This is a genomic window from Marinomonas ushuaiensis DSM 15871, assembly GCF_000521805.1.
Lineage (GTDB): Bacteria > Pseudomonadota > Gammaproteobacteria > Pseudomonadales > Marinomonadaceae > Marinomonas > Marinomonas ushuaiensis.
Genome location: NZ_JAMB01000002.1, coordinates 1 through 57,671 on the forward strand (window position 1 = coordinate 1; position 57,671 = coordinate 57,671).

The window sequence follows — 57,671 nt, forward strand, 5'->3', positions numbered from 1 at the left end:
GGCCACCAGTGGGTCGTATCGACAACGTCTACGGCGATCGCAACTTGCTCTGCGAATGCCCACCGATAGACAGCTACGAAGATTAAGACTTCGTAACCCTGAAACTAAAAACGAGCCAAATGGCTCGTTTTTTTGTATTCGCTTAATTTTTTAACTTAATTTTTTAGCTTAGCGACGCAGCTATTTTTCCGAGGGAATGACACCTATACCACGACAAAGTCTACAGAATGAACATTGGTTAAATTAATTTTCTGTTTCGGCCAGCTTGAACACCCAACCTTGATGCTGTTTTAAAAAATCGAAATTCCTGATGTGCTTCATAAACCTTCCCTGTGATCTTAAAACTTATACTTTTGTATATATAGCTATAAGAACTAATATATCTAATTCAGACTCTAGATAAACAATTAACTGTCTTATGAAAAAACAATACTTAAACGAATTCTCTCATCAAATTATAAAACGCATATCAATAAAACTCTTTTTTCAACGCACTGCCAAGCAAACCAAAATAATCCAAGAAAGCTTGGTTGATAGCTTCTCTTTGCTCACCTTTCGGATAAAGTCCGACTTTGGCTTCTTCTGAGTATTTACTGCCTTTGACTAAAAATCGACTTGCGGGTTTGGCATCTTCCACGAAGGCTTCAAAGGCGCGGGCGCACATCTCTTCTGGTTTGGAGTAGTAGAAGATGTTGTGTTTTTCATCGGCGCGTTTAGAGGCTTGGAAGAGTTCGCTGGTGCCGTTTCCGTCTGGGCTGAGTAGGATGCTTTTGAAACAATCTGATAAAAGGCTGTTCAGTGGGTGAGTCTTTATATTGCTTGAGTCAGGTTCTTGTAGCCAATTATTCGAAGCAAAGCTGGATGATGAGGCGAAGTGAAACACTTTATCGCCTAGGTAATGATCGAAAGCGTGGAACCACTCATGTGCCAAGCTCCCTGCTCCAGCATTTTTTGCCAAGGCTAGCTGTCGAGTGGCTGGCATATAATGCGCTGCAACTCCACGCTGTCCGCCTTTACCAAATTGAAGACCAAGAGTGCCACGCAATGAGATAAGGTGTTCAGGTCCTTGCAGGACATCCATTAAGTCGTGCAAGGCTTGGTTAAAGTTAACCGCCGCGCGATCTCTTTCTTCTGACGTTACCCAACGGCCCATTTCGATACCGCGAAAATCAAATTGTCGGCGAATCGTAACGAAACTAAGGCTTGATTGCTGTACTGGCATTTAGACTCACAAATAAACAGCAACTCAACACAAGCTGAGCTGCTGTTAAAATGATAAAGGGAATATGTTGCATCATAAAAAACTAAAGTTCGTTTTTCTTCCGGCTATTCAAACGCCCAATGCCAAACCCACCAAGCAAACCAAGTAAAATTGCCCCCGCCCAATAGCCGTATTTTTCAAATAGGTTTGTATTAACTAAAGACAAGGTTTCGCTTCCTCGATAGACCTGCCTCATGATTGCTTGATCTTGGATATTAATTTGCTGATTAACTATTAGATTCAATTGAGCGTCTGTTTTTTCATTTAAGCCGGCTACACGCCAGCGCCATTGCAATCCACCGGATTGAACTACGGCATTAGCAACAGAGTCACTGATCATCTGAATAGAGCTGTCTGTCACCAATTCGGCAAGATACGCTTGCCCTGATAAAGATGGTTGAGCACGCGCGGTAACAACAATTTCAAATGTATCATGTAATGCCATTTCACTTGGAAGCTGCCAACGCACATCCAGCAATCGGGAACTCATTTGCGCTTGTAAAGCTTCCATCGCCGCAGTGATGGAAATGCCACTGTTCTCTTTAACATTGAGTGCTTGTTGTACGTTATTTAATCTTGAAAGCAAGATGTCGCGTTCCGTTAGACTAGACGACATAGCGACCTCAGCCGCTTTCAATTGCTCCGCTAACTGGGTGTTTCTTTGTTGAGCTACAGCGAGTTTTTCATCAAGTGCTTTCCAACGAGATTCATAATGAGCACTTTCGTCTAAGCTAGATTCAAGCTCCAAAATTTCATTTTTGTACTCTTCAATCTCTTCCCTTTGCTCTTCTACTTGAGCTTGCAGACTTGATAACTCAACAGCAGTTTGGATATGTCGAGTATTGTCTGACGTATCAGAATCAGATGATTGAATCGATAACACCGCATTATTTAGAGATTGATAATTTTTCGATAAAATTTGATGCTCAGCTCTTATTTCGGCTAATGACGCACCAAGGGTTTGATTTTGTTTTCTCAGTTCAGCAAGTTGCTTTTGAGCGTTTTCATTATCTAATTCTAAATCTGCGTTCTCTTCTTCTAGAACTAAGTTTTCATTTTCTAGTTCATTAATACGATGCTTTAATAAATCATTATCTAAATTCAAAGCCGAAAACTGTATCTCAAGCTCTTCTCTTGATTGCTTTTGTGCTTCTAACTCCCGCAAAGTATCTGCGTTAGAAGACGATGCTTGTAATGCAGCAATGGTTGCGTCTTTTTCATCAAGAGAACGATTCAAGCTAGAAAGTTGAGATTGATTATCTGCGATCTGTTGCTCAAGTGATTCAATGAGCACTCTATTATCTTCCACACTTACAGAAGGTAAAGAAGACGTGGTTGCCTGGGACAAAACCACAGACTCAGGGGAAATGGCTGAGTCGGATTGCTGTTGAGACGAAGTGCTACAGGCAGACACCAAAAGGCTTAAGGTGAAGGGAACCAGAATCTTTGTACTTGCTTTCATTTTTCGCTCCTTAATAAACTCAAGGTCGACAATAAGTTACTCTCTCTTATGCCAGACTTGCCCTTCAATTGCAAAGAAACAGTAAAGATTATTACTCAAGAAAGCATTCTAAAAACATAAAAAAAGCCTTCAAGAAAACGCTTGAAGGCTTGATGTGACATTTAATAAAAATGACTTAGTTGTTAGTTTTCTTGAATCTAAGCTAAACACTTAGAAATGACTTCATAGACATCTTTCGACAAATCTTCTGCCAAAATTCGTTCAAGCTCTGATTTCATTTTCTCACTTAACTCAGGCTGCATTTTTTTCCAGCGAGTAAGAGGCGTACAAAGTCGAGAAGCAATCTGCGGATTACGCTTATTAAGCAAAATAATTTGATCCGCCAAAAAGCGATAACCGCTGCCATCTTCCTTATGGAAAGCGGCCATATTTTGACCAAATCCACCGAGTACTGAACGTACTTTATTTGGATTTTTAAGGTCAAACGCAGGATGCTCCATTAATCCTTTCACTATGATTAAAGCATCATCACTTTCTTGCCCTGCACTTAACATTAACCACTTATTAACAACCAAAGGTTCGTTTTTCCATTGATCGTAGAAAACCGCCAACATGTCCGCGGCTTTTTCATGCTGAGAATGTACCGCAATCGATAAGGCAGAGAATTGATCCGTCATGTTATTCGCAAACTCAAATTGCTGAACAACCGCTTGCTGAGCCGCTTCTGAGTCAGTTTCAACCCAATAAGATAAAGCAAGGTTCTTTAGTGAACGACACGCGATGTCTTCTGCATTCGCCTGATAAACGCCTTGGCTTTTGTTATTTGTATAAAGGCTTTCAAACTCGCCAGACAAAGCATTCGCAAGCTGAGTTTTTAAATAGTGTCGCGCTTGTTTTATTGCAGCTGGATAAATCGGATTAGCCAACTCAGACAAATAAGCTTGGCTTGGCAAAGTCAAAATCAAAGCCACCATTGCAGGGTCTAAATTGCAGTCACCAATCAAAGCTTTAAAACCATCAATCAGCTGAGAATCAATCGACAAGGTTTCCCCAGCGATAGCTTGCCCGATAAGTGCTTGAAGTTCATTTACCGCTAACTGCTGCGCGGAACTCCAACGATTAAAACCATCCGAATCGGATGACATTAACAACAATAAGTTCGCTGGCGTGTAGTCATAATGCAGTTTCACTGGTGCCGAGAAACCTCTCAATAGAGAAGGTATTGGGCGAGCTGTTACTCCAGAAAACTCGAATACTTGCTCTGATGACGTCAAATGCAATACATGATCTTCTGCTGTGGTTCCATCCAACGTCGCTGATAATTCATTTCCACTCTGATCAAGCAAACCAACACGAACAGGAATGTGCAGCGCTAGCTTTGTTGGTTGATTAGGCGTAACTGGCGTTTCTTGCTTCATCGTCAAACGGTAAGTTCCAGACGCTGCATCAAATTCATCCGTTACAGAAACCACTGGCGTACCGGCTTGAGAATACCAGCGTTTAAATTGCGTCAAATCAACACCAGACGCATCTTCCATTGCTGACACAAAATCATCGCAAGTAACGGCTTGACCGTCGTGTCGTTCAAAATACAAATCAGAACCCGCTCGAAACTTTTCAGCGCCAAGCAAGGTATGGATCATGCGGACAATTTCTGCGCCTTTTTCATAAACTGTTAAAGTATAAAAATTAGAAATTTCGATAAACGAAGCAGGTCGCACAGGATGCGCCATTGGGCCTGCATCTTCAGCAAATTGAGCGGTTCTTAAGAAAGAAACGTCTTCGACTCGTTTTACTGTTTCTGAGTGCATATCAGCAGAGAAAGTCTGATCACGAAATACTGTAAAGCCTTCTTTCAAACTGAGCTGAAACCAATCGCGACAAGTGACACGGTTACCAGACCAGTTATGAAAATATTCATGGGCAACGATGGCTTCCACTCGCAAGTAAGAATCGTCTGTTGTGGTTTCTGGGCTAGCAAGCAAACAGGAAGAGTTGAAGATATTTAACCCTTTATTTTCCATTGCGCCCATATTGAAGTCATCAACCGCAACGATCATAAAAATGTCTAGATCGTATTCTCGACCGTAGGCTTCTTCATCCCAACGCATAGAACGCTTGAGCGCTTCCATAGCGTAATCGACTTTATCAATGTTGTGAGTTTCAGTGAATATTTGCAGTTTTACATCGCGCTTATTTTGGGTCGTGAAGATATCATTTTTAACCGCAAGATCGCCTGCAACCAGAGCAAACAAGTAAGCCGGTTTTGGGAAAGGATCATTCCAAACAACAAAGGTTTTACCTTCTTCCGTTTTGCCTCGCTCAACTTCATTACCATTTGAAAGCATGACAGGGTAACGATCCGCATCGGCAATAATGGTTGTCGTGAAAACGGACATCACATCAGGGCGATCTAAGTAATAGGTAATGTGACGGAAACCTTCCGCTTCACATTGAGTACAAAACATAGAGGAAGAACGATAAAGCCCTTCTAGACTGGTGTTATTTTGTGGCTCAATTAAGGTTTCACAAGTTAAAACAAACTGGTCAGCTGTCGCTGTGATAATCAGCTTATTTTCACTTATTCGGTATTCTTCTGGAGGCAGTGTGTAGTCATCCATTGCCAGACCGATCAACTTAACGCCTTCTCCACCGTCGAGAGTCAAAGGAACAGTGGATTTTCCACACGCTGGATTGCGACGCATATGTAAACGTGACGTGACAATTGTCGTCGCCTCGTCCAAATCGAATGTCAGCTCGGTTTTATCAATAAGGAAAGGAGGTACTTTGTAATCTTTCAAATATATCGTTGAAGGTTGACTCTCTTTCATCTCTTCTCTCCTAAAATGTCAATGTCGCTTGATAACCAGTGTACTTACGAATATTTATCACCCCAGTATCGAGCATCCAATATTGGCCTTTAATTCCCATCAAGGTTCCTTCGATGTGTGGCGTTTTCTCGGCGTTGATACTGGTTATTTTGGTTGGGTATTCTAAAACTGGGTAAATGAATTCGTGGGTTTCATTTTCATCCGATAAATCGGTAATGGACTGCAAGCCAAATTCGTTTTGTAGGGCGTCTAACCCTTCATAAAGCTGACCAATTAAACGCTCTTGCTCGCGCTCAAGATCCATAACAATAGAAGAGCCTTTTAGCATGTTGCGCCAATTTGTTTTATCCGCCACTTCGTTTTTGAATAACACTTCCACAAGGCCAGACATTCTTCGGTTCTGTACACGAAATAATGGTCGAGCTTGTGTTGCGCCTTGATCAATCCAACGAGTGGGTAATTGATCACCGCGAGTAATACCGACTTTCAATGCAGATGTATTGGACAAATAAACATAATGGCTTTGCATACAATATTGCTCAGCCCATTCTGGTTCCCGACAGGTTCCCAAATGGAAGTGACACTTCTCAGGGCTCATGATGCACGTATCGCAAGCCGCTAATTTTCGAAAGCAATTGAAACAAAAACCTTGGCTAAACGACTTCTTCGTCACTTTCCCACAATTCGTACAATGAATGGTTCCATCAATATGCAGAGCAATTTTTTTACCAAGTAAATCATTCACTGCCACACGATCAGCGCCAAGATTCAGGTAATAATGCACCTGTCCGTCTAGCACTTCCGTGGACATTTTTTTAATCGTACCTTGCAGCATTAATGCTTACCCTCAGGGCCTTCACCAACCCATTTTATGGTTTCATGCTCATTGGTTGATGTCTTACTATCGCACGCATCATGCACTTTAGTATCGATGTAACCTACTCGGTCTTCTTCCGATTTATTACTGTAGTCATAAGTAATAACCGCCTGCAAACAAAGCTCTGTTTGTTCTTCATTCAAACGTACGCCGTTAGGCCATTTACCAAGCTCTACCGCTTGTTTCAGGCTGGCGTAAACTTCAGGAGACATGTTATCGATCATTTCTTTAAAATTCATTTGCTCTTCTCTCAAGGCTCAAACGAGCTTTTATTTCATTTGTTTTCGCGGTAACGATGCTTTGTGGCCAACCAATAAACAAGGCACAAGGCTAAACCAGACAATAGACCGATGCTATGCGCCGTGTTAGCGATACTGCCAAGACCAATCATTTCAGGGAAAGGTGTGTAGCCGATACCTAACCACACAGTAAAAAAGATCATTAATTGCTTGCTGATAATCGTCGGCAAACGTGCATTCAAAATAGGCAAAAGCCATGCAAAGCCGATTAATCCATAAACCACACCAGACAAGCCACCAAATAAGGGGTAACCACTTATTTCGTATTGCAAAATATTACTCAGCACAGCGACAATAAAGACACCGACCGCCCACACAACCGAGCCGAGTAAACGCTCAAGTTTTCGACCTATATCCCAAACCCAAAGCGTATTAAATACAAGATGCAGCACACTAAAATGCAGCAAGGCTGGCGTAAATAAACGCCAATACTCTTTTCTGGCCATGACTTCAGATAAATTATAGAAATAGATCTTCCCATCTCTCGCATCAAAACCGCTAATAGTAAATTGCCCAACCATGTCAAAATTTGCGCCTAATTTGGTTAGCGCCGCGGCAAGTAAAGTGACCAATAAGAGTAAAATAGTCACAGGATTTTGTTTGAATTGAGCAACAAGGCTAAGATTTGAGGATGGCGCTGTAAAAGTAGATATGTTCGATTGAGAGTAATCCAATTCCAATGGATTCTCTTTCCACAAAGCAAGTATTTGCTCTAAAGCTGGCAATTGACGAGGGTCACGTAGCCAGAGTTCATTACGACCCTCGTTGAAAATAACTTGATGGGCAATTTTGTGGTGCCACAAAGCCTCAGTTAATACTTTAGGATCTTCTGTTTGTTCAAAACGATAAACACAATACATAGAGACTTAAACAGCCTTACTTAATGAGGTTCATGAAAAACCAAACATTGGTCATTCGCGATAACTAAGGACGATAACTGGATTGCCAACCAAGCTTGTCACGACATACATTATAAAAATCATGATTTTTAGGATGTATCAGTCGAATGTTCCCAGCTTTTTTAGTGATATAGATTTCATCACCCGGTGCTGCGGTAATATTCAGTTGGCCGTCACAGCTGACACTTGGATAGGTTAGATTAGACTCACAAACGACAATACGAATTCGAGCATTGGCATCAATAACAATCGGACGATTACTCAATGTATGCGGGTGCATAGGAACCAACACCAAAGCATCAAGTTTAGGCAGTAAAATCGGACCACCAGCAGACAACGCATACGCGGTTGAACCGGTTGGTGTTGCTACAATAAGACCGTCTGATTTTTGATTCATGACGAATTGATCGTCGATGAACAAATCAAAGCGAATCATTCGTGCCGATTTACCGGGATGAAGTACTAAATCATTAAGAGCAATACCTTCACCACTAGGGCGATTTTGGCGTTTAATTTTTGCCTCAATCATAAAGCGTTTTTCTTCATGGTATTCACCACGAAAAATAGGATCTAATTCTTCTGGGAGACGGTGGGGAGAAATATCGGTCAAGAAACCTAATGTGCCACGGTTAATCCCCAATACCGGAATATCATAATTGCAAATAGCCCGTGCAGCACCAAGAAAGCTACCATCTCCACCAACAACCATGACCATATCACAGTTATCACCTAACTCTTTTAAGGGAGATGATGCTACTTTAATGCCCGGCATCATAGCCGCTAATTCACCTTCAAGAACAGGGGAAACACCCTTCTCTTCTAGGTATTCCATTAGCCTCTTAACCGTATCTAGAATCTGAGGTTTGTCTAACCGAGCAATAATACCAACACGTCTAAAAAGACCCATGCGTGATTCTCTTCCGTCTACCATAAACAAAACAACCCACCAAACAAGACGCTAACGCCTGTTTTAGATAACGTGGATTTTACATAAGTTGAGCCACTTTAACATGAAGATGCTAACTCTCGCCATCTCGTTCAAGCGCTAAAAATGGATTACTCGCTGATGAATACCCTCTCCAACCTTGTAAGCCGCCAGTGTGAATAAATAATGTACGACGGTATGGCCAAGCCCCTTGTTCCATTAATGACAATACTGCAAACATACTTTTGCTGGTGTAAACAGGATCCAATGGTATGGCTGGATTCTCAGCCGCAAAGGATTTGAGAAAAGCTAAAAGCGCTGGAGTGTGTTTAGCATAACCTCCTTCATGACAATCTGAATGAAAAAACAATCGATCGCTTAAACTACTATTGAGATCAACCTCTGCCATTTTATGAGCTTGCTCAACAATTTCATTTCGTTGATCTGACGCACCTTTTAACGCACTGAACACATGTAAGGTCGGCGTTGTTTCGTTTGCCAGAAAGCCAGCGGCCGTGGTTCCCGTTCCAGCAGAAACAACCCAAGCATCATATTGGCCATATGCCTCACAAATTTTAGCAGCCCAGTCTCGACAACCTAATGCACCTAACTCTCCTCCTCCACCTTCGGGAACCCAATAAACATTTTTATATTTGTGATTTATCACTTTAGCAACGTCTGATTGTTCTCCCAACCGGTAATCCGACCGTGACGATGGCCATAACTCAACGCCATCAGCCACCATGTCTAACAAAGTAGGTGTGAGTTTCGGTTGTAATTCACCTCGAACAATCGCAACCGCTTTGAAAGAGGTTTGAGCAAGAGTAGCTCCAAACGCATGTAAATGATTTGAAAAAGGCCCACCAAAAGTAGCGATAACATTCGCATTCTGTCGCTGAGCCTCTATTAGGTGATGCTGGAGTTTATGCCATTTATTCCCTGGCGCTTTTGGATACTCCAAATCACCACGATAAACATCCATTTCATACTTTGGTTGAGAAGGATTTTTAACTAAAAAAGGGAGAGTTAGCGGAAATATTAACGACACCAGACAACCTAATAAACATCAATCAAATGAAAAGCAAGAGTAGCATATTAACTGAGACAAACGCCCAACTCCTCTTTGAGCAATAGTATGAAAAATGAGAAATGAAAAAAGTAAGTCATTTGATCTATAAATTTCATGTTAGAAATATCCCTATCCATAAGTTTTCTTTGATAAAATCGGCGCACTCATCATTTATGGAGATGAAAACATGATTCCTAAGCTTTCTGAAGTCTCACCGATTCAGACAAAATACCTTTCTTTTATTAAGCGTCTGAATGCTTCAGGTTTTGCCGGTGATACCAATCCTGATTATGCTAATCGCGTTGTTCTATCAACTGATAATTCTATCTACCAAGTGCTTCCACAAGGCGTTATTTACCCTAAAAACATAGCTGATATTCAGCGATTGGTTCGCTTATCTAATCAAGAAGAATTCCATGACATTGTACTGAGCCCAAGAGGCGGCGGCACAGGAACCAATGGCCAATCACTCACCGATGGTTTAATTGTTGATTTATCCAAATACATGAACCGTATTTTGGAAATCAATGTAGAAGAAGGTTGGGCACGTGTTGAAACCGGCGTTGTCAAAGACCAACTTAATAAAGCCATCAAACCTCATGGATTGTTTTTTGCTCCAGAATTATCGACCAGTAACCGAGCAACTATTGGTGGCATGATCAACACAGACGCCAGCGGACAAGGCTCTGTCATGTACGGCAAAACACGAGATCATGTTCTATCTCTGAAAACCGTTTTGTTAGATGGAGAGCTACTGGAATCTTTCCCAATTGATGATGAAACACTTTCCAGTATTCAAAGCGGCAGTGATTATTCTGCTCACGCTCATCGTACTGTAGACGCTATTCAAAAAACCAAAGCACAAGAAATTCAAGACACCTTTCCAGAATTAAACCGTTGCCTAACAGGTTATGACCTCGCGCATATCCGGACAGAAGACGGCTTATTCAATATGAATTCTGTGCTATGCGGTTCAGAAGGAACACTAGGATTTATCGTTGAAGCCAAGGTAAATATACTGCCAATACCAACCTATGCGGCTTTGGTGAATATTCGTTACAACAGCTTCGAAGGCTCATTACGTCACGCTCGTGAACTGTTGGCGGTTAACCCAACGTCCATCGAAACCGTTGACTCAAAAGTATTAGGGCTCGCCAAAGGCGACATTATTTGGAATTCCGTTGCTGAGTTTTTTCCAGAAAAAACGGGCGAGAACATTCAAGGTATTAACCTTGTTGAATACACAGACAACAGCGAAGAAAACCTTGCCGACAGAATCAAAGTCTTAACCGATAAATTGGACGCACTGGCTAAACAAGATGGCAGCAACACTTTGGGTTACACCATTGCTGTGGGTCACAGCAATGTGAATAAAATCTGGACGATGCGCAAAAAGTCGGTGGGCTTACTTGGCAATGTAGAAGGTGAAAAACGTCCCATTCCTTTTGTGGAAGACACCGCTGTTCCACCTGAAAACTTGGCAGATTTCATCATGGAGTTTCGTGCCGTATTAGACAGTTACGACGTTCAATATGGCATGTTTGGTCATGTGGATGCAGGTGTACTACACGTTCGCCCAGCTTTGGATTTAAAAGACGAATCTCAAGAACCTATGATTCGTGACATCACCGATAAAGTGGTGGCATTAACCCAGAAATACAATGGCTTACTTTGGGGCGAACACGGTAAAGGAGTACGTTCAGAATACGCACCAGTTTTCTTCGGTGACTTATACGCAAGCGTTCAACAAGTCAAAGGCGCTTTTGACCCTCGAAACCAATTAAACCCAGGAAAAATTGCCACGCCATTTGAATTAGGTGTCGATTTATTAAAAATTGACGAAGTACCATTACGTGGTCAATATGATCGTCAAATCCCGATCAAAAACCGCGAGCAGTTCAAAGAAGGTATGTATTGCAACGGCAATGGTGCTTGTTACAACTTTGATCCAAATGATGCCATGTGCCCTTCTTGGAAAGGCACACGTGATCGCAGGCATTCTCCAAAAGGTCGGGCCTCCTTGATGCGCGAATGGCTACGTGGCATGAGTGAACAAGGAGTAGATACGGCTAAAGCAAGCAAATCGGTTAAACACAGTAATGCATTAATCAGCTTCTTTCCAAAGCTAAAAAACTCCATAGAAAAACACCGCGGAGCTTATGATTTCTCGAACGAAGTTCATGAGTCCATGATGGGGTGTTTGGCGTGCAAATCTTGTGTCGGTCAATGTCCGATCAAGGTTGACGTTCCTGAGTTTAGAGCGAAGTTCCTAGAACTTTACTACAGTCGTTATTTGCGCCCAGCGAAAGATTATGTGATTGGCTCCTTGGAATTTATGGTTCCAACTCTGGCAACCTTTCCTCGCACTTACAATTGGCTAATGGATCGAAAATGGGCCAACAAACTCAGTAGCAAATATCTAGGGTTAACGGACAACCCTAAGCTCAGCAAATACAATCTCAAAAAAGAAATGTCTTTGCGAGGCATCCGCTTAGCGACACCATTGGCCATTGAATCCTTAAGTTATAAAGACAGATCCAGAGCAGTGATTGTCGTGCAAGACGCCTTCACCAGCTACTTTGAAACTCAACTGGTGCTAGACACTATGGAGCTTTTGAGTCGCTTAGGTTTCCAAGCTTACCTAGCGCCTTATATGCCAAATGGAAAGCCCTTACACGTGCACGGCTTCATGAAAGCATTTAATAAAACGGCACGAAAAAACTTAGACATGCTGCAAAGCCTGACATTTTATGGGCTGCCGTTTATTGGTATAGACCCCTCAATGACTTTGACATACCGTTCTGAGTATACAAAAACTTTTGGTCACAACAGACAAATCCCTAAGATTCACCTGATGCAAGAATGGTTAGCCGAGAAGAAAGATCATCTTATCAAGCAGCCATTAATGTGCGAAGAATCAACGTACCATCTCATGACCCATTGCACAGAAAAAACCAACGCTCCAGGTTCCATCAAGGATTGGCAGCAGGTTTACAGTATCCTTGGCCTTGAGCTGAAAGTCGAAAATGTAGGCTGCTGCGGCATGGCTGGCACTTACGGCCATGAAACAGCCAATAAAGACACCTCTAAAACCATCTATGAACTGTCATGGAAAGAGAAAGTAACCGCCCCAGAACTAAGCAATAAATTAGTGGCGACAGGGTATTCTTGCCGAAGCCAAGCAAAACGCTTTGATGACGCGAATCTACCGCACCCGATACAAGCACTATTGAAACACGTAAGAGAAGCTGTCATCAAATAAGCCATTTAAAATAAGGCTCAATAAAGTTGAGCCTTATTTTTTGACAATCACAACAATAAAGAATAAGGAAAACGTGTCACCATGAGCCACCACAACCTATTGCACGACAGTGCAGATGAATTAGGCCCTATTCGCGTTTTTGATGATGGACAATATCGAGTGCTTTCCTTTGCAGAAGGTGATGAACAAAGTCGCATTCGCCTATCAACACCGCACATACTTCAACATGAATACACACAAGCAATGATGTTACCTTTGCTATTCTGTGAACCTAAAAGAGTGTGTATTTTAGGTTTAGGCGGCGGTGCATTACTTAATTCCTTATATCATGCTGTTCCAGGGATTCACATTACTGCTGTTGAATTGCGCCAAGAAGTCATGGATGCAGCAGAGATGTATTTCAAAATCCCAAAAGGAAAGCGCATCACTTTAGATGTTGCCAATGCAATAGATTACATCGACGAAGGTTTACCGAAAAAAGTCGATATATTAATGACGGATTTGTACAACACACAAGGAATGGATAGAGCCGTTTTACAGGGTAATTTTATTGAAAACTGTGCAAAAAACATCAAAGAAGATGGCTGGTTAGCACTTAACTGCTGGATCGACCACAAAAACAACCATGAGCTTACCCAGCTTCTTAAAGTACACTTTAACGATGTTCGTGCACTCGATACAGGCAGCGGTAATTGGGTCATTATTGCAGGTAAACGAAAAAATAACTCAAACGCCAAAGCCCTTAAAGCAATAGCTCAAAAATTGAGCACGCAGCTAGAAATCCCTTTAACTCGGTGGCTTTCTCGACTGACTGATTTGTAATTTATGTTTGCTATTCAGTCTGCTTTAATCACTTAAAGTAGACTGAATAACTTGATGCCTTTCTTTAAAATTAAACCTTTAACACGCTGTCCACTAACGCTTTTGCTTCTTTTTCTAATTCAGCAAGATGCTCTTCAGAAACAAAACTTTCCAAGTAAATTTTATAGACGTTTTCGGTACCTGAGGGTCTAGCTGCAAACCAACCGTTTTCAGTAGAGACTTTCAAACCACCAATAGCAGCACCATTACCTGGCGCATGAGTCAGTACATTAAGAATTTTTTCTCCAGCTAATTCTGTTTGCGTTACATCCTTAACATCTAAGGCACCCAGTATCGATTTTTGAGCCAAAGTTGCAACCACATCAATACGTTTATAAAAAGGCTGACCGTATTTTGATACTTGAGCATCATAATGCGTTTGAGGGTCTTTACCTGTTACAGCCAAAATTTCAGCCGCAAGCAATGCCATAATGAAACCGTCTTTGTCTGTTGTCCAAACACTGGCATCTTTACGTAAAAAAGAAGCCCCTGCACTCTCTTCACCACCAAATGCCATTGCGCCTTCATACATTCCTTCCACGTACCATTTGAAGCCGACTGGCACTTCACAGAGCGTACGACCAAGTCCATTAACCACACGGTCAATCATGCCACTCGAAACCAAGGTTTTACCGAATTGAATGTCCTTTGGCCATTCCGGTCTGTGCTGAGACAAATACTCAATCGCCACTGCCAAATAAGCATTTGGATTCATTAAGCCAGATCCCGCACAAACAATGCCATGACGATCGTAATCTGGATCATTACCCACAGCGATATCAAAATCGTCTTTGAGCGTTAATAAATTGCTCATGGAATAAGGTGAGGAGCAATCCATACGAATACGGCCATCTTTATCGAGCGGTACAAAACGAAACGTAGGATCAACTTCTGGATTAACAATCGTAATATCTAAACCATATTTCTTAGCAATGGGTTCCCAGTAATGAATACCTGAACCACCCATTGGATCAACACCAATTCGAATTTTTGCTTTAGCAATGGCTTTCATGTCGATGACATTTTCAAGATCATCAACATAGTGATTAATAAAATCGAACGGCTCAATTAAATCACTCTTGTCTGTGTCATCGCTGGATAAGCGTTTCACGCCAACTAAGTTGCTCTCTAATAACTCATTAGCCCTTTTGGCTACCCAATCCGTAATGTCTTTATCGGCTGGACCACCTTTGATGGAATTGTATTTAATGCCGCCATCTTCCGGAGGATTATGTGAAGGCGTTATAACAAGACCGTCACTCAGACCCTGCTGATTCATTTTATTATGCGTTAGGATGGCGTGAGAAATAACAGGAGTCGGTGTATAACCACCATTCAATTGAGTACGAACCTTAACACCGTTCGCTGTAAGCACACTCAATACAGTCTGAAAAGCCGCTGCTGATAAGGCATGAGTGTCTTTGCCTAAATACAAAGGCCCCGTAATATTCTGAGACTGTCGATATTCAGCAATCGCTTGGGCAATAGCAAGAATATGGCCTTCATTAAAACTCACTAATAAAGCACTACCGCGATGCCCTGAGGTCCCAAAACTAACCCGCTCTTCTGGATTTTTAATACAAGGCTTTTTTAAATAATAAGCCGTCATAAGTTCTGGTAGGTTTACAAGAGAATCATGAGATGCAAGCTGTCCAGCTTGAGGATGAATTGCCATAGTTTGCGCCCTGTTAAGTCTTTGAATCTGATATAAATAGCTTCCACTAAATATACTACAGTTCCAATCACTTAACAGGGACTTATTCGAAACTCACTTTTAAAAACGTTCGTTTTTAATCGTCATATATTTCAATTTATCGCTTTTTAAGAATCAAACTACCAATAGAATAACCAGCGCCGAAGGAGCAAATAACACCAATATCACCAGCGTTTAAATCTTCATGGTATTTAGCAAAGGCAATAATAGAGCCCGCCGAGGCTGTGTTTGCATATTCATCTAGAACCACTGGCGCTTCTTCTATAGTCGCGTCACGGCCTAATAATCGCTTACTGATTAAAAGATTCATATTGATGTTCGCTTGATGCAGCCACCAACGTTTTAATTGCGAAACTTGGATACCTTCACTTTGCAAATGACTCTCAATGTGCTCTGCTGCCATGGGACATACTTCTTTAAATACTTTTCTGCCATTTTGATGGAAAAGCTTATCTGTCGCATAAGGGTCTTCATCCGTCACACGAGTTGTATAACCAAAATTCGAGCGAATATTATTCGAAAACACAGTCACACATTTTGTACTGACGACATCAAAAGCGTGTTTAGACTGACAAGTTTCACTGCTTTCTACTATCGTTGCCGTCGCCACATCACCAAAAATAAAGTGAGAATCACGGTCCATATAATTCACTTGAGGAGACGTCAATTCAGGATTAATCACCAACACGCCTTTTGAGGTGCCTGCTTTTACGGCATCGACGGCTCTTTGCAATCCAAAAGTCGCAGCAGAACACGCGACCAACATATCAAAGCCAAATCCATCAATACCTAAAGCGGCTTGTACTTCAATAGCAATAGCAGGATAAGAACGTTGCGTGTAAGCACAAGAAACAATCACGGTATCGATATCTGCAGGTGTTTTATTGGCTGCAATTAATGCTTTTTTAGCGGCTTCAATCGCCATTTCTGCCTGGTGAGATACTTGCTCATCATCACGTATTTCAAGCACAGGACGCATTCGATTAATATCTAAAGCGCCCTCTTTTGAATAAATATAGCGACTTTTAATACCGGACGCCTTTTCAATAAACGCCGCACTAGAAAGGGGTTTCGCTTCCTGCTCACCCGCTTCAATTGCCACAGAATTTTCAGCGTTAAATTTTTCGGCCCATGCATTGTAACTGGCCACAAGCTCTTCATTACTAATAGATTGCGCTGGAGTCCATAAACCAACCCCGCTAATGACGACAGAGGATTTCATACCATTCATCCTTTATTATTGTTGTTTAAACGTTATTGTTAATTAAAAAGCATTTATTTACAAAAACCGTTATCAAAAAGGCATCAATAAAAGCGCTTATAAAAAAGTATAGACGAGATTGTGACCGAGATTGTTTACTTAGTCTACAAAAGTAATAACAAGAGTCAGTAGAAATACCAAATAATTATATCTAATTTCTAACAAAAGCATCTATATTTTGAGTAAAAGAGTGATTGTTTTGATAGAAGACAACAGTGTTTTATGAGATACATAAAGTGCTTAAATCTAACCATTAATCTAAGCTAGCTAGGCGAGTTTTATATGATAAACAACAACGCATTAATTCTTTCTGGTGGCGGCGCTCGTGCGGCCTACCAAGTTGGAGTACTGTCGGCAATGGGAAAAATACTCCCTAAAAATACGCCCTTACCCTTTCCAATTTTATGCGGCACATCGGCTGGTGCGTTAAACGCCACCATGCTGGCATCCTATGCAGACAATTTTTCCAGAGCCGCTTCGACACTTGCCTTTGTATGGCGGCATTTAACTCCCGATCAAATCTATACAACTGGACGCTGGCCAGTTGCCAGCTCCCTAACAAAAACATTGCTGTCACTTTTTCATATGGGCAATCGAGATACTTCAATAGCGCTAATGGATAACGATCCATTGAGAGAGCTATTAACGAATCATTTAGATTTTTCTAGAATCAATAGCGCCATTGAAAGAGATCAATTACACGCCTTAGCAATCACTGCAATGAGTTACAGCACAGGTGAATCAACCACTTTCTTCCAAGGTAAATCAGACATTAAAGAATGGCAAGGCAGCAGAAGAAAAGGCGTTTTCGCGGAATTGGGCGTAGATCATTTACTCGCATCCAGTGCGATTCCGATGATTTTCCCAGCCCATAAAATACAAGAACATTATTATGGCGACGGCGCGATTCGTCAAAAATCAGCCATTTATCCAGCACTTAAATTAGGCGCCAATAAGCTTTTCATCATCGGCGTAAGTGGTAATCGAAGCCCTAAAAAATGGCCTATTCAAGATGAGATAAAAGAATCCAGTGCACCAAGCATGGCGCAAATATTAGGTCAGCTATTAAACAGTGCTTTTATTGATAACCTTGAAGATGACATTTATCAGCTTGAAATCATGAACAATTTGATTCGTGACTTACCCAAGGAAAAACAAGCCAAACATCAAAGTTTACCAACAGAAACGCTCATTATTTCGCCATCAGAAGAGCTCAATGAAATTGCTCATCACTATATTGGCACTTTACCCAAGAATATTCGCGTATTACTGAAAGCGGCGGGTGGATCTACTTCAGAGAAAATCAGCTCAGCGGCCAGTTATTTACTCTTCACGCCTGAATATTGTCGAGCTTTGATTGAATTGGGACATAAAGATGCTATGTGGGAAAAAGACAAAATTATGACTTTCCTTGATTATTAAGATAGGAAGTCAGAGGGCTTTAAAGAAACAGGAAGAGCTAAATTTTAACGACTCGTTGAGCAAAAATAGCTTCTGGTTCTGACACCCAAGACACTAACCGCTGCATATTATTCACTCCAAGCGAGCTACACAATTCAATGCGCCCTGTAGATTTGGCTAAAATGAGCTCCCCCATCTCTTGAGCATAATTATCGGATAATCGGCGCATTAACTGAGCTGTTACGCCTTCACTTGGTTCAATAATTTCACATTCACTCCCTAACGCCTTTTCGAACAAATGTTTAACCAAAGGATAATGAGTACAAGCGAGAACCAAGGTGTCTATCTTTTTCATCAGCATGTCTTCACTGAGTTGATGAATGGTTTGCTCTATTTGCTTTTGAGTCTCCGGCCACGCATCAATATCAAAAGCCAGCGTATCACTGGACATAATAGACACTTGACTATCCGCCTTCCAAAGCTCAATCAGTTGATTAAGGCGCGCACTTTTTGCAGTGACAGGTGTGGCAAGTACGGCGACCTTACGTTGCTTACTAATTCGAAAAGCTGGTTTAACAGCAGGTTCAACACCAATAATAGGCAGTGACGTAGTGGCTCTTAAGGCGTCTATAGCTGCAACCGTTGCTGTGTTACAAGCCACTACAATGGCGGAGACTTTTTCAGTTTCAAAGAATCGTCCAACCCTTACCAGCCGATCTTGTAACTGAGCAATAGTTTTGTTGCCATAAGGTGCAAATTCATCATCAGCCAAATAGACTAAATCAAGATAAGGTTGTTTCTTATGAATAGCATTAAGGATGGTTAATCCGCCAGCACCTGAATCAATCACGCCAATTTTCAATCAAGCTTCTCCATCGACTTTAAACGATAGCTCAGACGCAGGGTTATTTACCAATACTGGAAACTCAACTGGCTCACGTTCTAATTCAACACCGTATAGATCTAAAATCGATTCTTTGATTTGAGCTTCAAGCACCATTAAAGGTGCTGCATTTTCTTCCGAATAATTCACTAACACCAAAGCTTGTTTATCATAAACACCAACGCCTTGGTATTTTTTACCTTTCCATCCCGCTTGATCAATCAGCCATCCAGCCGCCAATTTAAAGCCACTTTCGAATGGAAAAGAAACCAGATTAGGAAAACGTTTTTTTAGCTCATCATGTTGCTCTGAACTAACAATCGGATTCTTAAAAAAACTACCTGCATTTGCCAATTCACTCGGATTTGGTAGTTTTTCTTGTCGTACTTTGCAAACAGTCTCAAAGACTTTTTTAAGACTTGGTTCACCTTCAACACGATTAGCCAAACCGCCATAACTTAATAATAAATCAGCGTGCTTTTTAAGTGTTAATTCAACAGATGTGATAATTAATTTATTCTTCCACTTGCCTTTGAAATGACTGTCTCGGTAAGCAAAGCCACAATCACGGGCATTAACCCAATAAACGTCGCCTGTTGTTTGGTCAATTACCTGAACACGCGCTAAAACGTCTTTTATTTCTACGCCATAAGCGCCAATATTTTGGACTGGTGCAGCACCAATAGTGCCTGGAATTAAGGCAAGGTTTTCAATGCCATACCACTCTTGTTCGATGGCATGCTCTACTACATTGTGCCAAGTTTCACCCGCCGCTACAGTAAAGCTAACCAAATCACCTAAATGCTCACGCGCCTTCATTCCAGCTAATCGATTGATAATCACCAAACCTGAAATATCATTAGAAATCAGTAAATTACTGCCACCACCAATTATAGTGACCTTAATATCAAGACGATTAGCCCAGGCAAGCAGAACTTTCAATGACTCAAGTGTTTCTGCCACCGCAAAATATTCAGCCTGATAGGAAAAACGAAATGTGTTGTAAGCCGCTAAAGAAACATTCTTCTGAATACTTTCCTCAACTTTATGTGTAAACGAAACTTCTGTGTTAAATGGCATAATCGTTAGCTGATTTAATGTTTTTTGAATTAAGTGAATACGTTAGCTTGATGAATGAAGATGAAGAACAAAAGCTTCTGATATTTGCGTAAGATGCTCTCTCATCAAAGTAAATCCCTCGTCGCCACCGTAATATGGATCTGCAACCTCACCAAACGATACACTCGGATGAAACTCGCCAAACATAACTAACTTTGCTCGACTGTGCTCTGGCTGAATCTGACGAAGATTTGCTAGGTTTTCTTTATCCATTGCAAGAATCCAGTCAAATTCATTAAAGTCTGCTTGAACAACTTGGCGAGCCTTCTGCTGAGCAATATTGACACTAACTTGTTTCAAAGCTGCAATTGATCTGGAATCTGGTGGATTACCGACGTGATAAGCGGCGGTTCCAGCCGAATCGAGTTCCAAAGCGATTTTATTATAAGAAGCGACGTTCTCTAAAATGCCCTGCGCTGCTGGTGATCGACAAATATTGCCTAAACACACTGTCAACACTTTGAACTGTCTCATTTTTCTAAACGTTCTTCCGCGGTTAATGTACGCGCTTCTGTTTCCAGTAAAACGGGTATACCTTCTCGAACTGGATATGCCATACCACCAATCTTACTAATCAGTTCTGTACCATCTTTACTCAAAGTTAAGGTGGCTTTTGTTACCGGACAAACAAGGATATCTAATAATGTTTTATTCATGCTAATTGTCTACTTTTGATTAAGTTCAACTTTAATAAGGTTTAATTTTTCTATAAATGCGTTTTGAAAACTGTCCGGTAAAGTCAAAGAAACCGGTAAATACCAAACATTTGAATTTGATAATTCAAGCGACTGACATTTCACTGCGTCTTTTTCCGTCATGATAACTTGACCATTCTCTGGGATATCGGACTCTTCGAACGAATGATGATCCGAATACCATTTATGGCTTAAACGACTTTTCGATAAACCCAATGCTGTTAGTGTATCGAGAAAACGTTGAGGATTGCCTATGCCTGCGACCACATGCCACTTAGTATCTTTTAAAAAAGCATCACGGCAATCAATAGTTTTAGACCCATCTAAAGAAACCAAGATGCTTGATACCAAAGGTGCTAATGTTATAGGTAAACTAAGTGCTTGCAGAGAATCTGTCATCACATCTGATACGCTGACGATAAAGTCCACGTTATTTAATCGTTCTACAGGCTCCCTTAATGGACCAACGGGTAACAGCTGACCATTACCAACACCTCTGGAAGCATCCAACATGGCTACTTCAATGTCTCGATTTAGCTGATAATGCTGCATACCGTCATCACACACGACTATATTGACCTCCGTCGTGGCAAGTAAATGCTTAACCGCTTCAGCACGTTTAGGAAAAACCACCATAGGGCAATCAGCTCGTCGCGCTAACATCACAGGCTCATCACCAACATCGCTGGCCAAACTGCTTGCATAAACATGAGTTGGTGCATCAATTTTAACGCCATGTCCTCTAGAAACAATCCCTGGGCGATAACCATGCTCTGATAACAATTTGCATAAGGCGACAACCATAGGTGATTTCCCCGTGCCGCCAACGCTAATATTTCCAACCACAATAACCGGTACTGGTGCTTTATAAGACGTGTCTTTTTGCTCTAAGAATGTTTTTCTCTTTTTAAGTACTGCTTTTTTCACTAATGGCTGAAGTGGTCGAAACACGTTTGTCCAACCACAACGGCCGTACCAAGAGCGAGTAAAGAGCGATTCTAGGCTCACTGAGCCGTCTCTTTTTGGGCTGTATGAGCAAGCTTAGTAATACCAATTTTTGCCGCAGCATCATAGACTCTAAGTACCATGTCATAAGATGCCTTTGCATCAGCTGTGATGATCAAAGGTCTTGAACTATCGCCTTTTGTGACTTCCCTTAGGCCTTGAACAAGCGTGCCAACTCTTTCATTAATTAGCGTTTGTCCATTAATGACATATTGTCCATCCGCCGTTATAACCAACTCAACATTCTGTGAAACATTTGAGCTAGGAGCGTTAGTCGTCGCCGTTGGTAAATCAATAGTAAGCTCTGTGCTTTGATTGAAAGTCGTACTAACCATAAAGAAAATCAGCAACAAAAAAACAACGTCAATCAACGGAGTTAAATTAATTTGAACGTCATCTATTTTTTGACGTCGAAATTTCACTGAGCCGCTCCTGATTTCTCACGTTCACCGTATAACGCATCAACCAATTTTGTAGATTGTTGCTCCATAGTAACCACCAGCTCATCAATTCTGCGGCTGAAAAAACGATGGAAGATCAAAGCAGGAATTGCAACACCAAGACCAGCGGCCGTCGTTAATAAAGCTTCTGAAATACCGCCAGCCAGTAATGCAGTATTGCCGGCACCGCTTTCCATCAACACAGCAAACACCTTGATCATACCAACAACCGTGCCCAATAATCCCAACAAGGGAGAAATTGCTGCAACGGTGCCAAGTGTATTCATAAATCTCTCTAGTTCATGAATAACATGACTTGCCGCCTCTTGAACACTTTCTTTCATCGCACTACGACCATGTTTCGAGTTCAGAAGACCTGCTGCAAAAATAGACCCTAAGCCAGCTCGCGTTTGCATAGAACGAATGTATTCAATTGTCATTCTATCGTCACGCAATCGCTTCATAACATCAGCCTGAAGACCCTTTGGTGCAACGCTTGCTTTACGAAGCGTCCAGAAACGTTCAAGGATAATTGCCAGCGTCAAAATAGAGCACGCCATTAACGGCCACATGAAAAAACCACCAGTTTGAATAAAGGCTAACACTTTGCACTCCAATTTAATTTTGCATGTAATTTAACACACTCTCTAACTTTTCTACACGCCTGCAAGTATCAGATTTAAAGAGAAAAAAAGAATAAACACAGGAAGAATGCCGTAATAATATCTGATCGTTCTGAAAGTAAAACGTCAATGTCTCATCCGCTGCAATAATAAACCAGTTAACCTGTAAAGCAGTAAGCATAGTTTGCATATTCGTAGACGCCTCTTTCCCTAATAACACCCAGTCAATGTCGTGCTTCAGCCAAACTTCTGGCGAAAAATCCGCTAAAACATTTGGCGATAAAATATACTTATTTTGACCGTTTTCTTTTTGCTTCTCTTTATTTAAATACCATGAAAAGTCCAATTTATTTAAGTCATTTCCTGCCCAACCGTTCGATAACGCCACTCTCCCCTTATCTATTAAAATCAATTTATTATCTTTATTCGTAATACTAAAATGTGCTTCTGGAACATTAAAAATCATAGATAAAAATAATACACACCATACGACTAAAGCGACGCCCCAACCTCTTTTTAAAGGGCTTTGATAAACCCAATAACACACAAGACAGAGCATCAGTATTCTGGGTATTGCAGACGAGTACGACTCAAAAACCAATAATGGCAAGGAAAACACAACCCACTCAATAGCGTAGACCAGATAGTTAAGACTGAACTCTAAGCCTGAATAAAGATACGTTGAATTAAACAACAGCACCTCAACACAAGAAATCATTCCTAATGGAAACCAGAAAAAAGCAGCCAGTGGAATTAAGATAATATTAACTAAAATAGACACGCTAGAAATTTCATCTTGCCAGCCCAGAATTAATACCATGGAAGCAGTACTTAACATGACTTGCACCATTAACAAGCGCAAAATACCCGTCGAATTCTGAGAAAAGCCAATCAGTAAATACACCATACTAAAAGACAACCACAAACCAGGACTCAGTACAGATCTAGGCTCTATCAATAAAACCAGCCACAAAGCAAAAGTAATGATGTGATATGGTGACAATTTGAGCGCCAGCATGCGAGCGCATAAATAAACACTCAACATAATTGCAGCCCTAACAACTGGCTCTCCCCACCCTGTTAAATATGCATAAGCGAATAATAATGGGATAACAATAAGCGCATCAAAATGCCAACGAGTAATACCTGAAAGCATCACCCTGCCTGGACTCAGTTGCCAAAAAGCCCGACTAATGACACCACCTATGACAAACATAAAGCCTGTATGCAAACCGGAAACAACAAATAAATGAGCCAACCCAAGCGTACGAACAATCCACGTATCTCGCTCGCTCCATAAATCATCTTGACCCAACAGCAATGCTTTTGAAAAACGCCAATTAGAAAATTGGTCCAGTCTTACATCAAGCCGATCAATTAAGCTGTCTCTCAATGAAAAAACAGAACCTTCTAGACGATCAACATCTGACTCTAAGAAATGAATATCAAGCTGTGCGACTTGCCTTCTTATATAAAGATTACGCTCCCACCAAGCCCCGTTTTTATTCGGTAGAACAATACGCGTGACTCTACCTTGAGCTTGTGTTTCTAGAGGCGTAATTGAAAAAGAAAGTGCGACATTATTGAGTGTTTGACGTGTACCGTCTGGTAAAAAATAAACAACACTGACCTGACAATTTGTCTGTAGGCAAGAAAAATTAGGCGCTTCATTATATTCAATGGACAGCGCCTTTTCCTCGGTGTCAAAAAATACCGTCTGGCCAACACTCAATGGAAAAGAGGGATCGTTCGGAAGTTCACTCAATATAATTAAGATCAAGGATAGAAGTGTCAAAAACAGTGCTATTAATCGCTTTGTCATGATTAAGTAGAGACACACCAGAATGATGTGCGTAGAATACAGCCACAAATAGTCTCTTGGCACCAATATGGCGCCCATCAAAATGGACAAACTACTTAGTAGCATAAGACCTCCATGTCTTAAATTCCTAAATTATTTTTACCTGATTATGCCGAAAAGTTATCTAAAAAAATTCATACCAAATCCGGAAAAACTTAAAGCTAACAAAGCCTTAAAGATTTTGGGTTCGCAGATTTATGAAGCTAATTTATGGCATTTGAATCGAAAATCGGTTGCCCGCGCTTTCTTTAATGGTTTATTTTGGGCTTTTATCCCAATGCCATTTCAAATGCTAGTATCCGCTTTGCTTGCCATCCCCTTACGCGCAAACATCCCTGTCTCTCTCGCTTTAGTGTGGATAACAAACCCTCTTACAATGCCGTTTGTATTTTATTGCAACTACAAGGTCGGCACGTTAATTCTAGGTTCTCACGACGAAAAAAACTTTCGATTATCCGTTGAATGGATTTGGGATAAACTCGAACACATTTGGCTACCCTTGTATGTTGGCTCTGTCGTTCTAGGCTTAATTGTTGGCGCGATAGGGTATGCAACTATTATTACGCTATGGCGACTTCATGCTATTAAACGCTGGAAAGAACGCAAGCTACGTCACAAAAAACAAGCTAATTAAAAACGCTTTACTACAAATAAAAAGCCAAGACTCATTTATAAATCTTGGCTTTTCTCTACTTTTTAGCAACGCAATAATCGCCAAGCAGTCACACGACTATCAACACCTGTCCCTACTTCAAAAGGTGTAAAGACCCTTGAGAGAGACGATAAGCAGAATCCATCCAATTCAGCATTTTTTCATCATGTGTGACAACAAGAAACGCCATGTTATACGTTGTTTTCAGTTCATTGATTAGATTTTGGATTTCCAGCGAGGTTGTTTCATCTAGATTACCTGTTGGTTCATCCATCAGCACACAAGCAGGACGGTTCGCCAAGGCTCGAGCAATTGCAACTCGCTGCCTTTCACCACCAGACAGTTGTGACGGTTTATGGTTCAAACGATCCTTCAAACCAACTTGAGTTAGCAATTCCTCTCCGCGCTGTTTCGCTTCTTTTTTATTCATGCCTGCAATCCACATAGGCATAAGTACATTTTCTAATGCCGAAAACTCAGGAAGCAAATGGTGAAACTGATACACAAACCCCATTTCTTTATTGCGCATTCTAGAGCGCTTAGCATCTTTAAGACTCGACCAAGAGACTTGAGCCAACTTAACATCACCGGTTGTTGCCAAATCTAATCCAGCAAGTAAATTCAATAGAGTTGTTTTACCCGAACCAGACGCACCAACAATGGCGCAAGCTTGACCTTTGTTTAAAGTAAAATCGATAGACTGAAAAACATCGATACTTTGCTTGCCGTCTTGGTATTGCTTAGAAAGTGAACGACACTCCAATACAATATTATCACTCATAGCGTAACGCCTCCGCTGGCTCTACTTTTGATGCTCGCCACGCTGGATATATGGTTGCAACAACTGTCATGATAAAAGCCGATGTGACAATCAATTTCACATCAGACCATTCGAGCTGAGAAGGAAGATAATTGATAAAATATACGTCAGCACTAAGAAACTGCACATCAAGCAATGTCTGCAGACTCGCTAGAATCCCACTAATATTAAGCGCGAGAGTTACCCCTAGCACCACACCAATCAGCGTTCCTAACATGCCAATAAAAATACCTTGAACCACAAATACCCACATAACCTGACCAGAGGTCAGCCCCATGGTTCTTAGAATCGCAATATCATTACGCTTATCAGTAACAACCATCACTAAGGTAGAAACAATATTAAAAGCAGCCACAGCAACAATTAATAATAGCAACAAACCTATCATGGTTTTTTCCATCTTAATGGCTTGAAAAAGATTACCATGAGTACGAGTCCAATCACTGACTCTATTTTGCCCAGGCACTGCTCTTGCTATATCCCAAATACGAGTAGGTGCAACGAATAAATCATCAAAAGAAATACGCAACGCTTCAATAGAATCGTCGTTATAGCGCTTTAATTTCGCAGCATCGGTAATATTAATATAAGCAAGCCCACTGTCTAATTCTGCACCAACTTCAAACGTCCCTACAAGGGTAAAACGTTTCAGCACCGGCGCAACACCCGCAATCGAAACATTCGCTTTCGGTAAAATAGCAGTAACCTTATCGCCTATCTCCACCCTTAACATCTTGGCAAGTTGAGCCCCCAAGACAATCCCAAAACGAGTATCGTTTAGAGCATCCAAAGAACCTGTCGCCATATTCTCATCAATGATTGAGACTTTCTTTTCCATCTCTGGATTAATGCCATTCAAAATAGCGCCATGAACGCTTGATCCAGACTGAAACATAACCTGAGCTTGAATATGTGGGGCAACGCCAACAACATCAGGCATTTTCTCCACTAATTTGGCGGTTGAACGCCAGTCATCTAATTCAGGGTTCCCCCACAAAGTAGCATGAGGAACCATACCCAAAATCCGTTGACGTAATTCTCGGTCAAAACCATTCATCACAGATAAAACGGTAATTAACACCATAACGCCTAATGCTAGGCCTGCAATTGAAGAGAAACTGATAAAAGAAATGAAATGATTGGAACGTTTAGCCCGGGCGTAACGTAAGCCAATGGCAATAGGGAGGAAATTAATCAATGTATGTCCTTGCGTGGCATTTGTCTGGCAAAAAAGGGAGAAGAAGCTTCTCCCTTATAATCAAACCGCCAATCCGTTTACGCGTCGAAATCAATACCTATACGACGACCAACATCTTCGTAAGCTTCGATAACACCACCCAAACCTTGACGGAAACGGTCTTTATCTAGTTTTTCTTTCGTTTTGGCATCCCACAAACGACAGCCGTCTGGAGAAAACTCATCACCCAAAAGAACGTCACCTTTATATAGACCAAATTCTAATTTGTAATCAACTAGAATCATGCCGCCTTCAGCAAAAATCGCTTTTAATACATCATTGACCTTGTATGTAAGCTCTTTGGCTTTTACAAGATCATCGGCTTTTGCCCAACCAAACGATTCAACATGAGATTCGTTGATCATTGGGTCGCCTAAAGCATCGTTTTTCAGGAACAATTCAAATGTTGGTGGTGTTAGTGTTACACCCTCCTCCACACCTAAACGACGACATAAACTACCAGCTGCAACATTTCGAACAACACACTCTACTGGCATCATGTCTAAGCATTTAACCAAAGATTCAGTATCACTTAATAGCTTTTCAAAATGCGTAGGAATGCCTGCTTCTTGTAATTTCGTCATAATGAATGCATTGAACTTATTGTTCACCATGCCTTTGCGGTCAAGTTGCTCTATTCTTTTACCGTCAAATGCAGAGGTATCATCACGAAATACCAGAACCATCTTGTCAGGATCATCTGTACGAAATACAGATTTTGCCTTACCTGCATACAGCTCTTGTCGTTTTTCCATTGGAGAGTCTCCGGTCTTCTTTTATGAGGGGTTAAACTTAATTACTTAAAAAACGTTGTGCAAAGTGAAATGAAACCACTTCTGGGTCTTCAGGTTGTTCTACTGAAGACACATCAATCATTAGAAACTTACCTGCTTTTTGCTCTGTAATCTTGTAAGAATATTCACGTAAGTCCCAGCTAACATCATCTAAGTTGCGGCGACGAACATTAAATAACTTTTGAGTCTCGCCACTGCCAGTAGGAATGGAGAAATCAATAACATCGCCAACACGCGCAATTTTTTCTGGCGATACAGGCGCAAGTACATTATCCGCACCTGGTACAAGGTAAATACCCGCTGCATTTAATGTTGTTTCAAGCCCTGATTGTGACGCATCATTTAGACGTATTCCATAAAGACCATGATGATCAACCCAAATTGGGTAAGATGAAGCATCGTTTTGATTAGATAAATACGCTGAAGACTGATTCAATTGTCGGCCAAAAGTTCCCCATAGACGAACAGCAATAGTATGAGCATCTGAGTTCTCCACTGGAGTCATCCATGGCCCTACTTCAGCATCTTGAACCTCATCACGGAACTGAATTCTCACTAATGTTTTATCTTCACTCTCAGTAAAGCTAAATGCGAAAACGGTCTTTGCTGGGTAAAGTCGGGTAATTTTACTGTATAAAGACGCCCACCAACCTTGTGGATGAAAATCAAAAGCAATGGACGTTATTTGGTCATCCGTTTGTGATGCAATAGATTTACCCTCTCCATATAGAGCCGTAAGAAAGTCAGTAACAACACGCTTAGCCTGATCTTTGTTTGTTGGCACAGAAAACTCAATAGCGTCTTCTTTTTCTACAACACCTACGGCAACCATTGGATGAAAAATAAACGGTGCTCTTGGTGTAACAAAAGGTTTGGCTGGCACTAAGTCTGCAATGGCATCTTCATTCGGAATAACTAATGCGTCTTTTGAAGGTGTAGAGCCTTCTGGAGACTCTAAAGAACTGTGAGTTTTAGCGACGTCTTGGTAATCGTCTGAGTGATCAGTAAAAAACAAACTACAACCTGATAAAAGAACCGCTAACGAACCGACACTGACTAATTGTAATGTGAATTTATTCATACTAATAAAACTCCGGCTTCTACCATGGCATGTCTAACAGCCGCATGATACTTGTCTGAAAGTGGGGTTAATGGCAAACGAATCCCTTCTTTGCATAAACCTAATTGGCTACATGCCCATTTAACAGGAATAGGGTTCGATTCTAAAAATAGATTTTTATGTAACAAGGCAACCGTTTGGTCGATTGAACGCGCTTTCTCCGCATCACCAGCAAGGGCAGACTCTGCTGCTTGTGCAATGGCTTTAGGGGCAACGTTTGCCGTAACAGAAATATTACCTTTTCCGCCGAGCAACATAAGATCAACCGCCGTAGCGTCATCCCCTGAATATACGGCAAAATCTTCTTGTACAGCTTTGATTAATGCCTCACCACGCTCCAAATTACCCGTTGCGTCTTTAACACCAACAATATTTTTAATAGCAGAAAGGCGAGCTACGGTTTCATTTAACATATCGCAAACCGTTCTACCTGGAACATTGTAAAGAATTTGAGGAATATCAACCGCATCTGCAATGGCTTTAAAGTGTAAAAACAAACCTTCTTGAGTCGGCTTATTATAGTAAGGCGTAACCAGCAAGCAAGCATCGGCTCCGGCCTCTTTTGCACTGCGAGTAAGGTGTATCGCCTCGTGAGTTGCATTTGCACCTGTTCCCGCAATAACAGGAACACGACCATTTACTGTTTTGACAACTTGGCGAATAACATTAGCATGCTCTTCTGTCGTCAACGTAGAAGACTCACCGGTTGTACCAACAGCGACAATACCGTGAGTTCCCTCGTTGATATGAAACTCTATTAGATCATCTAATTTGTTAGTATCTACTGCGCCATCTGCTGACATGGGAGTGATAAGCGCAACTAAACTACCTGTGATCATTTCGAGTCTCCATAAAATTATAAGCGCGCCTATAGTAACGCCCATATGCGGGTTTAACAATAATTGAGGGACGTAAAGCCAGAGTAAATTAACAAGAAATCCTATTCAGAGAGATTTTTTGCTTAGCACTTGTTAAGCTAATATTTTTCTTACAGCCAAATAGCCAAGAAACTATTTTTCTTTGAATGTTTCGTAGAACAGAGAGTAACCATTATGACAATAGAAATTGGACAAATTGCACCGGACTTTAGTGCAAAAGACCAAAACGGTGACACCATTACACTTAGCCAATTTAAAGGCAAAAAAGTTGTCTTATATTTTTACCCACGCGACAACACACCAGGCTGCACAGCTCAAGCATGTGACTTACGCGATAACTATGACGAACTTCTTAAACAAGGCTTTGTTGTGCTTGGTATCAGCAGTGATACTGAGAAAAAACATCAAAACTTCATCGAGAAATATGACCTTCCATTCCCATTAATCGCCGATACGGAAAAAGAAGTTCATGAATTATACGAAACATGGCAGCTTAAAAAATTCATGGGTCGTGAGTCAATGGGGACGGTTAGAACCACCTTTATCATTGATGAAGAAGGCCTGATTTCAGATATCATAAGTAAAGTTAAAACCAAAACACATTCAGAACAAATTCTGAAATAGAACTCAGGAGTGAGGCACAACTCATAACAAAAAGGCGATGCGCTAAATAAATAGCACATCGCCTTTTTTCATTCTATTTGCAGGATCTAAGCCTTGAAATAGTCCTTAGCTACGTGTCCAAGTAGTGCCTTCTCGACTATCTAGAAGTTCAATACCCTGACTCGCCAACTCATCTCTAATTTCATCACTACGAGCAAAGTTTTTGTCTTTACGCGACTGCGTTCTTTGATCGATTAAAGCCTGTATTCCCGCTTCATCCAAACCTTCTGACACAGTGCTATTTTGCAGAAAGTATTCAGGGTCTTGATAAAGCAAGCCAAGCAATGTGGCCAATGAAAGCAATTCAGCGGCCAAAACCGAGGTTTTTTCTGCATCTTCTGTTTTCATTTTGTTCAATTCACGAACCAGCTCAAACAAAACAGAAACAGCGACTGCGGTATTAAAGTCATCTTTCATCGCTTCTTCAAAGCGCGTAGTAAAATCGCTAGGAACAAAAGTTGCAGCAACGTCCTGTTGACGCAATGCCGTATAAAGACGTTCTAATGCGACTTTCGCTTCCAACAAACTTTGATCGGAGTAATCAATTGCACTGCGATATTGACTAGAAACCATAAGATAACGAATCACCTCAGGATTAAATTTAGCCAATACGTCTCGAACGGTGAAAAAATTGCCCAGTGATTTAGACATTTTTTCGTTGTTCACTCGAACCGCACCACAATGCATCCAGTAATTTACGTATTTCTCACCCGTTGCCGCTTCTGACTGTGCGATCTCATTTTCATGATGAGGAAACTTAAGATCTGGGCCACCACCATGAATATCAAAATGATTACCTAGGCAATTAGTCGACATAGCAGAACATTCAATATGCCAACCAGGGCGACCTTCTCCCCAAGGAGATGGCCAAGAAACCTCACCTACTTTTGTTTGCTTCCACAATACAAAATCAGCTGGGTGTTCTTTTGCCGCTTCCACATCGATACGGGCACCAGCAAGCATATCTTCAAGTTTACGGTTATTTAACTTACCGTATTCTTCAAACTTCGTTGCACGATAATACACATCGCCAGAGGTACCTTGATAAGCAAAACCTTTTTCAATAAGCACTTGCACCATATCAATAATTTCTTGCATGAACTCGGTCGCTTTTGGCTCACGGTCTGGCAATTTATTACCAAGGCGCAGCTCGTCTTCGCGTTGAGCCTCAATCATTCGCTCAGTCAAAGACTGAGGTGTTTCATTATTTTCTGCTGCACGTTTGATAATCTTGTCATCAACGTCTGTAATGTTACGCACATAATTTAATTCGTAACCTAGATGACGAATAAAACGAGAAATAATATCAAAGGAAATCATCGCGCGTGCATGACCAATATGACAGAAGTCGTATACCGTGTTACCACAAACATACATACTCACTTTGCCTTCAACGATTGGCTTGAAAACTTCTTTTTTCCCTGTAAGGGTGTTATGAACTTTCAACATGCACCTATTTTCCTTTTGCTTCTATTTTTGCCCAAGAATCACGTAATGTTACTGTACGGTTAAACACCATACCGTCCTCTTTTAAATCACGGCAGAAGTAACCTTCTCGCTCAAACTGGAATCCTTGACCTTTATTTGACTTCAATAAAGAGGGTTCTGCTTTTGCAGCTGTGATCGTTGCTAAAGATTCAGAGTTAATAAAGTCTAAGAAGTTCTTATCTTCATAGTTGGCGTCCGGCGCTTCGTTAACGAATAAGCGATCATAAAGATTCACTCTTGCATCAACAGCATGCTTTGCACTTACCCAATGAATTACGCCTTTTGGTTTGTAACCTTCTGGGTTCACACCAAGTGTATTTTCATCGTAGCGACAAAGTAGCTCAACCACTTCACCCGCTTCATTTTTGATTACTTCATCACAGGTAATAACGTAACCACCACGAAGACGAACAGCGCCATCAATCGTCATGCGTTTCCATTTTTTAGGTGGCTCTTCTGCAAAGTCCGCTGCATCAACAAATAAATGCTTACTGAAAGGCACTTCACGAGCGCCCGCGTCTTCGTTTTTCGGATGATTATTTACCGTGAAGATTTCTTCTTTGTCTTTAGGGTAATTTGTTAACGTCACTTTAATCGGGTTTAAAACCACCATGGCGCGATTTGCTGTCGCATCCAAATCTTCACGAATCGCGTGCTCAAGCATACCCACGTCGACTACGCTGTCTGATTTAGTAACACCAATGCGATCACAGAAATTACGAATAGATTTCGCGGTATAGCCACGACGACGTAAGCCAGAAATGGTCGGCATACGAGGGTCATCCCAACCATGTACGTGTTTTTCATCCACCAGCAATTTCAACTTACGCTTACTTGTCACTGTGTAGTTTAAGTTTAGGCGCGCAAATTCAATTTGTTGTGGATGTGCTGTTTTCAACGTGTCCAACACCCAATCGTACAAAGGACGATGATCTTGGAATTCCAGTGTACAAACAGAGTGCGTGATACCTTCAATGGCATCAGACAAACAATGAGTAAAGTCATACATAGGATAAATACACCATTTATCACCAGTTTGGTGATGATGCACACGACGAACTCGATAAATAATCGGATCACGCATATTGATATTTGGGCTCGCCATATCAATTTTTGCACGAAGAACCACTTCACCGTCTTTGTATTTACCATTCGCCATATCATTGAAAAGCGCCATATTTTCTTCGGCACTGCGATCACGGTATGGACTGTTCTTTCCTGGCTCTTTCAAAGTGCCACGGTATTCACGCATTTGCTCAGCATTAAGCTCGCACACATACGCTTTACCTAGCTGAATAAGTTGCTTTGCAAAGTCGAATAACCGATCAAAATAGTCAGAAGCAAACTTAGCCTCTTCTTTCCATTCAAATCCCAACCACTCAACATCACGTTTGATGGATTCAATATACTCAACACTTTCCTTTTCAGGGTTGGTGTCATCAAAACGAAGATTACATTGACCATTGTAACGTTGCGCCAAACCAAAGTTTAGACAAATGGATTTGGCATGACCAATATGTAGGTAACCGTTTGGCTCAGGTGGAAAACGAGTAAGAACCTTGCCTCCGTTCTTGCCGGCTTCGTTATCTTTATCAATGATTTGGGTAATAAAATTACCTGGTTTTGACGTTTCTGACATGTTAGATGTAAGTCCCGATAAATGTTCGTCTGACGATAATGAGTACTTTGACTAACAAGTATATATGATTTCGGTTTCTATAGGATATTGAGTCGGTAAATCTTTTGCCTCTTTTCTTGTTTTTTTACAGCAAAAGCAAAATCATGTATTTCGCGATAAAAAACACCACAACACCGACAAATATTGTCAACAGCTGATGTTGACGCCAAATGCCAATGACAAACGCGGCAAGCCCACCGATCAACCAAGGATTACTAATGGATACATTCATCTGATTATCTGTCATAAAAATCATCGGAATAATAATGGCGGTTAAGACAGCAACGGGCACAAATTTAAGTGCCCTCTCGACAAAAACAGGCATAACGACTTTATGAGCTCGCGCAAACAAAACAAAACGAACACCAAAGGTCACAACAAACATTCCAAATATAATGAGAACCGAATCCAATAAACTCATCGCTCACTTCCTTGTGTATTGCCATCTGTTGATTGGTGAGTATTCGAAGAACTTCCATACACGTCTGCAAGATACCCTGCGACCACCCCAATCACAGCAGACACTAACAAACCAAGATTATTAGGCAACCCCGACAAAACAACCGACGAAACACCCGCACTGAGCATGCAAAACCAAAAAGGACTGTGTTTCAAATACGGTGTAATGATGCCAATAAAAGTAGCCACCATAGCAAATTCAAGCCCCCACTCGCTCATGCCAGGAATCAGCTCACCAGATAAAACGCCTAAAATCGTTGTTACGTTCCACATAATATAAAACGCCAAAAAAGAGCCCAGATAGACTTTATGTCCTGTTTTTTCATCAACTGAGCCTATCCCATACATAGGCCGCACTGCAGCATAGGTTTCATCAACCAAACCAAACCCCATAATCAAACGAACAGACATTGGTAAATGCTTCACATATTTCACCATATCTGCCGCATACAGAAGATGTCTCAGATTGACAATAAAGGTTGTCGATACAATGACCCAAATCGGCGCATGTATCGCAATTAAGCCTACAGCAACAAATTGAGCAGAGCCTGCAAAAACGATGGCAGACATCGCAATAGCAAACCAAGGGCTCAAACCATAGCTTGATGCTAACGAGCCAAATAAAAGCCCAAAAGGAACACCACCGAGTATCATCGGCATGGAAACCACTGCGCCTCGCTGCATGTGCTGTCGTGTATTCATGTGCTCTAATACCTTCATATGCTTTGTTTTCTTTTGATAAGTCTCAATGGTTTCTCCAGAGATTTTTCCATGTATACATCCGCTCTTTCATACAAAGACGGCTTTGGCGGTAACATTTCAATAAAGCCGTTTTTATCATAAAGATGTCTAGCCGCCGTTAAACAAGAAGCCGTCTCTAAGGTTAATTTAGTCATGCCAACAGATTGCGCTGTTTCAAACACATGGGACAACAACGCTTGAGCAATGCCTTTGCCTTGGCAATGCTCAGCAACGGACAGTTTCAAAATCTCCGCTGTTTGTCCATCACCATGCTGAGCCAAGACGATAGTACCAAGCGCCACATTTTGTTGGTTAGCTTCTCGTATTGCGACCCACACTGTTCCGCCATGCTGAGCTACGTATTCTAAAGGCCTCTCTAAAAGAGCCAAATCATGCTCTGAAATCTGGTTAGGAAAATATCGTTCCAGCCAAGCCATATTAAGGTTATAAAAGCTTTTCTCATGATGACGACTAAGCTCTATAATTTTAAACGGCAGCAATCTATCTAATACTTTATTAGCTAATCCTTCGCTAAAGACCTGCTTTTCTAACGCTTCGAGACCCGCCATAAAATTATCGCTACTGAAGTCTGTAAATTGCTCAATGACGACTTTCATTTCTTCCAAGACTGGCTCAACCTTTAACATAGCCGCCAAGCCCTTTTCGGAAAGACTCAACAACGAGCGCCTTTGATCATCTTCATCGGCATTCTTATCGAGTAAATACTCTTTCAGCATTTTAGCGGTCTGTTTACTAACCGCTGGGTGACTTAAATGCAGACTCTCAGCGATTTCCATCACTGACAAACTTCCCATTTTTTGCAATAGCTTAAGAATAGGGAAATAAGTGGATGAAATAGGAACATCACACTGCAAATAAATCTCTTGAACTTCCGCAAACAAATAATCACTCAAACGCTTAAGTCGACTCCCTAGAGTCAATACACCAAACTGCTCCATTTTCCCTTCCACAACAAACAATATAGGTAACCAGTTACGTATATTTAATTTATCTCACCCAATTGCACTTTACAATCTTCTTTTACTGCTTCCTCTTAAATCCCTCTACTTTTGTGTTTTTCATTTAGTCTCATTGATTTATTTGATAAAAAATAAGGTCTGTTATACTCCGCACATCAATTTCTTTTACTTTTATACCGTCATCAATAAAAGCCGATGTCTAGGAAGCAAACATGTCAGAAAAAGCCGTTGTAGTGTATTCAGGTGGAATGGATTCGTTCACTGTTTTGAATACAGCAATCCAAAATGGATTAGACGTTTACGCTTTGTCCTTTAACTACGGACAAAAGCACAGTAAAGAATTAGAAGTGGCTGCATTGGTTTGCAAGGAACTAAACATCCCTCACAAGGTTGTCGACATTACGGCGATCAATAGCTTAATGGCCAATTCATCTCTAACCGGCGGTGCTGACATCCCTGAAGGCCATTACGAAGACGACAATATGAAGTCCACAGTTGTGCCAAACCGCAACATGGTTTTATTGTCTATGGCGATTGCTTACGCCGTCTCTTTGGAGATTGGTAAGGTGTATTATGGTGCTCATTCTGGCGATCATCACATCTATCCAGATTGCCGACCTGAATTTGTCGAAGCCATGAATGCGGTGTCAAAAATTGCTAACTACCAATCGGTTGAAATCGTCACGCCTTTTTTACATTCCTCTAAAGGTGCCATTCTAAAAGCAGGCTTGGACATGCAATTAGATTACGGAAAAACCTGGACTTGTTATAACGGGAGAGAAAAATCCTGTGGTAAATGCGGCGCTTGCCATGAGCGTTTAGAAGCTTTTACTGAACAAGGCAAAACCGATCCATTAGATTATGAAGCGTAAAATTCTTAGATTACATTAGGGTTTATTGTATCCACGGTGGCGTCTTTGCTTACAAACACATAAAATGCCCGATATTAATTAGACACTTAGTAAATTTTAACCATTCAGCCATTTATAGAACAAGGAATATAAAATGATCATTTTACATACAAACCACGGTGACATTCACGTAGAACTAGATTACGAAAAAGCACCAAAAACTGCGAAAAACTTTGAAGAATATGTCTCTTCTGGCTTTTATGATGGTGTTGTTTTTCACCGCGTAATCAATAACTTCATGGTTCAAGGTGGCGGTTTTGAAGTAGGCATGACACAAAAAGAAACTCAAAAAACCATTGAAAACGAAGCGGACAATGGCCTGAAAAATGAAATTGGCACACTAGCAATGGCTCGTACATCTGACCCACACTCTGCTTCTGCTCAGTTTTTCATTAACGTCGCAGACAATGCTTTCCTAAACCACACAGCAAAAACATCACAAGGTTGGGGTTATGCTGTTTTCGGTAAAGTGACTGCAGGCATGGACGTAGTAAACAAAATCAAAGAAGTAAAAACGACAATGAAAGCTGGACATCAAGATGTTCCAGCGGAAGACGTTATTATCGAAAGCGCTGAACTTGTAAAATAATGATCCGTTATTTCATTTCAGATCTACATCTTAGCGACAAACGCCCGGATCTTATCCGGGCGTTTGTTCTAATGACAAAAGAACTTATAGCGCGCAAAGAAAAAGCTGAGCTTTATATTCTTGGCGACTTCTATGAAGCATGGATCGGTGACGATTTTCAAGCCGACTGGAATACCAACATAGAAAACGCCCTACTTGATGTTTCTCAATCTGGCATCACTCTGTATTTCTTACACGGAAATAGAGACTTTCTGATTGGTGACGCATGGCTAACTCGTGTAGGCGCCTCACTTATTCAAGAGCAAACTTTATTGCCCCTGGAAAAAAACTCTGTGCTCCTTACTCATGGCGATGAATATTGCCTAGAAGATGTGGAATATCAGAAGTTCAGACAAACCATACGCTCTAACGCATGGCAAACTCAAATACTGGCTTTACCGCTAGAACAACGAATCGCTCTTGCCGCTCAACTTCGCAATGACAGTAAATCCATGGCCTCAGAAAAATCCATCGGGATTATGGATGTTACAGAAACAGCAGTGAATGATTCTCTTAATCTACATCATTGCAAAACAATCATTCACGGTCATACTCATCGCCCGAATATACATAAGACAAAAAACACATTACGCTGTGTTTTAGGTGACTGGGATACAGACGTTTACTTGGCAAGCATCAAAGAGAATCACTACTCTCAATCTAAAGCGACCGTAGAAAACTTTAATAAAGACGGTTTAAAATCCCTTCAGGTTTTCCATGAAGAGACGCTTTATTAGAAACCTCCAAAGCGAAACATTCTAATCCAAAATAAAACGCCAGCTTTTGCTGGCATTTTTATGTGATGATTTTTTAAGTGGTTTTGATAAAAAATAGTCTGATTAACACTTTAAAAGAGTTTTGACCCACTCTGTCTCAGAAGAATTCCTAGAGCGTTCAAATTCAATATTACGATTATGCACCATGGTCATTGCTCGAAAAAAAGCATTATTCATGATCGTCGAATCCAGCTGCACACCGTACATTTTACGCCAATGCATGTCAGCCTTAGCAGCCAGCACCTGATATAAAAAATCCAATTCTAGTGAACCTTTGTACATCACGTTAATATCGACCATTGGATTTACTTTCATTATTTCTAACAAAAGCCAATAGGTTACATCCGGAAGCGTTTCACTTTTCTGTGTCCCCATAATATTCTCCAGAATGACTGTTTCATATTATGAGTTTAGCAGCATGCTACAAATTCACAGAAAAATTTACCCTAAGTCGTATTTTTTAAAATCAAACTACTTTTGGCGGCCCACTGTGCATACGAAATTCTGTATCAGGCTCAGTAATAAGCTTTTCTTCTAAGTCTCGGAAAAAGGCTATTCGGTCATCAATCGGTTCGCTTGAGTATTCTTTTGCCAATTCAAGGTAATCCTCAAAATGTCTCGCCTCTGATTTCAGTAATGAAATATAAAATTTAGACAATTCTTCATCCAAATGCGGCGCAAGAGCAGCAAAGCGTTCACAAGATCGAGCCTCAACAAAGGCACCAATAATCATAATATCAATTAAACGCGCTGGCTCATGAGTGCGAATGTGTTTACGCAAACCATCCGCATAACGAGACGCCGACAAATGATCATAAGCGATATCACGACTGCGCATCAGTTTATGTACTTGCTCAAAATGCAAAAGCTCTTCACGAGCTAATCGAGACATTTTATGTAACAAATTATCTCGATCTACATAGCGATACATTAGGTTCATTGCCGTTGACGCGGCTTTTTTTTCGCAATGAGCATGATCATTTAATAGCAAAGTTTGGTTCTCAAGAGCCCAATTCACCCACGCTTTTGGGGATTCACATGGAAGAAACTCAACAAGCTCAGGATACGCTGATAACATTACTCTACCTTTTTGTGTTAAAAAACGTGATTATACTAGGTATTAAGTAAGGTGCGAACAAGTACTCTTCTTTATAGATATAAATAAAGGCCTGTTTTTGTTACTTTATAGGCACTTAGACAGCAACGCCTTGATCTGGATATCAAATTCGTAATGAATGATTTTTATGACCCTAAAAAACTAAAAATTGGCCAACATGTTGGCGTTGAACTCGACCCATATATTTTAAACTATCCATTGGATAGTAATAAAACCACATGGGTAGCCGATCAAGGCGGACGCCCTTTTGTGTTGCGTTTTTTTCAATCGAATAAAGGCAAGGTAGAAGGTTTTCTACAAAACGCGAGAAAATACGCCAGCGTAAAACACCCAGCAATTACACCAAATTATCCGCCTTTTTATTCAAATCTATGGGTATTTTCTTGCTCAGCCGTTTGTGGCGGAGAAAACTTATACAGTTTCTTAGGCAAGTACCCAGATGGTGCGCCATTAAATGTGGTCATAAGCTTATTTGACAACATCGCCAAAGCTCTAGATCAAATACATCAAAACAATCTATTTCACGGGCATCTAGACTTAAGCTCAATACACGTTGTAAATGGTATTGGCCTAATGACTGGCTTTGGCGCTCATAATTGGATGACAAAAATCGATGAAAACGATATGGACAGTCGTTTTTTTCCACCTGAATATTTAAAGAAAAACCAGCAGCGTACGATCGCATCAGACCGTTTTGCCTTTATGAAGCTATTAATGGCTGCCCTACTTGGCGAATCTATTCTTGATAAAGATTTCTCTACCAGCCTGCCTGACTCTCATCATAGTTTGAGTGATGCGACTTGGGATCGCCTACTAGACTGGTCTAGAGAAAATGAAGGCCATAGACCAAAATCGTTAACTGAAGTAATACGAATCATACGAGCTAACCTTTATAAGCCAGAAGCCAGCGGTCACACGCCAACAAAAAGAGCCTTAAAACGTTACATTCGTAGCACCAAAAGCAAAGCCATTGCAGCGGCATCAATCCTTGCAATAACACTTTTCGCTGCTGTGATTTTATGGCCGACAACAGAAGAAGAAACAATTGTTATAACACCAAAACCGACACCTAAAATAACAGCAGAAAAAGTATTTGAAGCGCTCCCTCAAGTACTCGAAGAACCTTTAAAAGTCGGTGGGACTGCACCTAAAATTGAAAAAATCGCCCCTACTACGTTCACGATGGGCGACCAAAACAGAATGGGCGACGACAATGAAAAACCTATTCATGAAGTCGAAATCCCTAGTGGTTTTTACATTAGCAAACACGAAATCACATTTGATCAATACGACAAGTTTGCCAAAGCCACAAATCGCGAACTTCCACCAGATAATGACTGGGGGCGCGGCAATCGCCCTGTTATTAATGTCAGTTGGTACGACGCTAAAGCGTATACCTCTTGGTTATCCAGTCAAACCAATCAGGAATATCGTCTACCCACTGAAATTGAATGGGAGTACTCAGCAAGAGCCGATTCAAACACTGCATTTTGGTATGGAAATACAGTGAAACCTGGCTACAGTGTATGTGATAGCTGCGGCAGTCAATGGGATGGCATCTCTACAGCACCCGTCGGCAGCCAAGCCAGTAATCCATTAGGATTATTTGATATGCATGGCAATGTTGCTGAATGGATTGAAGATTGTTATCACGATTCTTATGACGGCGCACCAAGCAAGAATCAAGTGTGGCTGGCCAACCAATGTGATAACAGAGTTATAAGAGGCGGTTCTTGGTTTGATATCCCAAGAGTCGGTCGTAGCGCAACAAGATATAGAGCAACCCCTGATTTAAAAGCCAGCAATTGGGGATTTAGAATCGTGAGGATCATTCAGGAAAACGATGGTATCTCTAAATCAGAATAATTCCGCTAAATGTCACCTATTCGAAATTGTTATGGCGCTAAGTAAGTCTTTACTGCTTTTTTTCTATAAAATAAGTGCATAAAAAATCACATAGTCTTGTATGGTTTGGTTTATTACACCAACCATTACTATCATAAATTATTATTTAGAGGTGTTGTAAATGAGCCTGTATTCAGAGTACTTACAAGAAATTGAAGACCGTAAAGGTCAAGGATTACATCCTAAGCCAATTGATGACGGTGAATTACTAGCAGAAATCATTGCTCAAATTAAAGATACTGCTCACCAACACAGAGAAAGCTCTCTTAACTTCTTCATTTACAACACAATACCTGGCACAACAAGCGCTGCCGTTGTAAAAGCAAAATTCTTAAAAGAAATTATCTTAGGTGAATCCAGCGTAAAAGAAATAACGCCTGAATTTTCTCTAGAATTACTTTCTCATATGAAAGGCGGCCCTTCTGTTGAAGTATTAATCGACCTTGCATTATCTGATGATGCTTCTATTGCGCCTCTAGCAGCTGAAGTTTTAAAAACTCAAGTATATTTGTACGAAGCAGATATGGAGCGTCTTGAAAGCGCTTATAAGGCTGGAAACAGTATTGCTAAAGACATTCTTCAAAGCTACGCACAAGCTGAATTCTTTACTAAATTACCAGATATCGCTGAAAAAATTGATGTCGTTACCTACATCGCTGGTGAAGGTGATATCTCAACGGATTTATTATCGCCAGGTCATCAATCTCACTCTCGTGCAGACCGTGAATTACACGGCCAGTGCATGAGCACACCAGAAGCTCAAGCAGAGATAAAAGCATTACAAGCTCAGTATCCTAGCATGCAAGTAATGCTTATTGCTGAAAAAGGCACAATGGGCGTTGGTTCATCTCGTATGTCTGGCGTGAATAACGTCGCACTTTGGGCGGGCAAGAAAGCAAGCCCATATGTTCCATTTATCAACATCGCACCGATCGTTGCGGGCACTAATGGTATCGCTCCAATCTTCTTAACAACTGTCGATGTAACAGGCGGTATTGGTCTTGACCTTAAAAACTGGGTTAAGAAAGTAGACGCAAGCGGCAATACTGTTTTTGATCAAAATGGTGATGCTGTATTAGAAGAAGCCTACTCAGTAGCCACTGGTACTGTGTTAACTATCGATACGAAAGCTAAAAAGCTATATAACGGTACTCAAGAACTTGCGGATATCTCATCAGCCTTTACACCACAAAAAGTGGAATTCATGAAAGCTGGTGGCTCATACGCTGTAACCTTCGGTAAGAAGCTACAAACATTTGCAGCAGAAGCGCTAGGCATTGAACCTTTAAGTGTATATGCCGCTGCAAAAGAAATTTCACATGAAGGCCAAGGCTTAACAGCTGTAGAGAAAATATTTAATCGTAATGCTGTTGGTGTTTTATCTGACTCACCATTACACGCAGGCTCAAACGTGCGTGTAAAAGTCAATATTGTTGGCTCACAAGATACAACTGGCCCTATGACATGCCAGGAATTAGAAGCCATGGCTGCTTCTACGATTTCACCACTTGTTGATGGTGCATTTCAATCTGGTTGTCACACTGCCTCTGTTTGGGACAGTAAAGCAAAAGCGAATACGCCTAAATTAATGAGCTTTATGAACAAATTCGGTCTAATCACTGCACGTGACCCGAAAGGTGTTTATCTGTCAATGACGGATGTTATCCATAAAGTATTGAATGATATAACTGTTGATGATCGCGCTATCATTATCGGTGGTGACTCTCATACACGTATGTCTAAAGGCGTTGCCTTTGGTGCTGACTCAGGTACGGTAGCAATTGCGCTGGCAACAGGTGAGTCTGCAATGCCAATTCCAGAGTCAGTAAAAGTAACGTTTAAAGGCCACATGAAAAAATACATGGATTTCCGTGATGTGGTACATGCGACACAAGCTCAAATGCTTAAACAGTTTGGTGGCGAAAACGTCTTCCAAGGCCGTGTAATCGAAGTGCATATTGGTACATTGCTAGCTGACCAAGCCTTCACTTTCACTGACTGGACAGCAGAGATGAAAGCAAAGGCTTCCATCTGTATTTCTCAAGACGAAACGTTAATCGGATCACTTGAATTAGCGAAAAGCCGCATTCAAATCATGATTGATAAAGGCATGGAAAACCCAGCGAAAACGCTTCATGGTTTAATTTCTTTAGCGGATAAACGTATTGACGAAGTTAAGTCAGGTACTGCACCTGCATTAACACCGGATGCAAATGCTAAATACTACGCAGAAGTGGTTGTTGATTTAGACCAAATTGACGAACCAATGATTGCCGATCCAGACGTAAACAATGATGATGTCTCTAAACGCTACACTCATGACGTTATCCGTCCAGTTTCATTCTATGGAAACAAGACTGTTGACTTAGCCTTTGTTGGTTCTTGCATGGTACACAAGGGCGATATGCAAATCATCGCTCAAATGCTCCGTAACATGGAAGCACAAGGCAAAGAAATTAAGTTTAACGCGCCTCTAGTTATCGCTCCACCAACCTATAACATCGTTGATGAGTTGAAAGCCGAAGGCGATTGGGCTCTTCTAGAGAAGTACGCAGGTTTTGAATTTGACGATACAAATCCTAAAGGATCTGCACGTACTAAGTATGAAAACATCATGTACTTAGAACGCCCTGGCTGTAACTTATGTATGGGTAACCAAGAAAAAGCTGAACCAGGTGATACGGTTATTGCAACCTCTACTCGCCTTTTCCAAGGTCGTGTTGTTGCTGACACATCAGAGAAAAAAGGTGAGTCACTACTTGGTTCTACACCTCTAGTTGTACTGTCTGCAATATTGGGACGCTTCCCAACATTAGAAGAGTACAAAGAGGCGGTAGACGGCATTCACCTAACGGACTTTGCGCCACCATTAGAAGAAATGACGACACCACCAATTGAATTTATTCCTGCGGCTAACGTCTAAGTAATAAGCACAACATAAAGGCTTACGCCTTTCTTGAAAAGCCTATGGGAGTATTCCTGTAGGCTTTTTTATTGGTTCTGGCTCCATACCTCTGGCTCGATACCTCTGGCTCCATACTATTACAAAGAGTAAAAGTAAAAGTAAAAGTAAAAGTAAGTACCTTATCGTGTATTTCAACACTCAAGTTAAGGCGCTTGGTATGACTGAGTTTAAAAGGTGGATGAGATTTTTATTTATTTTTTAATGTACTGGAAGTGATTTGTTGTGGGAAATCAATGGGGATGAATTAACTTTAGCGAGATAAAACAGGTTTGATTTCCAGTATAAAAAGAGTCATCACGTTCAATTATAACGAATAATAATTAGATAACAGACTATTGAAAAAGAGCATACGAATGCTTTTTAGGGGAAACCGACAAGTTCAAGGCTGTAATACACACGCTTGTCGCTCGTTAAGTTTGATCTCCATAGGCTGATAAACCAAACCTGCCGATTCATCAACTTCGCCACTGCGCTCAAATCCATACTTTTCATAGGCAGTCACCGAAGATAGTGACGCGCTAACGGTAACCGTTTCTGTCTTAGCGTAACTCAAGGCAGATAAAAGCAGCTTTCTTCCAATACCATTCTTTTGGCGTTCAGGAAGAATAAAAAGCATCGCTATATGGCGCCCCTCCTTCAGTTCAATGACACCTTCGATTTTTTCGTCGCTCTCAGCAACCAGTATTAGATTATCGCCTTTCATTCTGCCGAGAAATGCATCACACGCAGCGATATTCGAAAAGGTTGTAATTCCCTCATCAGACAATGAGCCTGCAACAGACTGCAAAAAAGAATCCATACAAATTGCATTTACAGCCTCAAGATCTTCCTCTTCCAGCTTCCTGATAATCATCAATATCTCCAAGAATTTAACGAGGTTGTAGAATTACCCCAACAGCCAAAATCAATTAAAAAACCAGTCTTTGAGCTCAACTATAAGCGTCTTATTATGTTGCACGATTAAAATCTTGAGTTAGGTTGTTTTAAGAACTCCACTTCATCTGCACTAGAAATACGACCTAAAATATCATTTCGATGTGGATAGCGGCCAAATCTATCAATAATGACCTTATGCTTATGCTCGAAATCTAGATTACTTGGATTACCAAGTGCTTCATAAAGTTTGATTGCTTCTAAATGAATTAACTTAGACTCACTGTGCATGAATGGTAAATATAAAAAGCTACGCTCTGTTTCAGAAAGCTCTATATCAAAACCTTTAGTGATAGCATATTGAGCTAGTACTAACGCCAATGGATCACTTGCAAATGATTCAGGCTTGTCACGGTAGATATTTCTGGAAAATTGATCGAGAATAATAATTTCCGCAAGACAACCTTTTGCGGTTGCTCGCCATTGAAATAACTCGCCTCGTCTAGCTTTATCGTGTAACTCACCAAAACGTTTTTTAATCATTGAGTCTAACTCGAAATCTTTTTCCCACCACTGCTTAGGGTCTAATTCTGCGAACCAAAAATCTATGATTTGACTATACATTCTGAAACTCCATTGCGCTCGAATCGTAATGTAATATAACGAGGCTGTAGAATTACTCCAATAGCCAAATTCAATTAAAATCCGAGTCTCTGAGCCCCACGCTAAACGTTTTTAAGCACTAAGCAATGCATTTCGACCCCATAAAAAAGACTATTTTTCTAAATAAAGAGCAATTATACAACCTCAACGACCCATTAAGAGGCAAAAAACAGCTTGCTAAAATGTCTAAGGAACAAAGGACAGCAAGTTGTTTTTTGTCCTTTTGAATGGCTTGTTATACCTATTTTATTCAGGGCTAAGTATTTTTCTTATGTATTTTTTAAGTTTAATCCTAAAGCTAGTAGTAGTTATTACCCAATTAGATGAGGAATTTTGGTGGAATTGTTCAAAGTTAAAAGGAGCAGAATTAATATTAAGCGTTCCCTGTTTAAAAAGTAACTGAGATTCATTATGAAACCTTTTAAGTATGTCGTGACTTTGATCATAGTGTTTTTTGACAGCTTCGAGTGTAGAAATAACCTCATTTTCCATATTTTGTTCAATATATATTGAGTTCTCTTCAAGTATCGCATATGCCTTTGATATTTCTTGGTAAACATTTTCAAATGCATTAAAACTAGAAGAAAAATTCTGAAAATATAAAGAACAAAAATCATCACTTGATGTTGATTTTGAAGTTTTTTTAAATCTACCAAATCCGTTTCTAGGAAAAGACGTTGAAATAACAGCAACATATATATTTTTAACTGCGTCTCTCTGAGCTTCATCATATTTGGAAAAACTCAAGTTTTGCTTGTGAACATACAAACTTAATTCTGTTTGCAATGTATCTTTTCTAGCATCTAAATCATGTTGGTACTTTTTCAAGGAACGTTTTAGTCTGTTTTCGATGAAAAATTTAGCTAAAAAAGCTACAACACCAGCTCCTGCGAATGCTCCACTAACCAGCGATGTCCAGATTTCATTCATATACTCAAACCTCTAGGTAGGTATAACATTTTAATAGTGCGCATACGCGTTTACATATTTTAAAAACTTGCTAATTATCTCTATAAACCACTGGATCATAATCAGTTTATAAGCCTATTAACAAAACTAAAATCTGGTTAAACGAGCGTGCGCGTTATCTCTGCACTGAAAAACCTTATCTCTTGATACTAAAAGACTTTTTACTTATCTACCAGTGTAAACGCGCAAAAGAATGATTGTTTTTTAGACAAAATGAGCAAAATTTAATAATGATTAAAAATAAACTGTTTGGAGATACAGTTTTTAGAGTTATCTACAATCACCTTTTTTAAATCAAATCCCTTTTAATATAGTGAATTTGGTGTGGCACGACGGAAATTAAATACATTACTGACTGAGTCAGTGATCACGAACTTCTTTAGTCGCCTGATTACGTCTCGTTCCTCGTCTAATCAGATCTACTTTAGGAATATGCCAAACGGCAGATCACGCTTCGCTTATCGTGCCCTACAAGAGCCGGTGATGTGAGGCAAGGCAAATCCGATGGGTGAGGTTAAACGGCAATTTAAAAAAGTAACGTCGAGTGAATGGGTTTAGTTTGGCGAAGTTAAGTAAAGAAGTTCTTGACGCCCTAAAGGGCGACCTGCAAGTGAAAGAAGGAGGTCAAACGGCAGATCACGCTTCGCTCATCGTGCCCTACAAGAGCCAGACACAAAAAAGCCCCGCTATGCGAGGCTTCTCCTAGGAAGGTGGATTAACTAAATAACGTCACGCTCTACAAGCTCATCAAATTCAGCTTGTTGTTGTCGTTCTGCAGGACTCTCAACATCCTTTGCGTTGATGTGGTGTTGTCGACCAGCGTGTTTAGCTTTATGTTTAACTAATTGTTTCTCCAGTTTGCCGACTAAAAGGTCAAGAGCAGGTTTAAGCTGTTTATCCGTCTTAACCGTTGCGAAAAGATCATGCCCAGGTATATGAACACTGGCTTCTACTATTAATTCATGAATCTCATGCTTTTCTGTATTTAGAATCACTTTAATGCTGGTTATTTGGTTATTGATACGAGATAAGTGATCCATTTTTTCTTTAACGACTTCTTGAACTTCTTCACCAGATTGGACGTGGTGACCACTAATATTCAATGTATACATAAAGAATTTCCTTCTATTTAGGTCAGGTTTTTTTATTGCTTAAATCTTATTCCTCCTCTTTTTCTTCGACTGTTAACTATAATCTATGGACTAACTGATCAGATTTCAATGCCCATAATGTAAATACTTGTTCAAGATCATGAATGTATAAAAGATTTTTTAAAACTGCTGCACAAACATTCATTTAACACTTTATTTATCAATAGCATACAGATTAGCATCTAGCAAACTATTAACTCATTTGAATGACCAAAGATTATAATCCATGCTCTTCGCTACTTAAATATAGACGATAAATACGGTACAAAATGGCAAGAAGCACACACAAAACCGATGGCGCTAATAGTGCATAAAAACCGAATTGATTAAACAGAAAAGCACCTGACGTACCTCCCAAAACAAATCCTACGACAATAATGACAAACAAAGATGCCTTGCGTTTATCGAAGCTTTCTCCTCTTAATAAACCACCAATCATAATGCCCAAATCCGTAAAAATACCCGTTAAATGGGTCGTTCTAAGAACAGCACCACTGTAAGTGGTTGCTAGTGCATTTTGGAGTCCACATGCTGTCGAGGCAAAATAATGACCGGTTGTGTGATTGTTTAATAAGAAATACATAGCAGCCAACAATAAAACCGCCTCTGTCATAAGCAATAAATCATAGAGTCGACCGAGTTTTAGTGATGTGCCAGTTAAAATAAATCCAGAAAACACAGACCCAATGACAAAGCTGAGCAATATTCCAATCAAATGAAATAAAGCTGTATTGGATGAATCAAGAAAAGCACTTCCTAAAAGGGTTGCCGTACCAGACAAATGAGAAACAGCTTGATGCTCCATACCCAGCAACGCTACCGCATTAATACTTCCAGCGCCAAGCGCCAGTGAAAAAGCCCCATACTCAACCCACTTTGGCAATGTCGAAACCACACAACCTCCCTATTCACTATAGAAGACAACTTAGTAAAACGAAAAGAACAATAATATTAATTCAGCAAAGCAAAAAAAAGCGCTTGCCATGACAGCAAACGCTTTTTATCGATCTGGGTCAAATATCTAATCGTCCAGTAATATACGTAACATGCGTCGTAGAGGCTCTGCAGCCCCCCACAACAGCTGATCACCTACTGAGAAAGCACTGATGTATTCAGGCCCCATATTCAATTTGCGAATACGGCCTACTGGAATATCCAGTGTGCCTGTTGCGGCTGTTGGCGTTAAACGCGCCATAGTTGCTTCCTTGTCATTAGGAACAACACTGACCCAATCATTATGTTGAGCAAGAATACCTTCAATATCCGCAATTGGAATATCTTTGTTCAATTTGATAGTGAATGCTTGGCTATGGCAGCGCATGGAACCGATACGTACACAAAGACCATCAACAGGAATAATAGAAGACGTGTTACCAAGTATTTTGTTGGTTTCAGCTTGTGCTTTCCACTCTTCACGGCTTTGACCATTATCCAACTGAGAGTCAATATAAGGAATCAAGCTACCCGCTAATGGCACACCAAATTGATCAACAGGCATAGTATTAGAGCGCATTTGCTCAGCCACTTTACGATCAATGTCTAGAATCGCACTAGCAGGATCAGCAAGCTCAGAAGCTACTGAGCCTTGCAACATACCCATTTGATTGATCAACTCACGCATATGACGCGCACCGCCGCCAGAAGCCGCTTGGTACGTCATAGACGTCATCCATTCGATGTGACCTTTATCGAACAAGCCACCCAATGCCAACATCATCAAACTAACAGTACAGTTACCACCAGCAAAGGTTTTAACGCCATCTTTCAAGCCTTGCTTAATGACGTTTTGGTTAACGGGATCAAGAACAATAATCGCGTCTTTATCCATGCGCAATGAAGACGCTGCATCGATCCAGTAACCGTTCCAACCAGCAGAACGCAACTGTGGGTAAATCGCCTTGGTATAATCCCCGCCTTGGCAGGTAATAATAATATCCATCTTCTTCAATGCTTCAATATCCGTCGCATCTTGAAGTAATGGAATATCTTTACCAATTTCTGGCCCTTTTTGCCCCGCTTGAGAAGTGGTGAAAAAAACAGGATCAATGTGATCGAAATCTTTTTCTTCTCGCATGCGTTGCATCAACACGGAACCAACCATTCCGCGCCAGCCGACTAAACCTACAGTTTGTTTTGACATGGTTATTTCTACCTTTTTTTGTGGGGTCACTCATACCAAGAGCAATATCCCAATTAAATACACTTAATACTTTTGTATTAAGCTTTTAGTGCTGCTAATACCGCATCGCCCATGGCTTGCGTACTAACAGTTTCGCACCCTTCTGATGCGATATCTGACGTTCTTAGACCTAGATCTAAAACCTTACTTACTGCTGCTTCGATAGCATCAGCCGCTTCTTTGGCATCCAAAGAGTAACGTAACATCATAGCAACAGATAAAATGGTCGCCAATGGGTTAGCGATTCCTTTTCCTGCGATGTCTGGTGCAGAGCCATGACAAGGCTCATACATGCCTCGACCTTCGGCATTAAGAGACGCTGAAGGAAGCATACCAATAGAACCCGTCAGCATTGCTGCCGCGTCTGATAGGATATCACCAAACATGTTGCCAGTAACCATTACATCAAACTGTTTTGGCGCACGAACAAGTTGCATTGCAGCATTATCCACTAACATGTGCGTCAATTCGACATCAGGATACTCTTTCGCCACTTCTTCCATGACTTCTTTCCAAAGAACCGTCACTTCCAGCACGTTAGATTTATCAATAGAACAAACTCGTTTGCCACGTTGACGAGCCGCTTCAAAAGCAGAACGACCAATACGGCGAATTTCAGATTCACAATAAACGTAAGTATTAAAACCTTCACGTTCACCGTTTTCTAAAGTACGAATACCTCGTGGCTGACCAAAATAAATACCACCAGTCAATTCACGAACGATCAAAATATCCAAGCCAGCAACAATTTCAGGCTTCAAACTAGACGCATCGGCTAATTGTGGATATAGGATAGCAGGACGTAGATTGGAAAATAACTCAAGGTTCGAGCGTAAGCCAAGTAAGCCTTTTTCAGGGCGAACCGACATATCCAAACTGTCCCATTTAGGACCACCTACAGCGCCAAGTAAAATAGCATCCGCATTTTTTGCTTTTGTTAATGTATCTTCTGGTAAAGGCGATCCAGTTTCATCGTAAGCAGAACCGCCAACCAAAGCACTTTCGTGTTTAATATTCAAAGAATACTGATCATTTACCATATCTAACACGCGTACAGCTTGCGCAATGATCTCTGGACCAATACCGTCACCAGGTAACACTAATACATTCTTAGTCATGTAAAATCCTTAAAAACTAATGTCTTATTTATTATTTCTCACGTGACAAGAAAAGCCACGGCGCTTCGTTCATACGTTTTTCTTCATAACGACGAATGGCAGAGTCTTGCTGTAGCGTTAAGCCAATATCATCCAAACCATTCAATAGGCAATGCTTACGGAAATTATCTACTGGGAACTCAAACGTTGCACCCGACGGCGACGTTACGGTTTGTTTTTCCAAATCAACAACAACCTGAGCGCCTTCTTTTGCCGTTACTTCGGCAAACAATTGATCGATGTCTTCTGCTTGTAAAACAATTGGCAACAAACCATTTTTAAAACAGTTGTTATAGAAAATATCTGCAAAGCTTGGCGCAATTATGGAACGAAAACCATAATCATCCAATGCCCAAGGCGCATGTTCGCGGCTCGAGCCGCAACCAAAATTCTGACGAGCAAGCAAAACACTTGCGCCAGCATAACGCGCTTGATTTAAAACAAACTCATCTCGCAAAGGTCGACCTTCACAAGACTGGTCTGGTTGACCTTCATCTTGATAACGAAGCTCATCAAATAAGTTTTTTCCAAAGCCTGTACGCTTGATGGATTTCAAGAACTGCTTTGGAATAATCATATCAGTATCAACGTTTGCCAAATCCAAAGGAGCGGCTAAACCTGTGTGCTGAGTAAAGGGACGCATACTTTCTCCTTTTTAGTGTTTAACAAACTCGTTAACATCAACGAAATGACCAGCAATTGCAGCGGCTGCCGCCATGGCAGGACTAACCAAATGGGTACGACCACCAAAACCTTGACGACCTTCAAAATTACGATTTGAAGTTGACGCACAATGCTCACCGGCACCCAATTTATCCGCATTCATCGCCAAACACATCGAGCAACCTGGCTCGCGCCATTCTAATCCAGCCGCTTCAAAAATAAGGTGTAAGCCTTCTTTTTCTGCTTGTGCTTTAACCAAGCCAGAACCGGGCACAACAATCGCTTGTTTAAGCGTAGAGGCCACTTTACGACCTTTCACAACATCTGCGGCTATACGTAAATCTTCAATGCGAGAGTTAGTACAAGAACCAATAAACACACGATCAAGCGTTATATCTGCTAATGTGACTTTGCCTTCTAAGCCCATGTATTTCCAAGCTCTTGCATAACCTTCTTTTTTAACAGGATCCGTTTGATCTTCAGAACGTGGAATATTTTCATCAATTGCAATCACCATTTCTGGAGACGTTCCCCAAGTAACTTGTGGCTTGATGTCTTCCGCTTTAATAATAACAACTTCGTCGAACTGTGCGTCTTTATCTGAAACAAGCTCTTTCCAAGCGTCTACAGCCATTGCCCACTGATCACCTTTTGGTGCATAAGGTCGACCTTCAACATAATTGATTGTGGTGTCATCAACCGCAATCAAACCGACTCGAGCGCCCGCTTCAATCGCCATATTACACACTGTCATCCGGCCTTCCATAGACAAAGACTGAATGCCAGTTCCACCAAACTCAATTGCATAACCAGTGCCGCCAGCTGTGCCAATCGCACCGATAATTGCAAGCACAACGTCTTTTGCAGATACCCAAGGTGACAGCTCACCATCCACACGAACAAGCATGTTGCGGCTTTTCTTTTGTACAAGACACTGAGTCGCTAAAACATGTTCAACTTCAGATGTTCCGATACCGTGAGCCAAAGCGCCAAAGGCACCATGAGTAGATGTATGTGAATCACCACACACTACCGTCATGCCTGGAAGCGTCGCACCTTGTTCTGGCCCAACAACGTGTACGATTCCTTGGCGAATATCTTTCATGTCAAATTCGGTGATGCCGAACTCATTGCAGTTGTCATCCAGCGTTGTAACCTGAATTTTAGACACTGGGTCTTCAATGCCATCAACACCAGAAATACGCTCTTTCTTCGTTGTTGGTACATTATGATCTGGCGTAGCTAAGCTTGAAGAGACTCTCCAAGGCTTACGTCCGGCCAATCGCAAGCCTTCAAAAGCCTGAGGTGACGTCACTTCATGAAGCAGTTGTAAGTCGATATAAATTAACGCACTGCCGTCATCTCGCTGTTGAACAAGGTGGCTATCCCACAACTTGTCATAAAGGGTTTTACCTGACATAAGTTCTCTCCTAAAAATCTTATTGCGCTATCCTAAAACTTTGGTTTAAATTACTCAAATTCATATTTTTCATATTTTGGATAACTTTTTGGAATGATAGACATTGCAGAGCTGATTACTTTCATAAAAGTGGCTGAAACAGGCTCTTTTTCACACGCAGGATCACAACTTTTTGTGACCCAACCAGCGATTAGTAAACGTATCGCCGCCTTAGAAAATAATTTGGGCGTACGGCTGTTTGATCGCATTGGACGCCAAGTACAACTGACTGAAGCAGGAATGCGACTATTACCGAAAGCCAGAAAAATGGCTGAAGACTTACAAGACATAAAGCGCAGCATGTCATTGCAAATGCAGGACGTCAGCGGGGAACTTAGAATTTCAACCAGTCATCATGTTGGCTTACATCGATTGCCTAAATCTTTAAAACGTTTCCAAGAAGGTTTTCCCAGTGCCCAGCTGGAAATCGAATTTTCTCAATCTGAGGAAGCTTACCAAGATGTTCTAAAAGGACGAGCTGAGCTTGGTATTATTACGCTTTCTAATAAAGAAAACTCACTGATTGAATCTTTACCCATTTGGTCCGACCCTTTGACTTGTGTTGTCAGTAAAGACCACCCTCTCGCTCAAATAAAACAATTAAGCCTAGTGGAATTGGCTCAACACGCCTGTGTGCTTCCAAATAAAAACACCTTCACAAGACAAATTGCAGAACAGGTTTTTGGAAAACAAGGATTAAAACCACAGGTCAGAATGAACACAAATAATTTAGAAACACTTGCTATGCTTGTCAGTATTGGCTGGGGATGGTCGCTACTTCCTTCAACGTTAGTTGATGACAGACTTGCGGTGTTAAATTTTGCAGATTTAAATGTCGAAAGAAAGCTTGGTGTTATTTATCATAAGCAGAAAACATTAAGCCGCGCTGCTATCGCATTTATTGAACTGCTTAAAAACGAAGCCAGAACCTAATTTAACGGCGTTGGCTTGCAATCAAAATAATTAACGCCAGTGCACTGGTCATGGCAGCCGCCGTAAATGCCCAAGGACCACCAGCCCATTCCCACAAATACCCTGTAAACACCATACCAAGACCACCGCCTAAACCGATCGCAAAGGCACTGTACATAGCTTGCCCTTGTCCTGCATAACGTTCAGGAAAAAGACGACGTATTTGCTCAATCGACACCATGTGAAAAAGCGCAAACGTAATACAATGAAGTAATTGCGTAAATATGACGATCCATAATATGGAAGCAAACCACCCCACTAAAAACCATCGAATGATGCCACACACAAAACACAACATAACAATATGAACAACATGGAATTTTTTAATGGCATTTCCAAAAAATAGAAACAGGAAAATTTCAATCACAACACCAACCGCCATTAACAGGCCGATCTGTTGGCCACTGTAGCCTTCATTTGATAAATGAACAGCAAAGAACACATTAAACGGGGCGTGGGACATAAAGGCCAAGAAAGCCAAAACAAAAAACAACATAGACTCAGGTGTTTTAACAAGAGAAATAAAAGACGTTGTTTCTTTATGAGTCTGAACTTCATAGGCCTGTTCTTTTAAAAACAAAGAAGTCACAACCGCCAAAGCAAGAAAGGCACACATGGTCGGAATAACAATCCAGGCTCCAAAATGCCCCATGAGAAAGCCACCACCAGCAACAGCCACTACGTAACCGATTGAACCACCGACCCTAAGCCTTGTATAAGGCACATCCAGATGCCGAATACTTCTCACTGCAAGGGAATCTGTCATAGGCAATAAAGCAGAATAAAACAACGCCATTACGCAAGTTAACAACCACAAGGTCTCAAATTGATCTGTCCAATTAAAAGGAATTACAGCAACGAAACAACCTAAAATAGCAATTTGTAAAATACGTTTTGGAAGCCCTATTCTTGCCGTCAACCACCCCCAAAAATGAGGCACTAAAATTCCAGACAAGGTAAAAGTCGACATTAACCGACCAATTTCAGACGCGGTTAAACCAATCGATTTATAGTAAACCGAGATATAAGGCATCATGACGCCAATAAGTGCACAGAAAAAGAAGTAGAAAAAGAATAATGGCCAAGCAATAGGGCGAGCTTTAATAGAAAACATGTTGGCTCCATTTAATTTTAAAAGATATCTAAAAATAATCAGTTGAGGGGGCTTTCTGGAGGAATTACAGTCCAAATAGCGTATAAGGCATAATATTTAATTATGCTGGAAACAATAAAATAAAGCTCGACCCTTCTATAGATAAAAGAGCGAGCTCTTCATGTTCAAAGCCATTAAGAAGTCAGCGCGTCTTGATCTGGCCAAGCATTAATAATTGCCTTAACAAGAGTTGCCAAAGGAATTGCAAAAAATATCCCCCAGAATCCCCATAACCCACCAAAAAACAATACCGCAACAATGATAGCCAATGGATGAAGGTTCACTGCTTCAGAGAATAACAAAGGCACTAAAACATTCCCGTCTAGAGCCTGAACGATGAGATAAGCAACGACAACGTAAACAAACGCACCGTCTGTTCCGTATTGGTAAAAAGCCACCAATACAACTGGGATAGTCACTGCTGCCGCGCCGATATAAGGAATCAACACAGAAAGCCCAACAAGCAAAGCCAAAAGCTCAGCGTACTTTAACCCAAAAAATAGAAAGACAATGTAAGTTACGACGCCAACAACGATCATTTCAATGAACTTACCACGAATATAATTGGCAATTTGATCATTCATTTCATGTGCAATATTACGCATCATTTTTCTTTCTTTAGGTAACCACGATGTCAAATAAGCCAGAATTTTACTTTGGTCTTTCAATAAGAAAAACATAATCAAAGGGACCAAAACCAAATAAATAACCAAAGAAAATAATGAAGGAATACTAGACAAGGAAAATGACACCAACCATTGACCAAGGTTAGTCGACTCGTTAGCTAATGAATTTATCGCCTCTTCAATCGCGCTTTTACTCAAAAAATCGCTATGGCCTTCCGCAAACTGTAAAAACTCGTCACGGATAGCAGTAAACATACGCGGTGCATCTTGTACAAGACGCACAGCTTGGCGCCAAATAATTGGCACCATAACGCCAATAAAAACGCCACATGCGGTCAAGAATGTAAAAAAGACAAGGAAGACAGAAACAAGATGGGGACAGCCCAATTTTTGTAACCGATCAACCAAACCTTGAAGTAAAAACGCCAATACGATCGCCACTAAAACAGGCGCTAAAACGCCGCCCCAGTATGCTAAAACACCAAGCGCCCCAATTAAGAGAAGAAGAAACACCACCACCTCTTCATTTGAAAAATACCGCTTAATCAATGTATCAACTATTTTAAACATACAGATTCCATTTAATTATTCTGAATAACAAAGGTATATATATTGTCACTGTCATCGGTTGATAATAAAGAATGCCCAACCAAGCCTACGTACTGCGGGATATCTTTTAAAGAACCAGAATCGCACGTTGTAACACACAAGGTCTCACCCGTCTTCATTTTACTCAATGCCATTTTGGTTTTTAATAATGGCATTGGACAACGATCTTCTCTTGCATCTAAGATTACGTCATACTGATTACCATAATTGATCGCCATTTTTTAAATTTTTCCATTAAATGCATTAGCCGTATTATGAGACTATTTTCAACCGTTACAACAGGCTTAACCATCTTAGCCTTTGTTTTTACAAGCTCTTTCTCTGTTTCAGTCCTTGCTGTCATTCCCGATCTAGAAGCAAACAAAGATGAGCGGTCTTTATCCAACCCGTCGTATATATTGGGGCAACATTGGTTTAGAAAGCTGAACGGTAGCCGAGCTTTAATCGATTTTCCACCTGCATACGATTATTTTAAAGAGACTCTATCTCAAATTCTTCCACAAACAAGTCTTTATAATAAAACAGTCGAAATGACTTTTCTCAACAGTTCCAAAAGTAACGCTTTTGTTATCCCTGGAAGCCATATGTTTATCTATTCCGACATCATGGAAGTCATCATAAACGAAGACATGCTCTT

54 protein-coding genes (1 of these 54 running past the window's edge) are annotated in these 57,671 nt (G+C 40.8%); 12 read left to right on the plus strand and 42 right to left on the minus strand.

What is annotated here, in order from left to right:
• Nucleotides 1-469 precede the first annotated feature (469 nt).
• The 8 genes from MUS1_RS03445 to MUS1_RS03480 form a co-directional block, all read right to left on the minus strand.
• Nucleotides 470-1,222: a CLCA_X family protein gene (locus MUS1_RS03445; protein ID WP_036159239.1), complete on the minus strand. Its 753-nt coding sequence runs from the start codon at nt 1,220-1,222 to the stop codon at nt 470-472.
• An 82-nt stretch (nt 1,223-1,304) separates the two neighbouring features.
• Complete coding sequence (locus tag MUS1_RS03450; RefSeq protein ID WP_036159241.1) at nt 1,305-2,723, minus strand: coiled-coil domain-containing protein; 1,419 nt, start codon at nt 2,721-2,723, stop codon at nt 1,305-1,307.
• 197 nt (nt 2,724-2,920) lie between these two features.
• Nucleotides 2,921-5,554, minus strand: a complete 2,634-nt coding sequence (gene pepN / locus MUS1_RS03455) for an aminopeptidase N (protein WP_036159243.1) — start codon at nt 5,552-5,554, stop codon at nt 2,921-2,923.
• Between the two features lie 10 nt (nt 5,555-5,564).
• Nucleotides 5,565-6,389, minus strand: coding sequence for a DUF2797 domain-containing protein (locus MUS1_RS03460; RefSeq protein WP_036159245.1), 825 nt, complete (start codon nt 6,387-6,389; stop codon nt 5,565-5,567).
• Nucleotides 6,389-6,670, minus strand: coding sequence for a YeaC family protein (locus MUS1_RS03465; protein ID WP_036159247.1), 282 nt, complete (start codon nt 6,668-6,670; stop codon nt 6,389-6,391). The genes MUS1_RS03460 and MUS1_RS03465 overlap by 1 nt, the downstream gene beginning before the upstream one ends.
• Nucleotides 6,671-6,705: 35 nt before the next feature.
• Complete coding sequence (locus MUS1_RS03470; RefSeq protein WP_036159249.1) at nt 6,706-7,590, minus strand: rhomboid family intramembrane serine protease; 885 nt, start codon at nt 7,588-7,590, stop codon at nt 6,706-6,708.
• 64 nt (nt 7,591-7,654) lie between these two features.
• A complete protein-coding gene (locus MUS1_RS03475; RefSeq protein ID WP_036159251.1) occupies nt 7,655-8,536 on the minus strand; it encodes an NAD(+) kinase in 882 nt (293 codons plus the stop codon).
• 112 nt (nt 8,537-8,648) lie between these two features.
• Nucleotides 8,649-9,602, minus strand: coding sequence for a 1-aminocyclopropane-1-carboxylate deaminase/D-cysteine desulfhydrase (locus MUS1_RS03480; RefSeq protein WP_036159253.1), 954 nt, complete (start codon nt 9,600-9,602; stop codon nt 8,649-8,651).
• A 208-nt stretch (nt 9,603-9,810) separates the two neighbouring features.
• Here MUS1_RS03480 and ydiJ point away from each other — a divergent pair, with 208 nt between their 5' ends.
• Together ydiJ and MUS1_RS03490 are read left to right on the plus strand one after the other, a co-directional pair.
• Nucleotides 9,811-12,885: a D-2-hydroxyglutarate dehydrogenase YdiJ gene (ydiJ, locus tag MUS1_RS03485; protein WP_036159255.1), complete on the plus strand. Its 3,075-nt coding sequence runs from the start codon at nt 9,811-9,813 to the stop codon at nt 12,883-12,885.
• A gap of 81 nt (nt 12,886-12,966) precedes the next feature.
• Nucleotides 12,967-13,707: a spermidine synthase gene (locus MUS1_RS03490; protein ID WP_036159257.1), complete on the plus strand. Its 741-nt coding sequence runs from the start codon at nt 12,967-12,969 to the stop codon at nt 13,705-13,707.
• Between the two features lie 70 nt (nt 13,708-13,777).
• On the opposite strand, the gene pgm is transcribed toward MUS1_RS03490, so the two are convergent.
• Together pgm and MUS1_RS03500 are read right to left on the minus strand one after the other, a co-directional pair.
• Nucleotides 13,778-15,421, minus strand: a complete 1,644-nt coding sequence (pgm, locus tag MUS1_RS03495) for a phosphoglucomutase (alpha-D-glucose-1,6-bisphosphate-dependent) (RefSeq protein WP_036159259.1) — start codon at nt 15,419-15,421, stop codon at nt 13,778-13,780.
• A 136-nt stretch (nt 15,422-15,557) separates the two neighbouring features.
• Nucleotides 15,558-16,682: a beta-ketoacyl-ACP synthase III gene (locus tag MUS1_RS03500; protein WP_036159260.1), complete on the minus strand. Its 1,125-nt coding sequence runs from the start codon at nt 16,680-16,682 to the stop codon at nt 15,558-15,560.
• Between the two features lie 321 nt (nt 16,683-17,003).
• Here MUS1_RS03500 and MUS1_RS03505 point away from each other — a divergent pair, with 321 nt between their 5' ends.
• Entirely contained in the window at nt 17,004-18,143 is a 1,140-nt protein-coding gene (locus MUS1_RS03505; protein ID WP_051436087.1) for a patatin-like phospholipase family protein, read from the plus strand.
• Nucleotides 18,144-18,180: 37 nt separating this feature from the next.
• Here the strand turns inward: MUS1_RS03505 and murI are convergent, their stop codons facing one another.
• Genes murI through MUS1_RS03545 form a run of 8 tightly spaced genes read right to left on the minus strand, consistent with a single transcriptional unit; the run spans nt 18,181 to nt 24,814 of the window.
• A complete protein-coding gene (murI, locus tag MUS1_RS03510) occupies nt 18,181-18,984 on the minus strand; it encodes a glutamate racemase (protein WP_036159263.1) in 804 nt (267 codons plus the stop codon).
• Entirely contained in the window at nt 18,985-20,085 is a 1,101-nt protein-coding gene (murB, locus tag MUS1_RS03515; protein ID WP_051436088.1) for a UDP-N-acetylmuramate dehydrogenase, read from the minus strand. It abuts the gene before it with no gap.
• A 42-nt stretch (nt 20,086-20,127) separates the two neighbouring features.
• On the minus strand, nt 20,128-20,598 hold the full coding sequence (locus MUS1_RS03520; protein ID WP_036159265.1) for a low molecular weight protein-tyrosine-phosphatase: 471 nt from the start codon (nt 20,596-20,598) through the stop codon (nt 20,128-20,130).
• Nucleotides 20,595-20,780, minus strand: coding sequence for a Trm112 family protein (locus MUS1_RS03525; protein ID WP_036159267.1), 186 nt, complete (start codon nt 20,778-20,780; stop codon nt 20,595-20,597). Before MUS1_RS03525 ends, MUS1_RS03520 begins: the two co-directional genes overlap by 4 nt.
• Before the next feature lie 9 nt (nt 20,781-20,789).
• Entirely contained in the window at nt 20,790-21,827 is a 1,038-nt protein-coding gene (gene lpxK, locus MUS1_RS03530; protein WP_036159269.1) for a tetraacyldisaccharide 4'-kinase, read from the minus strand.
• Nucleotides 21,824-22,246, minus strand: coding sequence for an ExbD/TolR family protein (locus MUS1_RS03535; protein ID WP_036159270.1), 423 nt, complete (start codon nt 22,244-22,246; stop codon nt 21,824-21,826). The genes lpxK and MUS1_RS03535 overlap by 4 nt, the downstream gene beginning before the upstream one ends.
• On the minus strand, nt 22,243-22,869 hold the full coding sequence (locus MUS1_RS03540) for a MotA/TolQ/ExbB proton channel family protein (protein WP_036159273.1): 627 nt from the start codon (nt 22,867-22,869) through the stop codon (nt 22,243-22,245). The genes MUS1_RS03535 and MUS1_RS03540 overlap by 4 nt, the downstream gene beginning before the upstream one ends.
• Before the next feature lie 13 nt (nt 22,870-22,882).
• Complete coding sequence (locus tag MUS1_RS03545) at nt 22,883-24,814, minus strand: ComEC/Rec2 family competence protein (protein ID WP_084035544.1); 1,932 nt, start codon at nt 24,812-24,814, stop codon at nt 22,883-22,885.
• Nucleotides 24,815-24,929: 115 nt separating this feature from the next.
• Here MUS1_RS03545 and MUS1_RS03550 point away from each other — a divergent pair, with 115 nt between their 5' ends.
• Nucleotides 24,930-25,382: a DUF2062 domain-containing protein gene (locus MUS1_RS03550; protein WP_245595732.1), complete on the plus strand. Its 453-nt coding sequence runs from the start codon at nt 24,930-24,932 to the stop codon at nt 25,380-25,382.
• Nucleotides 25,383-25,494: 112 nt separating this feature from the next.
• Here the strand turns inward: MUS1_RS03550 and MUS1_RS03555 are convergent, their stop codons facing one another.
• From MUS1_RS03555 to dapA, 5 genes are all read right to left on the minus strand, one after another.
• A complete protein-coding gene (locus MUS1_RS03555) occupies nt 25,495-26,181 on the minus strand; it encodes an ABC transporter ATP-binding protein (RefSeq protein WP_036159276.1) in 687 nt (228 codons plus the stop codon).
• A complete protein-coding gene (locus tag MUS1_RS03560; protein ID WP_036159278.1) occupies nt 26,174-27,418 on the minus strand; it encodes a lipoprotein-releasing ABC transporter permease subunit in 1,245 nt (414 codons plus the stop codon). Before MUS1_RS03560 ends, MUS1_RS03555 begins: the two co-directional genes overlap by 8 nt.
• Nucleotides 27,419-27,495: 77 nt before the next feature.
• The gene (gene purC, locus MUS1_RS03565) at nt 27,496-28,212 is read right to left on the minus strand and encodes a phosphoribosylaminoimidazolesuccinocarboxamide synthase (protein ID WP_036159279.1); all 717 of its coding nucleotides are present in this window, start codon (nt 28,210-28,212) and stop codon (nt 27,496-27,498) included.
• Nucleotides 28,213-28,249: 37 nt separating this feature from the next.
• The gene (locus MUS1_RS03570) at nt 28,250-29,332 is read right to left on the minus strand and encodes a hypothetical protein (RefSeq protein WP_036159281.1); all 1,083 of its coding nucleotides are present in this window, start codon (nt 29,330-29,332) and stop codon (nt 28,250-28,252) included.
• A complete protein-coding gene (gene dapA, locus MUS1_RS03575; protein WP_036159283.1) occupies nt 29,329-30,210 on the minus strand; it encodes a 4-hydroxy-tetrahydrodipicolinate synthase in 882 nt (293 codons plus the stop codon). The genes MUS1_RS03570 and dapA overlap by 4 nt, the downstream gene beginning before the upstream one ends.
• A 213-nt stretch (nt 30,211-30,423) precedes the next feature.
• On the opposite strand from dapA, the gene bcp reads away from it, so the two are divergent.
• Nucleotides 30,424-30,873: a thioredoxin-dependent thiol peroxidase gene (gene bcp, locus MUS1_RS03580; protein ID WP_036159285.1), complete on the plus strand. Its 450-nt coding sequence runs from the start codon at nt 30,424-30,426 to the stop codon at nt 30,871-30,873.
• A 105-nt stretch (nt 30,874-30,978) separates the two neighbouring features.
• On the opposite strand, the gene cysS is transcribed toward bcp, so the two are convergent.
• The 5 genes from cysS to MUS1_RS03605 form a co-directional block, all read right to left on the minus strand.
• On the minus strand, nt 30,979-32,361 hold the full coding sequence (gene cysS / locus MUS1_RS03585; RefSeq protein WP_036159287.1) for a cysteine--tRNA ligase: 1,383 nt from the start codon (nt 32,359-32,361) through the stop codon (nt 30,979-30,981).
• Nucleotides 32,362-32,365: 4 nt separating this feature from the next.
• The gene (locus MUS1_RS03590; RefSeq protein WP_036159290.1) at nt 32,366-34,039 is read right to left on the minus strand and encodes a glutamine--tRNA ligase/YqeY domain fusion protein; all 1,674 of its coding nucleotides are present in this window, start codon (nt 34,037-34,039) and stop codon (nt 32,366-32,368) included.
• 124 nt (nt 34,040-34,163) lie between these two features.
• Nucleotides 34,164-34,499, minus strand: coding sequence for an AzlD domain-containing protein (locus tag MUS1_RS03595; protein WP_036159291.1), 336 nt, complete (start codon nt 34,497-34,499; stop codon nt 34,164-34,166).
• Nucleotides 34,496-35,239, minus strand: coding sequence for an AzlC family ABC transporter permease (locus tag MUS1_RS03600; RefSeq protein ID WP_036159693.1), 744 nt, complete (start codon nt 35,237-35,239; stop codon nt 34,496-34,498). The genes MUS1_RS03595 and MUS1_RS03600 overlap by 4 nt, the downstream gene beginning before the upstream one ends.
• A 14-nt stretch (nt 35,240-35,253) precedes the next feature.
• Nucleotides 35,254-36,237 carry a bifunctional helix-turn-helix transcriptional regulator/GNAT family N-acetyltransferase gene (locus MUS1_RS03605; RefSeq protein ID WP_051436089.1) on the minus strand — a complete coding sequence of 328 codons (984 nt, stop codon included), beginning with the start codon at nt 36,235-36,237 and terminating at the stop codon, nt 35,254-35,256.
• A gap of 233 nt (nt 36,238-36,470) precedes the next feature.
• Here MUS1_RS03605 and queC point away from each other — a divergent pair, with 233 nt between their 5' ends.
• From queC to MUS1_RS03620, 3 genes are all read left to right on the plus strand, one after another.
• The gene (gene queC, locus MUS1_RS03610) at nt 36,471-37,130 is read left to right on the plus strand and encodes a 7-cyano-7-deazaguanine synthase QueC (RefSeq protein ID WP_036159293.1); all 660 of its coding nucleotides are present in this window, start codon (nt 36,471-36,473) and stop codon (nt 37,128-37,130) included.
• A 133-nt stretch (nt 37,131-37,263) separates the two neighbouring features.
• Nucleotides 37,264-37,758 (plus strand): peptidylprolyl isomerase, encoded by a 495-nt coding sequence (locus MUS1_RS03615; protein ID WP_036159296.1) that lies wholly within the window; start codon nt 37,264-37,266, stop codon nt 37,756-37,758.
• The gene (locus MUS1_RS03620) at nt 37,758-38,534 is read left to right on the plus strand and encodes a UDP-2,3-diacylglucosamine diphosphatase (RefSeq protein ID WP_036159298.1); all 777 of its coding nucleotides are present in this window, start codon (nt 37,758-37,760) and stop codon (nt 38,532-38,534) included. The genes MUS1_RS03615 and MUS1_RS03620 overlap by 1 nt, the downstream gene beginning before the upstream one ends.
• Before the next feature lie 102 nt (nt 38,535-38,636).
• Here the strand turns inward: MUS1_RS03620 and MUS1_RS03625 are convergent, their stop codons facing one another.
• Together MUS1_RS03625 and MUS1_RS03630 are read right to left on the minus strand one after the other, a co-directional pair.
• The gene (locus MUS1_RS03625; RefSeq protein ID WP_036159300.1) at nt 38,637-38,948 is read right to left on the minus strand and encodes a hypothetical protein; all 312 of its coding nucleotides are present in this window, start codon (nt 38,946-38,948) and stop codon (nt 38,637-38,639) included.
• Nucleotides 38,949-39,039: 91 nt separating this feature from the next.
• Entirely contained in the window at nt 39,040-39,651 is a 612-nt protein-coding gene (locus tag MUS1_RS03630) for a MiaE family protein (RefSeq protein WP_036159301.1), read from the minus strand.
• Between the two features lie 153 nt (nt 39,652-39,804).
• Here MUS1_RS03630 and MUS1_RS03635 point away from each other — a divergent pair, with 153 nt between their 5' ends.
• Nucleotides 39,805-41,556 (plus strand): formylglycine-generating enzyme family protein, encoded by a 1,752-nt coding sequence (locus MUS1_RS03635; RefSeq protein ID WP_036159303.1) that lies wholly within the window; start codon nt 39,805-39,807, stop codon nt 41,554-41,556.
• Between the two features lie 160 nt (nt 41,557-41,716).
• Nucleotides 41,717-44,518: a bifunctional aconitate hydratase 2/2-methylisocitrate dehydratase gene (locus tag MUS1_RS03640; RefSeq protein ID WP_036159305.1), complete on the plus strand. Its 2,802-nt coding sequence runs from the start codon at nt 41,717-41,719 to the stop codon at nt 44,516-44,518.
• Nucleotides 44,519-44,939: 421 nt separating this feature from the next.
• Here MUS1_RS03640 and MUS1_RS03645 read toward each other — a convergent pair whose 3' ends face one another.
• The 9 genes from MUS1_RS03645 to leuC all read right to left on the minus strand — a co-directional run bounded on the left by MUS1_RS03645 (nt 44,940) and on the right by leuC (nt 53,635).
• Nucleotides 44,940-45,413, minus strand: coding sequence for a GNAT family N-acetyltransferase (locus MUS1_RS03645; RefSeq protein ID WP_211236426.1), 474 nt, complete (start codon nt 45,411-45,413; stop codon nt 44,940-44,942).
• Between the two features lie 107 nt (nt 45,414-45,520).
• Nucleotides 45,521-46,057 carry a DUF924 family protein gene (locus MUS1_RS03650; RefSeq protein WP_036159307.1) on the minus strand — a complete coding sequence of 179 codons (537 nt, stop codon included), beginning with the start codon at nt 46,055-46,057 and terminating at the stop codon, nt 45,521-45,523.
• 285 nt (nt 46,058-46,342) lie between these two features.
• Nucleotides 46,343-47,026 carry a hypothetical protein gene (locus tag MUS1_RS03655; RefSeq protein WP_036159309.1) on the minus strand — a complete coding sequence of 228 codons (684 nt, stop codon included), beginning with the start codon at nt 47,024-47,026 and terminating at the stop codon, nt 46,343-46,345.
• Nucleotides 47,027-47,784: 758 nt separating this feature from the next.
• A complete protein-coding gene (hpf, locus tag MUS1_RS03660) occupies nt 47,785-48,177 on the minus strand; it encodes a ribosome hibernation-promoting factor, HPF/YfiA family (RefSeq protein ID WP_036159311.1) in 393 nt (130 codons plus the stop codon).
• Between the two features lie 256 nt (nt 48,178-48,433).
• Complete coding sequence (locus MUS1_RS03665; RefSeq protein WP_036159313.1) at nt 48,434-49,111, minus strand: YoaK family protein; 678 nt, start codon at nt 49,109-49,111, stop codon at nt 48,434-48,436.
• Nucleotides 49,112-49,237: 126 nt separating this feature from the next.
• Entirely contained in the window at nt 49,238-50,356 is a 1,119-nt protein-coding gene (asd, locus tag MUS1_RS03670; RefSeq protein ID WP_036159315.1) for an aspartate-semialdehyde dehydrogenase, read from the minus strand.
• A gap of 77 nt (nt 50,357-50,433) precedes the next feature.
• Nucleotides 50,434-51,513, minus strand: coding sequence for a 3-isopropylmalate dehydrogenase (gene leuB, locus MUS1_RS03675; RefSeq protein WP_036159318.1), 1,080 nt, complete (start codon nt 51,511-51,513; stop codon nt 50,434-50,436).
• 31 nt (nt 51,514-51,544) lie between these two features.
• Complete coding sequence (gene leuD, locus MUS1_RS03680) at nt 51,545-52,195, minus strand: 3-isopropylmalate dehydratase small subunit (RefSeq protein ID WP_036159320.1); 651 nt, start codon at nt 52,193-52,195, stop codon at nt 51,545-51,547.
• A 12-nt stretch (nt 52,196-52,207) separates the two neighbouring features.
• A complete protein-coding gene (gene leuC, locus MUS1_RS03685) occupies nt 52,208-53,635 on the minus strand; it encodes a 3-isopropylmalate dehydratase large subunit (protein ID WP_036159322.1) in 1,428 nt (475 codons plus the stop codon).
• Nucleotides 53,636-53,728: 93 nt separating this feature from the next.
• On the opposite strand from leuC, the gene MUS1_RS03690 reads away from it, so the two are divergent.
• The gene (locus tag MUS1_RS03690; RefSeq protein WP_051436090.1) at nt 53,729-54,607 is read left to right on the plus strand and encodes a LysR family transcriptional regulator; all 879 of its coding nucleotides are present in this window, start codon (nt 53,729-53,731) and stop codon (nt 54,605-54,607) included.
• 1 nt (nt 54,608) lies between these two features.
• On the opposite strand, the gene MUS1_RS03695 is transcribed toward MUS1_RS03690, so the two are convergent.
• The 3 genes from MUS1_RS03695 to MUS1_RS03705 all read right to left on the minus strand — a co-directional run bounded on the left by MUS1_RS03695 (nt 54,609) and on the right by MUS1_RS03705 (nt 57,252).
• Complete coding sequence (locus MUS1_RS03695; RefSeq protein ID WP_036159324.1) at nt 54,609-55,760, minus strand: MFS transporter; 1,152 nt, start codon at nt 55,758-55,760, stop codon at nt 54,609-54,611.
• Nucleotides 55,761-55,933: 173 nt separating this feature from the next.
• Nucleotides 55,934-56,995: an AI-2E family transporter gene (locus MUS1_RS03700; protein WP_036159326.1), complete on the minus strand. Its 1,062-nt coding sequence runs from the start codon at nt 56,993-56,995 to the stop codon at nt 55,934-55,936.
• An 11-nt stretch (nt 56,996-57,006) separates the two neighbouring features.
• Entirely contained in the window at nt 57,007-57,252 is a 246-nt protein-coding gene (locus tag MUS1_RS03705) for a sulfurtransferase TusA family protein (RefSeq protein WP_051436091.1), read from the minus strand.
• Between the two features lie 36 nt (nt 57,253-57,288).
• Here MUS1_RS03705 and MUS1_RS03710 point away from each other — a divergent pair, with 36 nt between their 5' ends.
• Nucleotides 57,289-57,671 carry the beginning of a M48 family metallopeptidase gene (locus MUS1_RS03710; RefSeq protein WP_036159327.1) on the plus strand. It continues 1,030 nt past the right edge of the window, so only the first 383 of its 1,413 coding nucleotides appear in the window; it begins with the start codon at nt 57,289-57,291; the stop codon falls past the right edge of the window.

Bases quoted from the DNA above. Each gene is read 5' to 3' on its own strand.
- MUS1_RS03445 (WP_036159239.1), bottom strand. From the start codon at position 1,222: ATGCCAGTACAGCAATCAAGCCTTAGTTTCGTTACGATTCGCCGACAA.
- MUS1_RS03450 (WP_036159241.1), bottom strand. From the start codon at position 2,723: ATGAAAGCAAGTACAAAGATTCTGGTTCCCTTCACCTTAAGCCTTTTG.
- pepN (WP_036159243.1), bottom strand. From the start codon at position 5,554: ATGAAAGAGAGTCAACCTTCAACGATATATTTGAAAGATTACAAAGTA.
- MUS1_RS03460 (WP_036159245.1), bottom strand. From the start codon at position 6,389: ATGCTGCAAGGTACGATTAAAAAAATGTCCACGGAAGTGCTAGACGGA.
- MUS1_RS03465 (WP_036159247.1), bottom strand. From the start codon at position 6,670: ATGAATTTTAAAGAAATGATCGATAACATGTCTCCTGAAGTTTACGCC.
- MUS1_RS03470 (WP_036159249.1), bottom strand. From the start codon at position 7,590: ATGTATTGTGTTTATCGTTTTGAACAAACAGAAGATCCTAAAGTATTA.
- MUS1_RS03475 (WP_036159251.1), bottom strand. From the start codon at position 8,536: ATGGGTCTTTTTAGACGTGTTGGTATTATTGCTCGGTTAGACAAACCT.
- ydiJ (WP_036159255.1), top strand. From the start codon at position 9,811: ATGATTCCTAAGCTTTCTGAAGTCTCACCGATTCAGACAAAATACCTT.
- MUS1_RS03490 (WP_036159257.1), top strand. From the start codon at position 12,967: ATGAGCCACCACAACCTATTGCACGACAGTGCAGATGAATTAGGCCCT.
- pgm (WP_036159259.1), bottom strand. From the start codon at position 15,421: ATGGCAATTCATCCTCAAGCTGGACAGCTTGCATCTCATGATTCTCTT.
- MUS1_RS03500 (WP_036159260.1), bottom strand. From the start codon at position 16,682: ATGAAATCCTCTGTCGTCATTAGCGGGGTTGGTTTATGGACTCCAGCG.
- MUS1_RS03505 (WP_051436087.1), top strand. From the start codon at position 17,004: ATGATAAACAACAACGCATTAATTCTTTCTGGTGGCGGCGCTCGTGCG.
- murB (WP_051436088.1), bottom strand. From the start codon at position 20,085: ATGCCATTTAACACAGAAGTTTCGTTTACACATAAAGTTGAGGAAAGT.
- MUS1_RS03520 (WP_036159265.1), bottom strand. From the start codon at position 20,598: ATGAGACAGTTCAAAGTGTTGACAGTGTGTTTAGGCAATATTTGTCGA.
- MUS1_RS03525 (WP_036159267.1), bottom strand. From the start codon at position 20,780: ATGAATAAAACATTATTAGATATCCTTGTTTGTCCGGTAACAAAAGCC.
- MUS1_RS03545 (WP_084035544.1), bottom strand. From the start codon at position 24,814: ATGCTACTAAGTAGTTTGTCCATTTTGATGGGCGCCATATTGGTGCCA.
- MUS1_RS03555 (WP_036159276.1), bottom strand. From the start codon at position 26,181: ATGAGTGATAATATTGTATTGGAGTGTCGTTCACTTTCTAAGCAATAC.
- purC (WP_036159279.1), bottom strand. From the start codon at position 28,212: ATGGAAAAACGACAAGAGCTGTATGCAGGTAAGGCAAAATCTGTATTT.
- MUS1_RS03570 (WP_036159281.1), bottom strand. From the start codon at position 29,332: ATGAATAAATTCACATTACAATTAGTCAGTGTCGGTTCGTTAGCGGTT.
- dapA (WP_036159283.1), bottom strand. From the start codon at position 30,210: ATGATCACAGGTAGTTTAGTTGCGCTTATCACTCCCATGTCAGCAGAT.
- bcp (WP_036159285.1), top strand. From the start codon at position 30,424: ATGACAATAGAAATTGGACAAATTGCACCGGACTTTAGTGCAAAAGAC.
- cysS (WP_036159287.1), bottom strand. From the start codon at position 32,361: ATGTTGAAAGTTCATAACACCCTTACAGGGAAAAAAGAAGTTTTCAAG.
- MUS1_RS03590 (WP_036159290.1), bottom strand. From the start codon at position 34,039: ATGTCAGAAACGTCAAAACCAGGTAATTTTATTACCCAAATCATTGAT.
- MUS1_RS03595 (WP_036159291.1), bottom strand. From the start codon at position 34,499: ATGAGTTTATTGGATTCGGTTCTCATTATATTTGGAATGTTTGTTGTG.
- MUS1_RS03600 (WP_036159693.1), bottom strand. From the start codon at position 35,239: ATGAATACACGACAGCACATGCAGCGAGGCGCAGTGGTTTCCATGCCG.
- MUS1_RS03605 (WP_051436089.1), bottom strand. From the start codon at position 36,237: ATGGAGCAGTTTGGTGTATTGACTCTAGGGAGTCGACTTAAGCGTTTG.
- queC (WP_036159293.1), top strand. From the start codon at position 36,471: ATGTCAGAAAAAGCCGTTGTAGTGTATTCAGGTGGAATGGATTCGTTC.
- MUS1_RS03615 (WP_036159296.1), top strand. From the start codon at position 37,264: ATGATCATTTTACATACAAACCACGGTGACATTCACGTAGAACTAGAT.
- MUS1_RS03620 (WP_036159298.1), top strand. From the start codon at position 37,758: ATGATCCGTTATTTCATTTCAGATCTACATCTTAGCGACAAACGCCCG.
- MUS1_RS03625 (WP_036159300.1), bottom strand. From the start codon at position 38,948: ATGGGGACACAGAAAAGTGAAACGCTTCCGGATGTAACCTATTGGCTT.
- MUS1_RS03630 (WP_036159301.1), bottom strand. From the start codon at position 39,651: ATGTTATCAGCGTATCCTGAGCTTGTTGAGTTTCTTCCATGTGAATCC.
- MUS1_RS03635 (WP_036159303.1), top strand. From the start codon at position 39,805: ATGAATGATTTTTATGACCCTAAAAAACTAAAAATTGGCCAACATGTT.
- MUS1_RS03640 (WP_036159305.1), top strand. From the start codon at position 41,717: ATGAGCCTGTATTCAGAGTACTTACAAGAAATTGAAGACCGTAAAGGT.
- MUS1_RS03645 (WP_211236426.1), bottom strand. From the start codon at position 45,413: ATGATTATCAGGAAGCTGGAAGAGGAAGATCTTGAGGCTGTAAATGCA.
- MUS1_RS03650 (WP_036159307.1), bottom strand. From the start codon at position 46,057: ATGTATAGTCAAATCATAGATTTTTGGTTCGCAGAATTAGACCCTAAG.
- MUS1_RS03655 (WP_036159309.1), bottom strand. From the start codon at position 47,026: ATGAATGAAATCTGGACATCGCTGGTTAGTGGAGCATTCGCAGGAGCT.
- hpf (WP_036159311.1), bottom strand. From the start codon at position 48,177: ATGTATACATTGAATATTAGTGGTCACCACGTCCAATCTGGTGAAGAA.
- asd (WP_036159315.1), bottom strand. From the start codon at position 50,356: ATGTCAAAACAAACTGTAGGTTTAGTCGGCTGGCGCGGAATGGTTGGT.
- leuB (WP_036159318.1), bottom strand. From the start codon at position 51,513: ATGACTAAGAATGTATTAGTGTTACCTGGTGACGGTATTGGTCCAGAG.
- leuD (WP_036159320.1), bottom strand. From the start codon at position 52,195: ATGCGTCCCTTTACTCAGCACACAGGTTTAGCCGCTCCTTTGGATTTG.
- leuC (WP_036159322.1), bottom strand. From the start codon at position 53,635: ATGTCAGGTAAAACCCTTTATGACAAGTTGTGGGATAGCCACCTTGTT.
- MUS1_RS03690 (WP_051436090.1), top strand. From the start codon at position 53,729: ATGATAGACATTGCAGAGCTGATTACTTTCATAAAAGTGGCTGAAACA.
- MUS1_RS03695 (WP_036159324.1), bottom strand. From the start codon at position 55,760: ATGTTTTCTATTAAAGCTCGCCCTATTGCTTGGCCATTATTCTTTTTC.
- MUS1_RS03700 (WP_036159326.1), bottom strand. From the start codon at position 56,995: ATGTTTAAAATAGTTGATACATTGATTAAGCGGTATTTTTCAAATGAA.
- MUS1_RS03705 (WP_051436091.1), bottom strand. From the start codon at position 57,252: ATGGCGATCAATTATGGTAATCAGTATGACGTAATCTTAGATGCAAGA.